Source organism: Streptomyces sp. NPDC037271 (assembly GCF_055603605.1).
In genome coordinates, this window is the sequence record NZ_JBVJVN010000017.1 from 1 (window position 1) to 57,671 (window position 57,671).

Consider the following 57,671-nt stretch of genomic DNA (forward strand, 5'->3'; position numbering starts at 1 on the left):
AAGCACACCAAGAGGTTCAGGTCCGGGACGGGCTGCCCAGCGGCGACCGGGACATGGTCCAGAACCGTTGGTACACCGATGTGCACCCGGCTGCCTACGCCCATGAGCTCGTCCACGGATTCGGTGTCCGTGACGACGATGCCCCGCCGCAGGCCCTGCTCACGCCTGGCGGGCGTAACACGCAGGTGCTTTCTGCGGGTGAGTCGAGCTTGATGGGGAAGTTCGAGAATCCTCAATCGCACATCGTCATCACCTCCGACCATCTCCAGCAGATCGCAGACGTACTGACCCCGTACCTTCCTATTGGTGCCCGCGCCCTTCAGGACCGGGTCGCTGCTGATGGGGCTGCCGGGGGTGAGGCAGACGCGGGCGTGGAGCGGCCGACCACCCGACCTGCTACGGAGTCGGCTGCCCTTTATGGCGGTGTTTCCCCTGGTGAGGTGCAGGAGACGTCAGGCAGCGGAGACGCGGCGATGGATGAGGCGCCTGCGGTGGACTACCGCATGGTGCACGAACTGGATCGCGACTATGTGGTGGAAAGTGATGAGGGGGAGAAGCTGTGGCGGTTCTCGAACCACCCGCCGGAAGAGATCTTCCGTGAGGGTTTCCGTGCCGATAACCCCAGCAATGTGGTGGATTTGACGCGATGGGTTTCCAATAATCCTGACGCGCAATTCCTTTCGACCACCCGGGACTACGAACTCTGGTACGGCGTAAGGCGCTACCGCTACGGGATCGACTCGTCCCTCAACGGAGACCCCCGAGGTATCGACGTCCAGGCCACCCTCGGCTCAAGTGGTGGACACATCCTCGAGGCTGAGCAGGAGGTTGTTTTCACGGGATCGATCGATGCGCGGGCCATTGTGACTGTCTACGACGGGGACCTGGATCGTACCGGTAGGTGGAATCCGGACACTGATGAGGTTGAGTGGCGGGACAGTGTCCACGACGGCCCGCCAGAGAGTCTGACGGAGTTTGTCCAGGCCCTGGGGGATGAGGGCCGTTCCGAGACGGGCCGCGTTTGGCGGTCCCTGGTTTCTCTGTGGGAGTTGGTTCGGTCGGCGCCAGGGGCGTTGCTTTCCTGGTATAGGCAGGCTTGGGGGTCTCTTGTGGATTCCTTGCGCCGTGGCTGGGTGTGGTTCACGCGGGCCCGTGTGTCGGGAGCCGACGTCCTGCCGTCAAGCCGGGTGGGCACTTCGACCCAGTTTGCGGTTGGTGACGGCTCGGGCGATGCAGTTGCCGCCGACATGGTGCAGCAGGCCGAGAGCAATGAGCAGACCGTGTCAGAGGCTGTCGATGCCGCACGCCGGCGGAGCCCCGGGGTGTTGTCCCTGGAGAGAGATGGCCAGGTTCTTTCTGGCGGTGTTTCCCCTGATGTGACGCAGGAGACGCCAGTCAGCGGAGACACGGCGGTGGATGATGCGCCTGCGGTGGACTACCGCATGGTGCACGAACTGCATCAGGAGCATTTGCTACTGGGGCTGAGACCGGCTGAAGGTGAGCAGGATGAAGACGCAGGTGAATTGTCTCCTGGCCACGTCGAATCTGAGGACGCCTACCTGACGCTGCTGGGTGCGTCGACCGTGTCCCAGTCTGCCGACCCCGCGCCTGTCGTGGACCATGCGATTGCGAACATGCCCAATCAGGAACATGGGGCCGGTCCGGCGGACGCCTCACTACAGCGGGATCTGGAGTGGGCCACGCCTGAAGGGCAGCTGACTGCCGGTGCATCCAGTCAACTTGCCCGGGAGCGGGCGGCGTTCGAGCAGAAGCTCGGAGTGCACTACCAAGCCGACCCGGTGGCTCTCGAGGCCGCACGTTCGGCCGTGACGAGACTGCGTGAAGTGCTGCAGGCGGCATACCAAGGTCACGGCGCGGAGGTCGTCGACGCCTCGTTCTTCACCGGCGATCCGACCAGTGCAGGACAGATTGGCCCCGCGCCGGGTTCCTCCAGCACCGCATGGCTCGACTCGCTGCTCGTCACCGGATCCCTGCGCGAAGTCATGACGGCATTCCTGAACGCCACTGGGTACAAGGCGCTCTACGAACGTGACGCCAATGTTCCATCTCTGAACAGTGTGCTTAAGTCTGTCCTGGCCGAACCCGGCCGCCGTGAGGGCGTCCAGGCGTCCGCCGAGGGTCTGGAAAGTGCTCGGGCATTGGGCCTCGACTGCTCGGCGCTGAAGATCTACGCGGGGTTCGTACACGGTCGTGACCGCGCGATTCTCGAGGAAAGGGTCGCCGCGGACCCAGCGACCCGTGACAAGGCGTACCTGTTCCGCCAGGATGATCCCTTCGCTTTGGGCAGCCTCGCTGCTCACACTACGAGAGGAAGGGCCAAGGACCCTCTGGAGATTGTCCACAGTCAGAACTCGCGTATCGCACGGTCGCCCGACCTGCGCGCTCTTGGCTCCCGGAAGAAGACGCCGCGGGACTACACGTACCTCGGTGTGCCGTTGAGTGACCGCGAACGAACCTTTCTGTGGCTCCACGAGCAGCGGCGGCCCTGGGACAGTTACGACATCGAGGATATACCGCTTGACACCTTGGCCTTTGATGCAGAAACCGGGGATCCCGTGCTCAACGAGATCCTGGCGCGGCCGGATGTCGTCTCGGTACATGTGAAGCGCCCGCCACTGCCCGAGGCAGTGGCGGGCGGGCCAGGACCTGAGATTCTTTCAAATGTTCGCCCCCCGGTCGATGAGGTCTGGGCGCTGGTCCGAGGCTCACGGACAGAGCTGAACATGCGGGCCGGAGATCTGAAGTTGGACGGTGAACAGGGGCCGGAATTCGCCCTGGGCTGGGTTGAAGGGACCGCGTACTTCGACCTGGACGAGCGGTCTCCCTGGTATCAACAGTGGCATGTCGACAAGGGCATGCCACTGATCGCCGGTGTCTCCGGAACGACTCTGCGTATGCTCAGGGCCTTTCAATGGCTAAACGTTCAGCACACCACCATGGCCGACTTCCGGAAGGCGCTGATGGGATGGATGCTCCCCGGCCAGGATCACTCGTTGTTCGAGGTGATGCGTGCCTCGCACCTGGCCGACGCCACCACACCGGCCGAGGAAGAGGCTTTGCGCGGGGAGGTCACCGACCTCTACTCGATCCCCGGGCTCGTCCCCGCCCAACTGACGGCGCCAGGTGGCCGGCCTGCAACCGTTGCTGCTGATCCGGCCCTCTCGGTGAGCTCCCCCTCGAACGCCGTAGCCGCAGCCGCAGATCCTCAGGCCCCTGGGGAGGCCAACGGGGACGTCGAGAAGTCGGCGTGGGTTGACTTTGTGCCGACCGGTGCGGGCGGGTTCGAGGCTTCGTCTGATCCGAAGGAGCTCCAACAGATCGCAGATGTTCTGACCCCCCACCGTCACGCCAGCGTCAGCACCCCTCAGGTGCAGGTTACTGCCGACGGCAGCGACAGGGACGAGATGGCATCGCCCGATGCGATGCCCGCGGTGTACTCGGGTGAGCCGTCGTCAAACGGGCCGATTGCATCGGGCGAGTTCGAGCCGCGTGGGTCAGAGGCTGCGGCCACGCCACAGCCTGCTCCGGCTGAAAGCTCGGACGGGCCCATGCTCGTCCGGCCGGAGTTCGACGACGTCGATGTGATTGTCCGCGGTGAGGTGGGGGCGGGCCCGGAGGAAGGGGTGGCCTGGGCGGGTGCCCCAGTTGATTTCAGGCGCTTCGAGGCGCGACGGTACAGGCACTCTCGGACGGGAGAGTTCATCAGCCGTGCGGTGGTGCGCATCTTCCTCGATGTAGTCGCGGATCCAGTACGCGGCACGCCTGCTCCGGAGGAGGTGCGCGAGTTGGCGGAGGTTGCTCAGCAGGGTGTTGACAGGGTGTACAACCAGGGTTCTCGTCTTCCTAACGGGGACCGGCTCTGGGTCGACCTGGAGTATGTGACCGATCGCGCAGCAGCCCACCATGTCGTCAAGGTCCACACCGAGTTCGAACGGGAAAACTCCGCCAACTGGTCGCTCGGCCTCCGCGATGAGCCCGATGTGCTGGCCCATGAGGTGGGGCATTTGTTGGGCGTAGAGGACGAGTACCGCGATGGCCTCAACTTCGCCTGGCGTCCGGTCTATCTGGACGGGGGCGTGATGGACGGCCCTTCCCCCGTGGACAAGGGAGGGCACCCGATCGTGGACATGGATCACCCCCGCAAGGGCGCCGGCCCGGGTCGACTGTGGCTCTCGCCGCGTTATCTGCGCCAGTGGGGATCGGCGATCGAGGCCGCTTACCGCCGTGCCGCAGGCCCTGACTCGGACGACGCCGCCGCGCGCCACCGTTTTCGGGTCGAGGGCGAGGTGGTCTTTGCCACTGATGACACGTATGAGCCCCGTGAGGATGGGTTGCCGACGCGTGCGCATTTCACTGCGGAGACCCGGCGGGCAGTGGTGTATGGGGAGTCTGGCACGGGGGCTGGTGGCTATCTGGCGCCCAGTGGGATGTCGGTTCGTCCTCGGCCGGTCATGCTGCAGGAGGAGCCCAACCGCAACGGGACGTACCGGGCGGAGTATGCGACGGGCGGTGGGTTGAACTCGCGGCTGGTGGGTGCTGATTGGTGGCGCCCGGTCCCGGACGATCGGTTCAGCTGGAAACGGGGTCGGTTCACGGTTGGTGGGGTGAACCGGCGGCTGGAGCCCGGTGATTGGTGGCTTCCGGGCGTGGGTGACCTGGACGGCGGGTCGCGGGGGGAGATGAAGTTCACGGCCGACGTGCTGGCCCCGCGATCGGCGACGGACAATTGGTGGAGCCTGGTCCCGGATGAGCAGCACAGCTGGACCGAGGTGGACGGCCAGGACGAGCGGGAGGCCGCCCTCGGGACCGAGAAGCGGGGGCAGATGATGTTCCCCGCCTACTGGACCGAGGACGATGTGGTCTACGCCGGTGAGCAGGCGTACTTGGATGCCCTGTACCACGGCAATGTTTTTCCCCTGGAGGGATGGCCGCCCGGCGCCTACATCTATGTGGGGGAGTACGCCGGGGTGCGGATCGCAGGGAAGGTGCTCTACGGCTACTTCACCGGATTCCGGCCCGCTGACGATCAGCCCGATCAGGAGCCGCCTGCCTACGCACCGCGCCCGGCCCCCCCCAAGCTCACCGGCCGCGCGGGCTTCGGCCAGCGGGTCGAGGACGTGACCAGGTACGGCGACCGCCGCACCCGGACCGGCGCCTACCACGCGCCGAAGAAGGACCAGAGGCTGTTCCACGGCATGTGGATCGAGGCCGGCACGAAGAGGCACGACAACGGCACGTACCAGGCAGCGGTCTGGTTCCTCGACCCGGCGTTGAACTACTCGCATAAAAGGAGAGGGGTCACGTGGTTCCGAGAAAAGACCGAAGAGTATAGCGCCTGGGTGTTCCAGGTGGGGAAGGAGTTCGGGCCCGAGCCTAGGAAATGGCACCACTACGACTCGCGGATCATCGACCGGAATCGCTGGCGTCAGCACCGGGACGGGGACGAGCACATTATGTTCCCCGATGAGTGGTCAGCAGAGAAGCTGCTGACCGCGGTGGCGCAGGCATACAAGGGGCGTAAGTCCAAGCTGCTGGACGACGGCACCGAGTACTGGGTGGGTGAAGCTGAGTGGGTCCGAATGGAAGGGCTGGCTCGGGACGGCCGGCATCTCGCGTACCGGCCCACGCAGGTCCAGCTTCACCTTTGGTGGCCCGAGGAGGCGCCGATCGGCGAGACGGACAAGGTGCCGGGGTCGGTATCCCATGGTGGGAAGATCGTCACATTCGATGTCCAGCAAGTGCTGTTCGCCAACGGGCAGCGGGGCATTGACCTCACGGCCCAGATCTATCTGGACCCCACGTCCGGTACTGATGACGCCCTGCTGAACGACGTTTGGGAAAAGGTGGAGGGGGCTTCCCGCGCCTACGATAACGTCGCACGAGCGGACGGGGCACCGCTGGTCCGCGTTTCGTTGAAGCGCGTCGGGAATGCGGAAGGCGCGCACCACACGGTCACGGTTGACCGGGCGAGTATCCAAGGGATCCGGGCCAGCCTGCCGTCGCACCTGGGCGTGCGGCCGGACGCCAAGGATCTCAAGGAATTCGCCGAGAAGCTGGGCGGTGAGCCGGCGGCCACCGACTGGCGGCCGCCAGTCGGCACCGATCCGTCGGAAGGACAGGCGGCTATCGACCACGCCCTCGAACTGGCGGATCCGTTCCGGCGATCTACCACGCTGCGCGAACCCGACCCGACGGATCCCGGTGACTGGGCGACGGATCCCGGCGAAAGGGCGACGGATCCCGGTGACTGGGCGACGGACCGGTCCGGGCGGGGGGCTGGTTGGGTGGTTCTGAGGGTCATACTGGAGCAGCTCAGGTCGGGGGGCGCGGCGTTGTGGGCGTGGGTGCGGAACTCCTACGTCGGGCAAATATTGGCGTCCTTTGTGGACATGCTGCGCAGACAATTTCGTGGCTCCCGGCCGACTGCGTCGGGCGCTTCGGCCATCGATGCTGCCGTCGCGGAGGACATGGTGCAGGCGGCCGAGGAGCAGACCGCGCAGCAAGACATCAGCGCCGCACGGCGTGCGCTCCCCGGAACAGCCGATTTCCGGCCGGGCGAAAGCGCTGCAGGAGTGGCGGAGTCCAGCCCCCGCGCGCGGGGTGCGGCGGTGCCGGAGCTGTCGACCGGTTCGCGTGGCGAGATGCCGGCCGCGGCCGTGGCGGCGGCGGACGCGCAACAGGTGTTGGCAGGCGACCCTGGGGTTGCCCGATTGCAGCCTGCTGGGGAACCCGAGGCGGATCCCGATCCGAAGCCCTCAGAGCAGCTCGAGAGCGCGGCTGAGCCGGGCGACGACTCGCCGAGCGCCCCGGATACCGGTCAGCAGAAGATCGTCTTCGCCCGGATCGAGACGGCACTCGAGGTGCACCGGCCGCCGCGCATCGATCACTCGATGCCGTCGCCGTCCCTTGAGGACGGACCGGTGCGCTTCGACGATGACAGTCGGCTGCCGGAGTACCTGACCGGGGACGGCGCGGACGACACCAAGGGTCGAAGTTACGGCCACAGCCAGGTCACGTTGCGCGGCGCCGACTTGGCCTTGCAGGAGATCAGCGAGATCGTCTCGACCCACCTCGGCGGCGAAGCGTCGACCGTGCCCGGTCTGAGCGAGGTGCTGGCAGATCTGAGCCAGGCGATGCACACCGCTCCGCAGAGGTTCCACGGTGACGGGTACCAGTCCTCCGCCTTCGGGAACTCCCCGGTACGGGTGCTGCGGGTGGTCACCCGGCCGTACGGCAATTGGGAACGGTTCACCGATCTCCACGGAGAGCCGGTGAAGTTGGAGGTCGCTCAGCGCAGCCAGGTCACCGCAGGCGCCGTGCAGTCCGTGGGGGCGGGCCGGCGGGCGGCGCGAGGTGTCTCCGTCCTGCCCGGCTCGGGTGCGGCTGCTTTCGCACGTCTCGGCGTGACAGCCGGCTCCACCCGCACGGCCGAGTACGGCATGCAGGACGAGACGGTCAGCCAGGTGGAGACACGGACGGCGGAGGCGTCGCACCTGCATCTGGATGACGTGGCGTACGAAGTCTCCCTCAGCGGCGCGCCCGAGACCGTGAGCTCCGGTGGGCGGCCCGCCGGTTCCTCCACCACAGGTGAGACGTTCACCTTCGCGGTGCGCAACGGGCTGGCGGTGCGGCTGACGGACAGCGAGACCCTGGTCGCCGATCCGGGCCGTGTGCCGGAGCGCATGGAGCTGGACGCGCGGTCCGACTACCGGTTGGTGCACACCGAGGGTTACGGACCGGTCCGGGGGTTGGCGGAGCAGCTCGTCGACGGATTCGGAGTCGTTCCCGGCAGCGCGGCGTACGATTACATCACCGGGCTCTTCACTTCGGAGAACTTCCACCGCGCAGCGGACCGTCTGGCCAAGGGCAATGTCCCCTCGGACCCGCTGTTCGCCGAGGACGGATCGCCGCTGGGGGCGTTCGTCGTGGAGAGGGTCGTCCCCGGAGAGGCTGAACTGCTCACCGAGAGCAGAGCCGCCGAGATGCGCCACACCATCCAGCAGACAGCCACGAACGAACGGACGCTTTCAACGACGTCCAGCCGAGGAATCAATCTCACGCTCGGTCCTTCCTTCGACCTCGGCCCCCTGGGCAGCCTGATGGCCGGCCCCTCTGTCGGCTACGACCGCAGCAGTACGCACAGCAGTACATTCGGCGGTTCGGGAGGGCGAAAGATCGTCGGTCGGGCCAAGAACGTGCCGACCGTCCTCTACAAGGTCCAGAAGACCGTGCATGTGCGCAGGACCGGTGGTGAGGTCATCACGTTCGACACCTGGAGCCTGGACCGGATGACGCACACCGAGGCGCGGCGTCTCGCGGGCTGGGACGACGGCACGACTCTCCGCAAGAGGGAACCCGGCAACGAGCCGTACGCCCCGGCCTGCTTGACCAAGGACCGCCCCGCTGTACTCGGTATGAGCAGGCCCGAGGCCTTCATCTACGACAGCGACCTCGTGAATGACGAGGACCAGCGGAAGGGTTGGCTGCAAGCCTTCACCGACAGGGTGATCGGGAGCGCTGCCAGGACGTACCCGGACCTGCTGGCACCGCTGGAGGACTTCGGTGATCCGAACCACTCACGCTGGCGCGACCGGGAGCACTACAACCTCGCGCTGCGGAACACACTCCGTGTGATGAACGCCCTGTCGCATCACCGCATGGCGGGCAGCCTCGAGGAGCTCATGACGGGGCTGGTGATCGAACTGGACGTCGTCCCCGGCATTGTCATGCGCCCTCGCCTTTCGATCAGGATCCGCGGTGTGCTGACCGGGCGCCGCTATGAGGGCACCCAGAACGACCTGATCCTGCGACACGGCGCGCCGGGTACCGAACGCCTCGACGGCTCGCAGAGCACGACGCACACCCGTGAGCTGGGAGCCGACGTGTCGCTCTGGGGTTTTGCGGACACCGTGAATGTCTCGGGTGGTTACACCCGGAGAGGGCAGAACGGCCGCGGGACCCAGTACGGAGCCACCGCGTCGCAGGAGCAGCTGGCCATCAGCTCCCTCCCCTCCCATCTGCACAGCTACCGGCTGGAACTGACCGCGGAGGTCGGCGGCTTCTGGCGCTACCGCAGCGGGCCGAGGGCGCTCACGCTCGGATGGCTCGGCCGACAGCATTACCTCCAGGACGAAGGGAGCACGGACCTCGTCGGCGGCAGCGCGGACGAGTTCGTGGGCCGGGTCGTGCTGGCCGTACCGGACGAGTACACGCCCGCCACCGATCCGGACGTGGCCGAGGGCGCCGTTGCTGTCGAGGCGGTGGAGCTGGACCCTGCGCACACGCGGGCCTTGGCGACCCGTAACGCCGCGGTGGTTTCCGAGGGGCATGGTCCTGACGTGTTCGGCGACCAGCCTCATCACACTCTCGGCGTCGGCGCGGACGAGCGGCTCATGGACGTCGCCGTGGATCTCATGCGAACGGTTTCCGGCGCATCCTGGCACTTCTCCCGTCCCGGCGCCCTCCCTCATGACGCCATCGTGCGATTCCTCCAGCCGCAGCTCCTGACAGGCGGCTTCGACCAGAGATCCGGGCCTGTCGGCTCGCGGATCTCCGTGATCGCCAAAGGCCATTGGCGAGACAGAGTGGGCGAATTGGTCCACCGTATGCGGATCCTCAACCTGCGCGTGGCATCCGGGCCGATCAAGTTGGAGACGGAGACGGGCGTCAGCAGTGATCTGCGCATGGCGGAGTCGGTGACCGCGGCCACGAGCAGTGGCTGGACCCTGTCCGGCGGCGGTACCACAGGCGGGACCGAACTCAGCACCATCGCCGGAGTGCAGTACCGCAGAGGCAGCTCTCGCACCGAGAGCACGAAGGTGACCCGTACCGTCACCTCGGACATCAACCGCGACGACAGTGGCTACAAGATCCTGCTGTCCGGGGACGTTCAGCACGACATCGTGGCATCCGTACGGCCGGAGGGGTTCCTCGGCCCGTACCGCAACAGGTTCAACGGAAAGCAGCTCACCTTCCCCTCGAGCTATCTGGGCCAGGTGTCGGAGAAGGCCGCGCATCAGCTGGGAATCCTGAAGGACGGATTGGGGGACGTCCCCCGCTACGTGTCCCACCAGTGGGCCCAGACCGAATGGTGGCACGACCACCCCTTCGGGTCGTATCCCGTCAACTCGTTGGACACCACCAAGGTACTGGCCGCCTTCGACGAGCAGTTGCAGCGCTGGAACGTGGACGAGGCGGACCGTGAGCGCGTGCACTCCCTTGTCACTCCGCGAGCGGTGCGGGCCCTTCGTGAGCAGATGACCTCCACCGGCGCGGCCGCGCGCACCCGGGTCGGCCGCTGGCGCACCCCGTTCATCCGCATCGGAAGCCGCGCCGGTTCTTTGCGGGTGGAACTCATCGCGGGGGAGTCGGAGTTCGTCGGCCTTGACCACGGCGTCGTCATGGAGGACACCCGGATCGCCACCGTGACCCGGACGGACGGAGGGTCCTCGGCCCGCTCTCGTGGTATCGGTCCGACCGCCATGCAGCAGGTGGCGACGGTGGCCCCGGGAGCCGAGCCGGGACTGGGCGGCCCCGAGTCCCTCCGACCGCAGTTCGGTGTGCAGACCACCAGTTCCGACCTGACCTCCCACGGCCGTTCCCGCGCACGCACGAAGCGGCACATCTTCTACGCGCGAGAGCCGCACGCCGACTACCGCACCCCCTACACGCTGCGGCTCACACTCGACCTCGGAACAGACCGGCCCACCCTCACCGAGGAAGGCCCGGTGGGCACACTGCGCGAGCAGGTGCCGCTGAGCTTGGGCGTTGCGCACACGGGCCAGGCGGATGATGCGCTGGGCCCGCCCTCGCTGGACGACCCCAGCGGTTCGGTCGTCCTGTGGCCGCAGGACAGCGCCGTCCTCCGACACATCGCCGCGTGGCGTTCCGCACGGCAGCCGCACGGCGCACAGGGGCCGATCCAGTTGCCGTCCAGCGGCTTCCACGTCCGCCGGATCGTCGGCCTCGAAACGCTGAGGGAAGCCGGCGTTCTAGCCATCGCCACGGCATACGGCTCCTCTGCCGCTCCCGCCGGCTCACCCCTCACACTGACCGGCAAGGACCTGGCCGACGCGTTGGAAGAGGCCCGCAGCACCGGGCTGACCCGCCCCGGAACCGGCTCTGCGCTGGCCCTGGACAACGCAACCGGCGACGCAGCACTGGCCGCTTTCTTCGAGGACAGCGCGACCGCTGCCGGTTACGAGGTCCCCGGACTGAACGAGGGCGGCAGCACCGGTGACTACCGGCTCTACTCCGGGCCGGACTTCACCCGGGCCACGCTGCTGGCGGTGATACCGGTCAGCACCATGGAGAGCGCCGAACGGCACAGCGCAGGCCGGGCCGGGGCCGAGGAGCACACGAGCGGCTTTGAGTACTCACTCGGCGGGCGGGCGGCTTTCGCCGCCAACGATGCGGGCTCTGTCGCCCCGTCCGCCTCCATGGCCGGCCCGAGCACCGCAGAGGCCGGTGGTCAGGTCATCTCCGGCCAGGAGAGCGCCCAGTTCAACACCAAGGTCGCCGGCCGCAGCTTCGTGTTCGCGATCCCGACCGACTGGCTCGGCGTGGCGGAGGTGACCCGCAGCAGCCCGTTCGGCCCCATCACGTCCCGTCCGCAGGCGGTTGAGACACAGGGCAGGATCATCGCCTTGGTCCACGAGGACGTGGCCCGCGAATTGGGCCTGATCAACGACGGGAACTTCCCGTCCCGGGTCGCGGACGCCTGGACCCAGGTCGTCGAGGCGGGCCAAGCCTGGACGGACGCGGACAGCGCCTACTGGGAGCAGCGTCGCGCCCTGGCCGATCTGCAGGGGGAGGAGCGAAAGCGCAAGCGGGCTTCCATGAAGGACCTGCCGCAACGGGCCAAGGCCCAGGCCACCATGAATCATCTGCTGCAGCAGGCCGATGCCGCGGCCAAGGAGTTCCACCGCGTGCGGGCGGCGGCCGACCGGCTCACACGGTGGCACCAGCTGCCGGCCGAAGCCCATCAGGTCGGTGAACCGGAGCTGCGCGCAGGCCTGACCGAACCGCCGCCCGTTGTTTTCCAGCCGGTTGCGGTGGCAGAGGCCGACAGCGCCGACGCCGAGCGCTACATCGTGCGGGAAAGTACACCCGACGGTCCTGGCCGGCTCATCTCGCCGGGAGGCGACCACTACACGGTTCACGACGTCCCCACCGACGGCGACGCCTTCTTCCACGCCCTCGCCGAAGCAGTGCACCACGCCGCCCCTGACCGGCTCACCGCCCGGGTGGACGTGGCCGACCGGCAGAAGATCATCGACGGTCTGCGGCGCCTGCTCGCCGACGAGCTGAGCAACCCCGGGGCCCGCGGTCTGCTGAAGTTCACGTCGCCCGACACCAAGGACACATTCAGCGATTCGGAACTGGCGGCCAGTGGGGTGGACTTCCGCGAGGGCAGCCCCGAGCGCCGCGAGTACGAGGACGCGGGCCATATACCGCTGCACGCGGAGCTGCCCGCCGAGCAGCGTCAACGTCTGGCCAGGACGCAGTTGCTGCGCAGAGGGGACACCGGGGACGACGCGGGATGGAACCATGGCGCCGCCGACCTGCAACCCTCGCTCGCCGCCCGTGTCTTCGGTGCTCGGATCACCGTGGTCCGTGCGGACGGAGCGTTCCAGGACTTTCGGCCCCTGGACACCGTCGGCGAGGGAACGGACGAAGAACTGGTGCACCGCGTCCCCGACGAAGAGCTTGTGCACATGGTGCTGCTGTCGAAGGACGGGCACTATCTGCCGGCTCTGCCGTCCGGCGACCCGCGGCGAGAGCCGCCGCTGCCCGCTCCGGCCGAGCGGGACACGAATGCCGCAGCCCTGCAAACTGGAACGCCCAGCGGCCCAGGGCTGCGTCCCGCGTACTCGACACCACCGTGGGAACGCGGAGCCGCCAGCACCTGGCGCGCTGTCGTCACCGACGGGAAGCCGGCCACACTCGTCGACCCGGACGGCACCGTTCACGAGCTCAAAGAACCACCCGGTGACGGCAACGGCTTCTGGTCCGGGATCGCCGACGCGCTGGAGCTGGCGGGTGCCACCGCGTCGGCCGCTGAGATTCGGCAGCAATCCATTCCCACGTCCCTCCGGTTGGACCGTGAGCGGCCGTTCACGGACGAGGAGCTTGTTCGCGCCGGGCTCTCCGAGAACGGCATCCTGACTGCGCGCCTGCGGCGAGCCGATCGCCGGCTTCCCGAGGATTTCGAACTGACGAGACGTCAGGAAGAAGCCCTCATCCGTCAGCAGGTGTTCACACCCCGCCGCTGGGACGACGCGACGGAGCGGAACGCAGCCGAGCTGGCAGCCGCCCGGGGCCTGACCCTGACCGTGGTCGCGGAGGACGGCACCTCGCGTACCCATGCCCCCGGCGACGGGACAAGCGGGCCGAGAGTGATCCTCTGGCGCAGGGGCAGGGATTACCTGCGGGCCGAGCGGCCGATGCCCGACCCGAAGCTCGTCGACCTGCTGAACGAGCCGGCCTTTGTGGAGACTCGTGTACGGCGTGAGCATCTGGAGGCGGTCGGGATGTCCTTCTCGCCGGAAGAGGCGACCATGTGGCTGCTCGCGCCGGAAATCATGTTGCAGGAGTTCCAGCTGAGCGTGGAGAACCGTGAGGCTCTGCTGCGCGCTCATCCGGACGATCTTTTCCCCGCGTCGGTGAGGGACGCCTACAAGAGGTTGGGGCCGGGCGGGAACGCGTGACGGGCGGAAGGGGGCGGCCGGGGTGTGAACGGAAGGAAGGCGCATCGTCCCGCCCTCGTGCCGCTCCCGAAGACTTGAGGGCGCCGGCGAGGTGTACCTGGCCGGGCTTCCCCCGGCCTCCCCTCCTGGCACGGTCCGCCGCGCCGGCGTGTTGAACGTCAGCCGGGCACCGGCAAAGACCGACGGGGTCTTCTCCCGAAGGGCCGGTGCCCCGCTGCCCCGCACGCCCGACTCGGACACCGGCCACCACGACGAGCCGGGTGACGGCTGCGACGCCGTGATCACACCAGCCACGGCGCGACCTTCGCACGGTCCTCGCAGGCGCCGGCACGTTGATCACTGGAGCGGAAACAAGGTCGGGGCATGCCCCGGATACGCCAAAAGCCCCGCCGTGGGCCGTTTCCCGGCGGGCCGACGGCGGCTGCTCAACTCTGGACGTCAGCTACATGGGGGTTGATGCGGTTCTCGTACGCGCGGCGGGCCCGGCGCTGTGCCGGGGCCCGCGGAACGTCCCGAGTGCCGCCTCTTCCGCGCAGGAGATCGGGTAGCGGCCCTTGCCCGGCAGTATGGGGTGCCCGCGCTGCCGCGCAGGCCGTTCATGCCGCCGACGCGGCGTACTGCAGGAAACGGCGAAGTCGACAGCGCCTTTGCAGCAGCGGAACGAGCACTACTGGGCGGAGGGCGCGGTGAGGCGATAACCGATCCCGTGTACGGTCTCGATCAGGGAAGCCGGGCGCAGCTTGGAACGCAGGTTGGACACGTGCACCTCAAGGGTGCGTCTGGTGCCCTGCCAATTCGACTGCCATACCTCGCTGATGATGTCGTCACGGTGGAAGACCACTCCGGGCTGCATCGCGAGCATCGCGAGCAGATCGAACTCCTTGCGCGTCAGAACGACCGGTTTACCGCCGACGGTGACCCCGCGGGCGGCCAGGTCGAGCGTGACCATGCCGAGCCGGATGCGCCTTTCGGTCCTCACCCCAGCCCTCTTCCCTCCGGTCGAGGCGGACGGCTCGTGGGACCTGCGGCGGCAGACGGCGTGGATGCGGGCCAACAGCTCAGCAATGTTGTACGGCTTGACCACGTAGTCGTCGGCGCCGAGGTGGAGGCCGCGGATGCGGAACCGTACGTCCGACCGCGCGGTCACCATGATCACGGGGATGTCGGTGTGGCGGCGGATCCGGCTGCACACCTCGAAGCCATCCTGGTCGGGCAGGCCGAGGTCGAGCAGGACCACGTCGTACCGCGGACCGTTGTCGGTGTGCAGCGTGTGGAGTGCCTCCTCGCCGCTGTCGGCCCGAGTGGTCTGCAGCCCATGCTTGGCAAGCACGGCCGTCAGTGCGGCGGCGACCGAGTGGTCGTCTTCCACAACCAGCACTCTCATCCGTTCCCCTCCCGCGGCGGGTGCTTCGCACTCCCGCAATGCGTGTTCCGCCCGTGAGATACAGGCTGGTCGTCGATGTGCGCGCCGCGGACTGGCCGCCCACGGCGTGGGTGTGTGGTCAGCCTGCACTGGGCAGCCGGGCCCGGTGGGTGGCGCCGCCGGAGCGGGAGCGGGTGCCGTGGGTGGTGGTCAGGGCGTCGATGACGTCCAGGCCGCGACCGTGCTCGTCGTCGGCGTGTGAGGCGGTCCAGGCGCCCTCGCCCGCGGCGGGGCCGCTGTCGGTGACGCCCGCCCACACTCTCTCCCCGGCCCGCTCGCGGTGCGGATGAAGCGCTATCGGCGGCAGTGCGCGCTCCACGGCGTTGGTGACCAGTTCGGAGACCACCAGCAGGGCTTCCTCGGCCGAATCCTAGGCCACGTCCCAGTCGTTGAGGACCGCGGCGGCGATTTCGCGGGAGGTGGCGACTGCCTGCGGGTAGTGCGGCAGTCGCCACGTGACGTCATCACCCGGGCTCCAGTACCCGCTCAGAGGGCGTTAAGTCCCGTTTCCGGTGATGTGGTGTCACCCGTTCGTGGGTGATCGGGCGGTCCTACGCTCTTACCCTGTCGTGTGCATGGTGGAGTCGCGGACATGGAACGAATGTCGTACGCAACCGACTTGACCGACGAGCAGTGGGCGCTGATCGAACCATTGGTCACCGCGTGGAAGCAGGCCAGGGTCGCGCGGTCGGCGACCGGGGAGCCGGGCTCCTGCGACCTGCGCGAGGTCGTGAACGCCCTGCTCTACCAGAACCGGACAGGCTGCCAGTGGCGGCTCCTCCCACACGACCTCCCGGCCTGGTCGGCGGTGTTTTACTACTTCACCCTGTGGCGCCAGGACGGCCTCGACCAGCGGATCCAGGAGATCCTGCGCTGCCGGGTGCGAGAGCGGTCCAGACGATTAGAGGACCCGTCCCTGGTGATCATCGACACCCAGTCGGTCCGTGTGGCGGCCGGGGTGCCGAAGGAGACGACGGGACTGGACGTGAACAAGAGGACGCCCGGCAGGAAGCGTGGGCTCGCCGTGGACGTCATGGGCCTGATCATCGGCGTGGTGGTCCTGGCGGCGAGCGCGCATGACAACGAGGCCGGCATCGCCCTGCTGGACCAGGCGTCTGAACGGTGCGGGATGCGCCTGGAGAAGGTCCTGGTCGACCAGGGTTTCAAGGACGCCGTGATCGTCCACGGAGCGGTGAAGGACATCACCGTCGAGGTGGTCCGGCGCAACCCCGACGACAAAGGCAAAGGCTTCGTCCCCCAACCGAAGCGGTGGGTGGTCGAGCAGGTCAACGGGACCCTCATGCTGCACCGGCGCCTCGCCCGCGACTACGACCACCGGCCCGACAACGCGGCCTCCCGCGTCTACTGGGCCTCCACCGCCGGCATGCTCCGCCGCCTGACCACCCCCACCGCCGCCTGGCGGGACGACGTGGAGCTGGCCGCGTGAACGTCAGCGAACTCCTGCGGCTGCTGCAGACCGAACACGACGAGACCACCGCACGAGCCGACAGCCTGCGCGAGCAGATCGAACGGCTCACCACCGCCCTGGCCGAGACCGAGGCCCGCCTGGCCGAGCTCGCCGCCACCCGAAAGGTCATCGACGGCCTCACTCCACCCGGCCACGAACTTGCCCCAGCGGAGAACGCCACCGTCTACCAGCGCATCGTGACTGCCTTCAACGAGCATCCCGCGAAGGTGTTCCGAGTTCATGACCTGCACGAACACCTCGGCCTACCCACCGACGAGCCTTCGGTCAACGTCACCCGCTCCCGCCTGGGACGACTCACTCGCCAAGGCTTCCTCACCCAGCCCGGACGCGGCCGCTACCAGAAACGGACTTAACGTCCTCTCAGACACCGCCCGCTCTTCCTCGACCGCTCGCTCCGCACGGGCCTTCACAGTGGCCTGGTGCCGGTAGTAGCCGGAGCGGGAGACTCCCAGCACCCGGCAGACCCGCTTGACGCCGAAATCGGCGCGGTTGTCGGAGATGAAGTCCCAGCGGCAGGGGCTCACTTCACCTCCCGGGCGAAATAGACGGCTGCCCGGCGCAGGATCTCGCGCTCCAGCTGCCACTCCTTCTCGGCCTTGAGCAGGCGGGCGTTCTCCGCACGCAACCGGGCCAGCTCCTCAGTCTCGCTCACGTCGGCGCCGCGGCACTCGGGCACTGCCCGGGACTCGTTCTCCTTGCGCACCCACGTCCGCAGCGACTCGGCGGTGATACCGAGATCCGCTGCCACCGCGGCGTAGGTGCGCTTGCCGCCCGCAGCCTGACAGAGCGCGACGGCGTCCTTCCTGAACTCCTCCGGATACGGAGACTTGCGTCCCACCTGGACATCCCTCCCTGGACCATCAAGATCCATTGTCAGGGTGTCCACTTCAAAGGATCAGCCTCAATTCCTCGGGCAAGACGGTCACCGCGGTTGCCCGGGAGCTCGGTATCAGCTCGGAGTCCCTGCGTGGCTGGTACCGCCGGGCGAAGGCGGACCGGGGCGAGGGTGGGTTCGGCGAGCTGACCAGCGCCGAGCGCAAGCGCCCGGTGTGAACTCCAGCCCGACCGGTCGCTTGCTACTCGAGCTTGTGCACGGTGGGCAGATCATCGGACTCTTCCCTGGCGTGCTTGCTCTACTGAGACGCCTGGGTGGTGTCCTTGGGGGCAGGCCGGATCGACCGGCACCGTACCGCAAGCCTCGTCAGTCGGGGAAGGAGAAGTAGAGCGCCTCGCTGTAGAAGGACGCGAAGTGCCTCTGCCAGTCACCTCGGACCGAGGCCAGCCAGGCGTCGTTCTGGCCGGCGAGCGCCGCCTCGGCCTTGGCGACGATGTCGGGGATGTCCTCGGACGCCAGATGCCGCACGCTCGTTGCCGGATCGTCGCCCGCCATCGAGACAATTTCCCCGGTCTCCAGGACGAAGTACTTCGCCCGCTGCTTCTCTAGGTGGGCCGTGGTCCTGGCCACGCATTCGGCGAACTCGGCGTCGCCCTCCAGGCCCTCGCCGACCGCACGTAGGAGACCGAGCAGCAGGGTCACTCCGGCGGCGTACTCCGCGGCGATGCCGATCGGAGGGTTCCAGATCATGGACGGGACGATCGTCGTCCCGCGGCCCGCCAGGAGCTTGTGCGCGAGCGGGATGTCCCAGTTGTGCTCGGATATGCACCGAATTCGCTGGGGGAGCTCCGTCTCGCTCGGCATCGAGTCTGCGGAGTAGAGGTAGGAACGGTTCGCCATGGCGGCGACGCTAACACCAGTGTCGGCGTACACATGAACGCGGCCCTGGCAAGATTGCGCGTCGGAGCAGGGCCATGAGGGCGACGCGGTGGCGGAGCAGCGGGACCCCCGCGCGACCGGCCGTGGTCCGCTTCTGGAGCTTCAGATCGGTGATGCGGCCTTCGTTGACGCCGGAGTTGAGCGGGGTGGTGATGCCCTGCACGACTGCGGGTTGGTCCTCGCGGATGGCTTTGGCCAGGCCGGCCAGGACCGGGAAGCGGGCGGTGGTGAGTTGTTCGGGCCAGTCCGGTAGCGGGGCGGCGTCGCGGGCCAACTTCGTTTCAAACTCGGGCAGATGTTCTGCGAGTGCTACCGAAGGTGAGTGGTTCTGCGGCCCGGACTCGCCGGGCAGGTCCGGCATGCGGCCGCCCCTCCCTCGACCACCGGTGCTTGCCCATGTCGCTAGAGCAGGGCGCCTCCGGAGACCTCGAGGCGCTGGGCGGTGACCCAGCGCAGGCTGTCGGAGGCGAGTGTGGCGATGGCGTCGCCGATTTCGGCGGGTTCGCCGACGCGGCCCAGAGCGGTCTGCGCCGCCAGCCCCGCTCGCATGTCGGTGTCGTCGCGCATGGCTCCGCCGTTGAAGTCGGTGGCGGTCGGCCCCGGGGCGATGGAGTTGACCCGGATACCGCGCGGACCCAGTTCCAGAGCGAGGGTGCGGCTGAGTGCCTCGATGGCGGCCTTGGACGCCGAGTAGACGGCGCTGGCAGGGCTGGTGTGGCGGGTCAGGGAGCTGGAGACATTGATGACGCCGGCGGGGTCGGCAAGCAGCGGCAGCAGAGCCTGGATGAGGAAGAACGTCCCGCGGGCGTTGGTATCCATCATCGCGTCGAAGTCCGCGACGCTTACCTGCTCCAGGGGGCTGAAGATCCCCACCCCGGCGTTGTTGACCAGGATGTCGAGCCGCGTAGCGTCCCAGAGCCGCAGATGTTCGCCGAGCTCCGCCGCAAAGGGGAGGAAAGAAGCGATGTCGCTGATGTCCAGGCGAAGCGCGAGAGCGGCGGACCCGGCCGCCCGCACCGCCTCAACCGTCTCCTGCGCCCCCGCCTCGTCGCCCCGGTATGTGACGATCACCCCAGCTCCACGCTGCGCCAGCGCCACCGCCGTACTGCGGCCCAGTCCCCGGTTGGCACCGGTCACCAGCGCGATCTTCTTGCTGTCCATGCAACTGCTCCTCGAGCGAAGAAAGGGAAAGAGACCGCCGGGCTCACTGCCGCGGCGCGGACGGCGAGTCGTCCGACTCGCCTCCTTCACCGTAGGGCCACCCCGGAGGCGAGTCAAGTGACTCGCCTCGCCGTGTGGGCATACTGTCCCCATGACAGAAGGACTCTCCGACCACCACCGACGGCTGGCCCAGCAGAAGCGGGAGGCGATCACCTCGTCCGCCACCGCACTGTTCCTGGAGCGCGGATACGGCGGGACGTCACTGGCCCGGATCGCCGAGGCAGCCGGGGTGTCGAAGTCGACGCTGTTCAAGCAGTTCCCGACCAAGGCGGCCCTCTTCGAGGCCATCGTTACCGAGTCCTGGCAGCAGGGGTCTGGCCAAGCGCCGGTCCGGCCCCCGGCAGGCGACCTGCGTGCGGGTCTGGGGGCCATCGGCCGCCAGTACGCCGAGCTGATGGGCCGGCCCGGCATGACGGCCCTGTTCAGGATCGTGATCGCCGAGCTGCCGCGCCTGCCCGAGCTGGGCAGGATGCAGTTTCAGCTGGGCAAGCTGCCCTACTTCGACTCCGTGCGGCTCTACCTTCAGGCCGAGCACGAGGCCGGCACCGCCCGCGTGCCCGATGCGGAGAGTGCCGCAAACCAGTTCCTCGGCATGATCGCCAACTTCGTCCTGTGGCCCCGAATGCTGCTCACCGACTGGGCCCCTGCCGCGCGGGAGACGGGATACGCCGTCGACGAGGCCGTGGAGACGATGCTCGCCCGGTACGGCACCGGCCGCCAGAAGCCGTAAACCCAAGCGCCCCCGTCCGTGGCCTCACACCACGTATCGAGGAGCACGTGTCGTACCAGGGGCCGTTCTTGCAGACACGGTCGCCTGAAGGCAGAGGCTCGCGCACGCTCTTGGGGCCTACGAAACACAGCCGGCCGCAGGTGCCAGTAGTGCGGATGCGGGGGTCCTGCGCGAGCGGCGTGGGCAGGCGGTCGGGAGAGGCGCCGTCGAGCGCGACCACGGCCTCCCACGGTACGGACTGCCGGGCGAGGCCGGCGTGCACGGCGGTCAGGTGGTCCAGCCGGTCTTTGCGCAGGCGGCTGGCGATGACGATGGTGGTCAAGGGCTTGATGCGTGAGGGCAGGAGAGGCTCCGGGACAGAGAGGGGGAACTTGTTCCGTGGCTGTCGTATTCCTGGCCAAGAAGGTCCGTCGACCCCTCGTACGTGACCCTGGGCCGTGCGACGATCCACCCTGAGTGCGCGGCCTCTGTTCTGAACGAACTCGCAGCTGACGACGCAGTGTTCACCGTGGACACGGGCATGTGCAACGTGTGGGCGGCGCGCTGTCCGACCCCCGACGGACGGCGCCGGGTGATCGGTTCGTTCCTGCACGGCACGATGGCCAACGCGCTGCCGCACGCCATCGGCGCGCAGTTCGCTTACAGCGGCCGCCAGGTGATCTCGATGTCGGGTGACGGTGGACTGGGCATGCTCATGGGTGAGCTGCTCACGGTGAAGCTGCACGATCTGCCGGTGAAGACGATCGTCTTCAACAACTCCTCCCTGGGCATGGTGAAGCTGGAGATGCTGGTCGAGGGGCTGCCCGAGCACGGGACCGACCACGAGCCGGTGGACTACGCGGCGATCGCCCGCAGCGCGGGCATCGAGGCGATCCGCATCGAGCGCCCCGGGGATGTCGTCGAAGGGCTCAAGCGGGCGCTCGCCCACGACGGACCGTTCCTGGTCGACCTGGTGACCGACGCCAACGCGCTGTCGATCCCGCCGCACATCTCGGCCGCCCAGGTCAAGGGAATCGCCTTCGCCGCTGGCCGGACCGTGCTCGACGGGGGCGTCGGCAAGATGCTCGACCTGGCCCGCGCCAACCTGCGAAACATTCCCCGCCCCTGAGACGGCCGCCGTCCTCACCGAGGTCGAGTCACCCAGCTCTCCGTGACCCACCGGGCTCCTCATGAACACCGCGGGTGGGGGACGCAGGCGGTCGTCGGCTCTCGAAACGAGATCGTCCATCTGGCGGGGCATCAAGTTCACGGCCCAACGCACGCACTCCACCGATCGCCCCTGCGTGGGGTCGTGAACGGGCGTAGCGGTACCAGGGGGCGGGCATAGCCGATTCGATAGCCGCCGCTTTCGACCTGGGGCCGACACGTTGTGCGCCCAGCCGCTCCACCGCAGCGATCTCGGGACCGTCAAGCAGTCGCCGGAGGAATCGACTTGAGCGGTGAGGCCGGTGGCCGCGTCGTCGATGCCGACGCCGAGGTAGCCGCGCTTGTCGGGCCAGGCCGATGGCTCGGCCCCGCGGAGGGTGCCTCGTGGACCACCTCGGTGTACAGCCGCGCCAATCGGAGGGCGGGTCGGCGGCAGATGTCATTCATTACTGACAGTGATCGTTCACGTTGGTCGTTGGCGCGGCCAGGTGCTCGTACGGGCAGGTTCCTCACAGTTCTGCACCCGACGTGATCTCCCGGTGCTGGTTCGGTGCTGGCTCCGAAGGGTCAGACTCGGCAAGGGCGCAGGTCGCAGCTCTGATCGGATGAGTTGTCGTACCACTCGATGGTGGTCCCGATGAGGCTGGCGGCGACGATGCGCTTGAGGTTGTTCGGGGCTGGTGGAGCGGTTGCGGGCGACGACATCGGCACCACTTCCTGGGGTGTGACGGGGACGTTTGCGTGTCGCCACACCGTAGGAATCCGCAGGTCAGGCGCACATGTGGCGGGGCAACATAGTTCGAGGGCCGGCTATGCGCGTGACCACCATGCCGGCTCATGCAAAGGCGTCTCAGGGGACCGGTGGTGGTCAAAAGGAGGGCCGTCCGGGACGCGTAGTTCAGCACGATTTGACGGTGCCGTGCTGACTCCCGTGCTGGTTTGGTGCTGACTAGAATCCCACGTCATCACCCGTTCTCACCTGTCCCGTGCTGACTTGGTGCTGACTACGCTCCGTTGAACTCGGGCATCTGGGATTGATCGACTCAGAGTCGTTGCATGGCAGGTGACCGGACTGAGAGACCGAGTCCGGCCTTGCCGCTCAGCCGCCGTCGGCACTGGCAAAGGCGCTGTGCTTGGGCGCGGTGCACGTTGGTCCCAGGAGGTACTTCGTCTGCTGGCGGTACATCATGAGCAGCATCGTGACCACAGAAAAGGGACTGCTGCAGGGTTGGGTGACAGCGGGGTTTATGCCGCCAGGGCTGCGGCTGGGGTCATGATGGTCCCGTACTCGACGGGGGCAATCGGGCCAGGCGTCTCTGACGTCAGCCTCGGTGGTAGGTGCGCTCGATCCTGCTCCCCGCCCGCTGTACCGGGACTCCGGCACAGCGGGCATCCGGTGTCCGTCTACTCCTGCTCGGCGGGGTCCAGGCCCAGCCTCTGATGGATCAGACGGGCGAAGTGGGTCAGGGTGCGGCCGGTGGCCAGGTCGGCCGGTGCCAGGCGGATGTCGAAGAGATCTCTTGCCTGGACCAGGAACTGCATGCCGAGCAGTGAGTCCAGTCCGAAGTCGGTGACACTGCGCGTGGGGTCCATGTCGTCCGGATCGGTCTGCAGGACACCCGCGAGAAGCTGGGCGAGCGTTTCGACGATCTTGCGCTGTGCCTCGTCCGCCGGAAGGCCGGCCAACGTCCGAAGCAGCTCCTTGCGGGCGTCCGGGGAGGGGACGGAGGACGACGGCGCCAAGCGGGCGAAACGGGGCGTGGCCAGGGCGGGCAGCAGGTGGCGTGCGGCCCCCCAGCGGTAGCGGCCCGCTCCGGCGACGTCGGCACCGGTGGCCAGGAGGCGCCCCGCGGTGGTCAGGGCCTCGGCCGGCGTGAGGAGTTCGAGGCCACGCTCGGCCATGGCGGCTTCCATACCGCTGCGGGCGACATAGCCGGTTTCACTGATCGGGCCCCAGGCCAGTGCCGTGCCCGGTTTGCCGGTGTTCCGCCGGGCCCGGGCGAGGGCCTCCAGATAGGCGTTGGCCGCTGCGTACGCCGCCTGGCCGGGGTTGCCGATGGCGGCGGAGACGGAGGAGTAGGCGAGGAACAGGTCCAGGTCGCGGTCGGCGGTAAGGCGGTCCAGCAGAGCCGCGCCCGCCGCCTTGGGCGCGAGTACGGCGGCGAACCGTTCGTCGGTGAGGTCGGACAGCACCGCGTCGTCCATGTGCATCGCCGCGTGCACGATGCCGCGCAGGCGGTGCCCGTCGGCGTCCACGGCGTCGAGGACCTGCCCCAGCGCGGCTTCGTCGGTGACGTCGGCGGCGTGGGCGGTGGCGCGCACCCCGCGGTCGGCGAGCTCCTGGAGGAGGGCCGGTGCTCCGGGGGCGTCGGGTCCGCGGCGGGAGAGGAGGGCCAGATGCCGGACTCCGTGGTCGGCCAGCCGACGTGCGGTGGCGGCGCCGAGGCCGCTCAGCCCTCCGGTGACCAGGTAGGTGCCGTCCCCGTCGAGCCGGACGGTGCCGGGTGCGGGTTCCACGGGGACGGGCTCGTCCAGCGGGTCGAAGGTGACGACGATCTTCCCGGTGTGCCGGGAGTGCTGCAGGAGGTGGAAGGCCGCGTCGGCCCGGGCGGCCGGATGGACGGTGTGGGGCAGGGGGCGGTAGGCGTGGGAGGCGACCAGTTCGCCGAAGTCCGCCAGGAGACGGGAGCGCAGCGCGGGGGATTCGACGACGGCGTCGAGGTTGAAGCCGATGAAGGTGAGACTGCGGTCGAAGGGGCGCAGCGTCATCGGGTTGTTGAGGAAGATGTCCCGCTTGCCGAGTTCGACGAAGCGGCCGTTGGGGCGGAGGAGGTCGAGACCCTGGGCGATGGCCTCGCCGCTGAGGGAGTTCACCACGACGTCCACTCCCCGGCCGCCGGTCAGTTCCCGTACCCGGGGGACGAAGTCCAGGCTGCGGGAGTCGAGCACGTGCTCGGCGCCGAGCGTGCGCAGCAGGTCCCGTTTGGTCTCCGTGCCGGCGGTGGCGATGACGCGGGCGCCCCGCCGGCGGGCGCACTGGAGGACGGCCAGGCCGACCGCTCCGGCTCCGCCGTGGACGAGTACGGTCTCCCCGGCGGAGAGCCGGGCCTGATGGACCAGGGTGTGGTGGACGGTCAGGAACGCGACGGGGAAGGTCGCGGCCTCCGTGAAGCCCATTCCGTCAGGGATGCGGACGACCGCGGCGGCCGGAGTCGTCGTGTGGGAGGCGAGGGCGGCGGGCATGAGGCCGAAGACCCGGTCGCCGGGCTTCAGGTCCTCCACCCCCGGCCCCACGGCGTGTACGACACCGGCTCCGTCGGTGCCCAGTCCGCGGCCGAGGGGGCTGTTCTCGACCGCTTCGGGCGGTAGCAGACCGTTGGCTCGCATGGGGTCGCGGTAGTTCAGGGCCACCGCCCGCAGCTCGACGGCCACTTCGCCGGGACCGGGTTCGGGAAGGTCCGTCTGCCGCCAGACCAGCCGCCGGTGCAGGCCCGGGTCACGGGCCTCCAGGATGAACGGCGTGCGGGCGGGTGCGGCCGGGGACTCGCCCGCCGGGTGCTGGACCTGCCGGGGCACGAACCGGCCCTGTGCGGTCAGGACGATCTCGTCCTCCTGGACGCTCCGGTCGTCACCGCCGGGAGCGAGGAACTCTCCGGCCAGGCGGCGGGCGTCGGTGTCCGCGTCACCGGTGCGGTGGCACGACAGACGCCTCACGGACAGGTCGGGACGCTCGTTGGCGAGGGTGCGGCAGGCCGCCCAGACGGCCGCGTCGACCGGGTGGGAGGGCAGCTCCGGGGCCGGGAAGAGACCGGTCGGACGCGTGACGAGCCACACCTGTGGACTCGTGCCGCCGCTGAGGCCGTCGCAGGCGGCGGCCAGGGCGCGCAGGAGGGCCGCACGGCGGGTGGTTCGCGTGACGGTCTCGTGCGGCCCCGGCCCGGGCTCGGCGAGCAGCAGGACGAGGCGCGGATCGGAGTCCGCGGGCAGGGCCCCGCTCCAGACGGCGGCCTCGTCGGAGGCGGCGATCACGGTGGCCTTCCCGAGCCGGGCGGCCAGTGCCCGTGCGGTCGCCGTCTCGGTGTCGTCCTCGACGGCGATCACCCAGGGGGTGGCGGAAGCCGCTAGGGGCGTTTCGTGGTCCGCGGCGTGGTCGTGGTCGGCCGCGGCGAGGAGGACGGAACGGTCCTCGGGACCGGTCTGCGCCACACCGGAGAAGCCGCACCGGCGCAGCAACGGTGCCCACCGGTCGCGGGGGAGGATGCGGCAGGTGGGGCGCAGGTCGTGGTCGCCGCGCTCCCAGAAGTCGTCCAGGGCGCCGGACCGCAGGGCCTGGAACCGTGAGCTGTGCGGTTCGACGGCCAGCAGGTGCCCTCCGGGGGCCAGTACGGCGTGCAGCCGGCGCAGTGTCACGGCCAGATCGGTGGTGGCGTGCAGCGCGTCGCCCGCGAGGACGAGGTCGAAACCGCCCCGGGGCATGCCCTGGTCCACCAGGTCGGTGTCCGGGTCCAGCGTGCGGTAGTCGACGAAGTCATGGGCGGCGAAACGGTGCTCGGCGCGGGTGAGCCCGCCGCCGGTGGGGGCGGTGCAGGTGTACCGGGTCCGGTCGGCCGGGAGTACGGGCAGTGCCGCGGCCGTCAGAGCGGTGGTGGTGGCCCCGATCTCCAGGACGCACAGCGGTCGGTCGGCGGGCCATCGGGCGACGATGTCGCAGAGCAGGGCCTGCGCGGCACGGTGCGCGAAGCGGTGGGCCGGTCCGGTCTCGCTGAGCTGCTCGTACGCGCTGTCCCCGGCGGGCAGGAGCTCGCGCGCGTCGGTCAGGCCCCGCAGCACGTCGGGCAGACGGCGCAGGTGGCGGTTGAGGAACAGTGTCTCGGCGCCGAAGGCGGGATGGTCTTCCACGAGGCCGCGCAGCAGTGCCTCGGACTCCGTCTCGACGCCGGTGAGCTGCCAGGACTCTTCGGCCGGCTGGACGAGGCCGTGGTCGGCCAGCAGGGGCATCATCAGCCGCGCCAGCCTCCGGTGCCGGGGCTGCAGCCCCCCGGCCACCAGTTCGGCCGTCGAGAAGGGGGCCGTGGGGTCGGCCAGGAGGCCTCGCAGCGCCTCGGCCCAGCAGTGGGCGCCGGCCCGTTCGGCGTCGGAGACGAACCGGTCGTGGCCGCTGTCGTCCAGCGCGGCGCGTGCGGCGGTGACGCGCGGCTCGGCCACGCGTGCCACCTCGGCGGGCGCGGGAAGCGGAGACGGCGCAGCGGGCGTGTCCGGGTGGGGCGCTGCCCGCAGCACGGTGCGCTGGACGGTCAGGGGGGTGTGCTCGGTCAGGTGTCCGCGGCGGGTGCGGCAGCCGTCGATCTCGGCGGTGACCGTGCCGTCCGCGTCGGCGTAGGTGATGTCCCAGCAGATCTCGTTGACGCTGCGGCCGCGCCGGCGCAGGTGCACGACACCGGTGGGCGAGGGGGTGCGCCACACGCGTACGGACCCGAACACGGTCGGCAGGAAGGCGGCGGATTCCGCCTCCGGTCCGGCGAGTGCCACGGTGGCCTGGAGCGGCGCGTCGAGCAGGACCGGGTGGGCGGTGTAGGCGTCGGCGGCGTGCGGCAACCGGTAGGAGACGAGTGCCTCTCCGTCGCCGGCGTCGACGCGGTCGATGAGCTGGAAGGCCGGCCCGCAGTTGAGGCCGATGTCGTGGCACGCCCGGTAGAAGTCCGGGCCGTCGATGCTCCGGTGGCAGCGGGCCCGGAGCGCGTCGACGTCGAGCGGGGGCGGTGCCGTGCCGAGCAGGGTGCGGACCTGGGCGCGTACGACGGGCCGGCACTCCCCGCCGTGTTCCTCGCGGACGCTGACGGTCAGGGAGCCGTCGTCCGGGGTGACCGCGGTCTGCAGGGCGACCGGAGTCGGATCCGGCCACGGCACGGCCAGCGGACGGCCGATCTCGAGATGCCGTACCTCGACCGGGCGGTCCAGCGCCCGCCGTCCGGCGCTCAACGCGATCTCCACGTAGGCGGCGGCCGGCATGAGTACGTCGTCGCCGATCCGGTGGTCGCCCAGCCAGGGCACCAGTTGCGGCTCGACGGAGCCGTGCCAGACGGGGTGCGGGGCGGGCATCCGTTCACCCACCAGGGGGTGGTCCAGCATGCCGCTGCCGGTCGCCCTGATGACCAGGTCCTGCGGGGCGCCGTGCCAGTACCGTTCGTGCTGCCACGCGTAGGCGGGCAGGTCGACCACACGGCCCGGGCGGTGGAAGTGCCGCCGCCAGTCGGTACCGGTGTCGGTGGCGAGCACGGCGGCGACGGCCGCCGCGGTCTCGCGTACGCCGTCCCCGTCACGGTGCAGGGTGGCCACGCAGGCGGCGCCGGTGCGGCGCAGGTAGGAGCGCAGCACCGGGTGCGGGCCGATCTCGACCAGGACGCCGGCGTGCTCGGCGGTGAGGTGGGCGGCGGCGTCGGCGAACCGGACGGGTTCGCGGACGTTGCGCCACCAGTACCCGGCGTCGAGCTCCGGCCCGTTCAGCGGGGTGCCGGTGACGGTGGAGACGAAAGGAATCCGGGCCGGGGCGGGGGCGAGCCCGTCCAGTGCGTCGAGCAGCGGCTCCCTGAGGGGGTCCATGGCACGGCTGTGGAAGGCGTAGTCCAGGTCGAGATCCCGGAAGAAGATGTCGCGGCTGTGCAGCTCGGCGCCCCAGGCGGCCAGTTCCTCGGCGTCACCGGCGACGGTCACGTCGCGCTCGCTGTTGATGCCCGCGATCTCCAGGGCGCCGCCGTAGCGCAGGAGTTCCTCCCGGGCCTGTTCCTCCGGCAGGCCCACGGCGGCCATGCGGCCCCGGCCCGCCGTGGCGCCCTGGGTACGGCTGCGTTCGGCGATCACCAGGGCCGCCTGGTCCAGGGTCAGGATGCCGGCGGCGCAGGCGGCGGCGACCTCTCCGACGCTGTGCCCGGCCACCGCCCGCGGACGCACGCCGTGCGAGGCCAGCAGTGCGGTCAGGCCCACCTGGACGGCGAACAGGGCCGGCTGGGCGATCTCCGTGCGCTGCCAGGTCGGGGCGGAGGGGCGCGCCAGTTCCTTCGCCACCGACCAGCCCAGGTGGGGTGTCAGGGCCGCGTCGGCCTCTTCGACGGCCGTTCGGAAGGCCGGTTCGCGCTCCAGCAGGTCGGCGGCCATGCCCGGCCACTGGGAGGCGTTGCCGGAGAACACGAACGCGGTGCCGTCCCGCTCGCTCGTGCGCACGAGCGCCCCGTGGGCGGGCTCGGCGGCGATCAGCCGGTCGAGCTGCCGGGCGGCGTCCTGCGGGTCGGTGGCCAGCACGGCGGCGCGGTGCGGGTGCGCGGTGCGCCGCACGGTGCTGGTGTGGGCGAGGTCGTAGAACTCCTCGGGCCCGGTGTCCCGCAGCCGCTCCGCCATGCGGGCGGCCATCTGGTTCAGTGCCTTGGGGGACCGGGCGGAGACGACCAGCGGCAGCGGGCGCCCGCTCGGCACGGGCCGCGGTCCGCTCTGCCGGGCGGCGGGCGGCAGGGTGACGATCGCGTGGGCGTTGGCTCCGCCGAAACCGAAGGAGGACACGCCCACGGCGGACCGCTCCCCCAGCGTCAGGGGGACGGGCACCACGGCGGGGGCCAGTCCGAGGCCGTCGAAGTCGATCGCGGGGTTGAGGGGGAGGGCGTGCAGGGACGCCGGCACCGTGCGATGACGCAGCACCAGGATCGCCTTGAGCAGCCCCGCCATCCCGGAGGCGGGCTCCAGATGACCGAGGTTCGTCTTCACCGAGCCGATCGGCAGCGGGCCGCCGCGGCGGCGACGCCCCAGGGCCCGGCCGATGGCCTCGGCCTCCGCCGGGTCCCCCACCTGGGTGCCGGTGCCGTGTGCCTCGGCGTACACCAGGTCGTCCGCGTCGATCCCGGCCTCCGCGTAGACCGCGTGCAGCAGCGCCTCCTGCGTCTCGGCGCTGGGCACGACCATGCCGGTGCTGCGGCCGTCGGTGTTGTTGCCGGTGGCGGCGAGCACGCAATGGATGCGGTCGTGGTCGGCCACCGCGTCACCGAGGCGTTTGAGGACGAGCACCGCGCCGCCCTCCGCGCGGACGAAGCCGTCGGCGTCGGCCGAGAACGCCGCACAGCGACCGCGCCGGGACAGCATGCCCGCGTACGAGAATCCGGCGAAGGGGTACGGGGTGGACAGCACGTTGACGGCACCGGCCAGGGCGACCCGGGAGGTGCCCTCGCGCAGGGTGCGGCAGGCCCGGTCCAGGGCGACCAGGGCGGAGGAGCAGGCCGTGTCCACGGCCATGCTCGGGCCGCGCAGGTCGAAGGCGTACGACAGCCGGTTCGCCGTGATGGACAGGGTGGCGCCGGGCATGGTGTGCGGACTCGTGTGGTCCTGCATCATCGACAGGGTCACCCCGTAGCCGGGATCGGAGACGCCCACGTACACGCAGGTGTCCGATCCGGCCAGTGACCCGGCGGGCAGGGCGGCGTCGTCCAGGGCCTCCGCGGCCATCTCCAGCAGCAGCCGCTGCTGCGGGTCGATGTGCCGGGCCTCCGCGGGTGCCATGCCGAAGTAGCCGGCGTCGAACGAGGCGACGTCCGTGAGGAATCCGCCGGCGGCGGTGTAACTGCGGCCGGGGCGTACGACTTCCGGGTCGACGATTCTCTCCCTGGGGAACCGGTCGGCGGGCATCTCGCCGACCATGTCCCGCCCGTCGCGCAGTACCGACCACAGTCCGTCCAGATCCGTGATCCCTCCGGGAAGCCGGCAACCGACCCCTACCACGGCCACGGCCCGCTCGAGCTGCTGCATACCAAGTCCCCGCCTTCTCACGCCGATTGCAGGCATTGGTAGCCGAGGAAGGAGCAGCGCGGCGCGAAAAGGCCGGTGCTTACCACTCGTTGTAGTGAATATTGACGTACAAAGAGCTTTTCAGTCCGGTGGCAAGGAGGGGGCGGCTACGGTGACGCGGTGCCCGAAGCCTTCCGTGCCCGTATAGCCGCCGTCTCCGTTCATCTGCCGTCCCGCTACCGGACCATGGACGAAATCCGCACGAAGATCACCGAGACCGGCGGGTACGCGCCACCGCCCGGTCTGCTGGAGGACCTCACCGGGGTCCGTGGAGTCCATGTGCACGAGGACGGCGAGAACGCCTCCGACCTCGCCGTGGCAGCCGCGCGCAAGGCGCTCGCCGAGGCGGAACTGGAGATCGGCGACGTCGATCTGCTGCTGTTCGCCGCGACCGCGCTGGACCTGATCGAACCCGCCACGTCCCACCTCGTGGCAGCCAAACTGGGCGCTTCCTGCCCGGTGTTCGACGTCAAGAACGCCTGCAACAGCGTCCTCAACGCCATGGAGGTGGCCACCTCGTTCATCGAGTCCGGCCGCTACCGCACGGTCCTCATCGCCTGCGGCGAACCCGCGACGCTGGCCACCCGCTGGCACGCCCCCGACCGCCAGGCCCTCCTGAGGGCCCTGCCCGGCTACACGGCGTCGGACGCCGGCGCGGCGATGCTGCTCACCGCCGGCCCCGCGGGCGAACACGACCCCGGCGTCCTGTCCCTGCGGTTCGTCAGCAACTCCGAGGCGTGGGAGGCCTGCACCGTGGCCGGCGGGGGAAGCATGCACCACCTGTCCGTGCACGACGACCACACCACACTGCGCCTGAACGGGGACCTGCGCCAGGGCGCACTCGACGCGCTTCCCCGGATCCTGGCCACCGCCGGGAAGGAACTCGAGGCGGTCTCCCGCAGTGCCTTCGTCGCCTTCCACCAGATCGCCATGCCGCAGTACCGGGAGATGCTCGAGCTGCTCTCCCTGCCCGAGGACCGGTGCATGCCCGCGGTGGCCGAACACGGGAACTGCGCGGCGGCCTCCCTCCCGCTGCAACTGGTCAAGGCACGGGAGGCCGACCGCATAGAGAGCGGGGACCTGGTGACGATGATCGGCCTGGCCAGTGGTTTCAGCTTCGGTCTGGCTCTCGTCCGATGGTGAGCGCACGAGCCGCCCGCCCCCCGGACCCGGCTTCGGAACCCGCCGCCCTGCAACGGCTGTTGCCGGGCTATCCCGCCACCCGTCACTGGCGGCGCGTACCGGCCACCGGACAGCACTATCTCGACCTCGGCTCAGGGCAACCGGTGCTCTTCCTGCACGGCAACCCGTCGTGGAGCTACGTCTGGCGCAAGCTGCTGCACCGGCTCTCCCCACACGCCCGCTGCCTGGCACCCGACCTGCCGGGTTTCGGGCTGTCCCGGCACCTGAGGCCCGCGGACGGGGTCCCCGACCCCTACGAGGCGCAGCTGGAGGGCCTGGACATCCTCCACCGCCACCTGGTGCGCGACGAGGGTCTGCCCGAGCGCGGCTGGACGCTCGTCCTGCACGACTGGGGAGGTCCCCTCGGCGCCGCCTGGGCCCTGCGGCACCCGGGTGCGGTGGCCCGGCTGGTCGTCTGCAACACCGTGGCGTTTCCCTTCCCGGAAGGCTTCCGGCTGCCGTTCTACCTGCGCTGGATCCGCGACCACCGGCCGGTCGCCGAACTCGTCCACCTCACCAACGCGTTCGCCCGTGTCGCCCTGCGCGCCGGGGTCCACCACCCACTGCCGCCGGCCGAGCGCGAGGCCTACCTCCGGCCGTACGCCCACCGCGCGGAACGCCGGGCGGTCACCGACGCCGTCCGGGCGATCCCCCGCGACCCCACGGACCCGGCATGGCGCCTGCTCGAACCTCCCGCCGCGGGGGCGGGCCTGTCGGAACTGCCCCTGCTCATCGGCTGGGGCATGCGCGACCCCGTCTTCACCCCGGTACTGCTGCAGGAGTGGGTCCGCCGCTTCCCCCATGCCGCCGTGCACCGCTTCCCCGAGGCCGGGCATTTCGTGATGGAGGACGCCGCCGCCGAACTGGGCGACCGCGTCCGTGACTTCCTCCAGGGGGCCGCATGACCATGTCCGTTCCCGGATTCGCCGCACACCTGGGTGACCGGCCCGACGCCACCGCTCTCGTCCGATGCCGCAAGGGCGCCTCCCGCACGACCAGCCGCGGCGACCTGGTGCGGGACTGTCTCGGCATCGCGGAGGCCCTGCGCGACGCCGGTGTGCGGCCCGGCCACAAAGCGGTCGTGATGACGCGTGACGCCTACGACCTGACCACCCTCTGCTACGCCCTCGGCGCCCTCGGCGCCGTCCCGGTCCTGATCGAGCCGCGCGCCGAGGTGGGCCGCTGCCTGCGGGACGTCGCCCCGGACGTCTTCATCGGCGAACCCCTGGCCCACCTCGGACGCCGCGCCCTGGGGTGGGGCCGGCCACACGTCCGGATCCCCCTGGTCACCGCCGTCGCGCCGCGCCCGCTGGGGCGGCGGCTGACCCTGCGGGAGCCGGCCCGCAGCAGCCCGTCGCTCCGGACGCGGGAGCGCGACGGCGACGAGCTGGCCATGATCGCGTTCACCTCCGGCTCCACCGGACGGCCCAAGGGCGCGGAGTACCACCACGCCACCCTGACCGGGCAACTCGACGCGCTGAAGGCCCTGCTGGACCCGCGGCCCGACGACGTACTCCTCGCCGGATTCCTGCCCATCGCACTGCTCGGCCCGCTCCTGGGGCCGGCCACTGTCGTCCCGGCCGTGAACCATCTCGCTCCGGCCCGCACCCCGCCGGGGGAACTCGTCGGACCGATCCTGAGACACCAGGTCACCACGATCCTGGCGTCTCCCGCCGTTCTCGCCCTGATCGCCGGCCACTGCGCCCGCCACCGCGTCACCCTGCCGACGGTCCGGCAGATCCTCTCCTTCGGCGCCCCGCTGCGCGTCCGTCTCGCCGACGCCCTGCGCGCCGTCGTCCCGGACGACGCCGAGATCCTCAGCGTCTACGGTGCCACGGAGTGCCTGCCCGTCTCCGCGATCGGCGACCACGACCTGCGGGCCGCCCGCAGCCGGCCACCGGCCGGGCACGCCGGAACCTGCCTGGGCCGGCCGTTGCCCGGCATCCGCGCCCGGATCCTGGACGCCGACGCCGGCGGGCTCGGCGAGATCGCCGTCACCGGCCCCACCGTCAGCCCCGCCTACCACGGGCGTCCCGACGCCGAGGACGCCGCGAAGAGCGTCACCGACCACGGCGTGCTGCACCGTACCGGAGACCTCGGCCGGCTCGACGACGAGGGACGGTTGTGGTTCCTCGGCCGGAAGGCCCACCTGGTCACCGGCACCGGTTTCACGCTGACCACCGAGGACCTCGAGGCCACGGCGGACACCGCACCCGGTATCCGGCGCACCGCGCTCGTCGGGGTCGGCACGGCCGTGTGCCAGCTGCCCGTCCTGTGCGTGGAACCCCTGCGGGCCACCCCCCGCGCCGCCGCCCTGGCGGCCGTACGCGCGGCCCTGAAGGACCATCCGGACGCGCACCGCGTCGGCGCCGTGCTGCTGCATCGCGGTTTCCCGACCGACCCCCGGCACAACTCCAAGATCGACCGTCTGCGACTGGCCGGCTGGGCCGCCGGGCGGCTGCGCGGGAGGCTCGGGTGAAGGTACTGGTCACCGGCGGAAGCGGCTTCCTCGGGCGGGAGATCTGCCGTCGGCTGAGCGCCCGCGGGGTCGTCGTCTCCTCTCTGGGCCGCCGCTCCAGCGACGCGCTGGAGCGGTTGGGCGTCCAGCAGCACCTGGGCGATCTCGCCGACGCCGACGCGGTCTCCCGCGCCGTCGCCGGGTGCGACGCCGTCGTCCACAACGCCGCGCTGGCCGGCGTCAGCGGCCCGCCGCGCCCCTACTGGTCCACCAACGTCGTCGGCACCCGCCACGTGATCGCGCAATGCCGCGCCCACGGCGTGCGCACGCTCCTCTACACCTCGACCGCCAGTGTCGCCTTCCGGCCCGGCGGCCTGGAAGGCGTCACCGAGGACCTTCCCCCCGCCCTCCGCCACCTGACCGCCTACCCCGCCACCAAGGCCCGCGCCGAGGCCCTGGTACTGGCCGCGCACGGCCCGGAGCTCGCCACCGTCTCCCTGCGCCCGCACATCATCTGGGGGCCGGGCGACCCCCATTTCGCCCCCGCCCTCGCACGCGCCGTACGGGCCGGCCGGCTGCTGATGCCCGGCGACGGCGGCAACCTCGTCGACACCACCCACATCAGTACCGCCGCCCACGCCCACCTGCTCGCCCTGGACCGCCTGCGGCAGACACCGGCGGTGGGCGGCCGCGCCTACTTCATCAGCCAGGGCGACCCGCGCCCCCTGAGGGAGATCACCGAGCACTTCCTGCGGGCCGCCGGCATCGACGCCCGCTGGTGCGCCGTACCGCCCCGGCTCGCCACCGCGGCGGCCGCCGCCAGCGACACCGTCCTGCGCGCGGTCCGCAGCCCCCGTACCCACGCCCTGAGCCGCTTCCTGGTCGCGGAACTGCTGCATCCGCACCACTTCGACCTCACCGCCGCACGCAGGGACCTGGGCTTCGAGCCGCCGATCGGATTCGAGGCCGGGGTCGCGGAGCTCACCCGGCTCACCCCGCCCGCACCGAAAGACCGCGAGGAGACGCCGTGACGGACACCTACGACGCCGTCCGCTCCATCCTGACCAGCGCCTTCCGTGTCCCGGAGGAGGAGGTCCAGCCGGGACTCACGCTGGAGCAACTGGACCTGGACTCGCTGGCCCTGACGGAACTGGTGCTCATCCTCCACGAGCAGTTCGGCGTGAAGATCGACAACGAGTACGCCTCCCCGGGCACGACCGTCGCCCAGGTCGCCGATCACCTCGACGCGCTGCGCACGGGGGCCACGGGTACGGTGACCTCCGAATGAACGAGCCCGTCGCCGTCACCGGCCTCGGTCTGGTCACTCCCGCGGGAGAAGGCACCGACGCCACCTGGGACGCGGTCTGCCGCGGCGCGGGCACCGCGACCCACGATCCGGCGCTGGCCGGCCTGCCCGTGGACTTCTCCTGCCGCGTTCCCCTGTCACCCGAGGACCTGGACCGTCGCGTCGGACGCACTGCCTGGCGCATGTCGCGGAACGCCTCACTGGCGGTGCTCGCCGCCCGCCAGGCGGTCCGCGACGCCGGCTTCGATCCCGGAACGTGGAACGGTGACCGGGTCGCCGTCGTCATCGGCTGCGGACTGGGCGCGGACGCGGTGCGCGAGGAACAGGCGGGGCGCCTGGCGGAACTGGGCGCCGACATGGTCTCCGCGCTCACCATCCCCCAGATCATCCCGAACATGGCGGCCGGAGAGGTCTCCATCGCCCTCGGAGCCCGCGGTCCCGGCCTCGCCCCGGCCACCGCCTGCGCCTCGGGCGCCACCGCCGTCGCCGTGGCCCGCGAGCTCCTCGCCACCGGCCAGTGCGACGTCGCGGTGGCCGGGGCCACCGAAGCCGCCGTCACTCCGCTGACGTCCGTCGGGTTCTGGCGCATGGGCGCCCTGTCCCGGCGCGCCGACGCCCCCGCCGGCGCGTCCCGGCCCTTCGCCGCAGACCGCGACGGTTTCGTCCTGGCGGAGGGCGCCGGCGTCCTCGTCCTGGAACGGACCGAGGACGCGACCGCCCGCGGCGCCCGCCCCCGTGCCCTGCTGGCGGGCTGCGGCAGTACCTCGGACGCCCACCACCCCACCGCGCCCGCACCGGACGCCCGGGGCGCGGAGGCGGCCCTGCGCACCGCCCTGGCGGACGGGGGTCTGGCTCCGCGGGATGTCGACCACGTCAACGCCCACGGCACCTCCACGCCGCTGGGCGACGCCGGCGAGGCAGCCCTGATCGCCCGGGTCCTGCCGCACCGTCCCAGTGTCACGGCGCCCAAGGGCGTACTCGGTCACGGCCTGGGGGCGGCGGGCGCCATCGAGGCGGCGCTGACGGTGCTCACCCTCCAGCACCGTACGGTGCCGCCGATCGCGAACCTGGGCGCCCCGGCGTCCGAGTTCGACATCGACTGCGTCACGGGGGAACCCCGACGTCAGGAGGTCCGTGCCGCCGTCAGCCACTCCTTCGGCTTCGGGGGGCACAACGTCGTCCTCGCCCTGACCAGCTGCTGAGTCTCGACACCTGCAACTCCACCCCGGCGGCCTGGCCGCACGTCCCTGTCCGCACTGCGGTCGGAGCCATGACCTCACCGCGAGCTGTCCGGCCGGCCGGAGCCGGCCCCTGCAAGCCCCGTGCAGAGAAGAACGTATGCGGCCAGAGCCGGGATCGGTATCTGCCCGCCCGTGCGGTCGATGTCGTCGATGAAGTATCCGGACAACCCTACCCAGGACAGCCCACCGGTGATCAGCAGCACTGTATTGCCGGCCTCCCTCATCACCCGCATACCGGCCCACAGCACAAGGGGCATCAGAGCCCAGGAGGCGGCCGTCGTGACCAGGAACTCGAACGCACCGGAAAACACCGTGTCGCCTGCGGCCGCGCTGTCGCGGGCCCCCGTATAGCCGGAGGACATGAGGGCGTGACAGGCCGCGGTGGCGCCGGTGACGGTCAGGGCCCCTTTGGCATGTCGTGCGTATCGCAGGGCGGGGATCCGAGCTCTTCCTCGGCTGTGGGCCCGGCGCGCAAGCGACTGATCTGTCGAATCTGGAGGCACCTCGTGAAGGTAGGCGGCACTCACAAGTCACGCATGAGTAGCCGTACTTACTCTTCCACCTGATCGGTGGTCGCTCTGGGCTCGGCGCCCTGCTCGTGATGGCTGGAGCGTGCTCCTGTCGTCAATTCAGTCGACGCGGGTCGGCGCCGACGGGTCCGACGTTCACCTCGCATATCAGCCTCGGCGAGGTCCCGCCCCTCATTCAGGACGCCGACCCGCGTGTCCTGTTCGCCGAGGACGACGGGACGGGACCGGCCGGGTGGCAGGCGTGGGCCGGGCCCGCGCCCGGTGCACCCTGTACCAGCAGGTCAAAGGATGTCGGTGATGAGCTGACACACCCAAGTCGCTACCGGACGAGGTGGCTCTCGATGTGGTCGATCACCGCTGACACGGCCTGCCGGTAGGCGGTGCTCGACCGGCGGACCTGGGACAGCAGCATGCCGCCCTGGATGGCGGCCAGCAGAGCGGTGGCGAGCGCGGCGGTGTCAGCGCGCTCGCTCAGCTCGCCGCGCGCCTGCATGCGTGCGAGTCCCGACCTGATGGGGCCTTCCCACCGGTCGAAGGCGGAGACGAGTCCGGCCCGTGCCGACTGGTCACTGTCGGCGAGTTCACTGGCGAGCGAGCCGATCTCGCAGCCGCCTTCGCATCCCCTGGCGTCCTGGCGGTTCCCTGCCCTGTCGCACCACTCGCGCAGGGCCTCGATGCTGTCCAGGCTGTCCAGCAGCGGACGCTGCCGGGCGAGCTGGGCGTCCGTCTGGTGGTCGATGACCGCCAGGACCAAGCCCTGCTTGTCGCCGAAGTAGTGGTAGATCTGTGACGCGCTGACCCCGGCGGCCGCCTGGATGTCAGGGATGCTCGTGCCCCTCACGCCGTGGTGGAACATCAGTTCCGCAGCGGTCTCGATGATGCGTTCGCGGGTCTTGCGGCCGCCCTTGGTGAGTCGCTGCTCCTTCGGCTCTCCGGCCTTCACTGGTGCGCTCATGTACCCACGCTACCCAAGTTGGAATTGACATTCCAATTTTGCGCCACCGATGATCCTGGAAAGGTCATTCCATACCGGGTGGCCGTCTCTTCAGACAGGTGAGCCCTATGTCCCTCGACCCGCAGATCCAGACCCTGCTCGAGCAAGTGGCCACAGAAGGCGGACCGGCGCCCGAGACTCTTACGGTGGCGGAGAACCGCGCGTTCGGACGCGCCCTCGGCGACCTGGCCGGCGCTCCCGTACCGGTCGCCGACGTCCGGGACACCACGGCCGTCACCGACGGCCGCGGCATACCCGTCCGTATCTACCGGCCCGTCGCCGAGCCGAACGCCGGGCCACTGCCCGTGACGCTCTTCTTCCACGGCGGCGGATGGGTCTTCGGAGACCTGGACACCCAGGACAACATCGCCCGCACCGTGGCCAACCGCTCCGGCACGATCGTGGTCTCCGTCGACTACCGGCTGGCACCCGAGCACCGCTTCCCGGCCGCGGTCGACGACGCCTACGCCGCGCTGACCTGGGTCGCGGACAACGCACCCGGCTTCGGAGGCGACGGAGAACGCATCGCCGTGTTCGGCGAGAGCGCAGGCGGCAACCTCGCCGCGGTTCTCGCACAGGAATCCCTGCGCCGCGGGGGACCCCGCATCACGCTCCAGGTGCTCGCCTACCCGGCGGTCGACCGGTTCGACGACAGCCCCTCGATGTACGAGAACCTGATGGGCCCGGTCCTCTCCCGTTCCTACCTCGAGTGGTTCTGGGGCGCCTACCTCAGCACCCCGGACCAGGGTGCCGACCCGCGGGTCTCGCCGGCGCGCTCCGACGAACTGGCCGGCCTTGCTCCCGCCGTCATCGCCACCGCCGAGAACGACCCCCTGCGCGACCAGGGCGACCGCTACGCCCGCAAGCTGGCCGACGCCGGCGTGCCGGTCCAGCACCTCCCGGTCGAGGGAGCCGTTCACGGCTTCCTCTCGTTCACCGGCTCGGTGCAACTCTCGCGGGACACACTGAACCGGCTCTCGGAGGCGGTGGCCACGGCCTTCGACTGACCCGGCCTGTGCGGCACCGCCAGTCACCAGACCCCTGCCGCAGGCAAGCAGGACAGCGACCACCACCGTGCTGACCCTCGCTGTGAAGCAGCCGGTCCAGGGCTGTTCGGCCCGGCCACTTCGTCTGCGGCAGCTCGTGGCCATCCCGACCTATGAGCCGTTCGGCAACCGGTCACGGTGACTGTTCACCGAACGGCAGGCCCCCACGCCCGGAGAGCCGAAACGGACCCTGACCAGCCAGAAGGGAGGTTCAGGAACAGGAACCAAGCCTGTTCTTCAACCTTTGGCGGAGCCTCAGTGGCACCGGTGGGTTCTCCGCGGTGACCTTGATCGAGACGCAGGGCCTCGCGTCGATGAGCGACGAGGCGCAGTTACGTCGGGTGGCGTTGGGGGACACGAGTCGGCAGTCGCCCGTGGTCATGCTCCATGGCGGTCCGAGGCTGCCGGATTACCTGGGCGATGTAACCCCCATGGCCGCGGACCTCGCGCCCGTGTACCGGTACGACCAGCGTGGCACCGGTGCGATCCCCGTGGAAACCGCAGGTCCTGGCCCCGAGCGAATGAGTTGTCCGGGACAACGGCATCGCGGAGAAGGACGTCACCGTCCCTGTCGGACCCCGCTGCCGCCTCGTCCAGTACACCCCGCGCGGTGGCGACATGCTCCACCAGGTCGCCGGGTACCTTTCGCCGGGGTCCTGGCCGACGGCGGCGGACGCGGTGTGGCAGGTTGATGCCGTCGGGCATGCCGTGATCCGGGAACTCAGGTCGTCGCGCACCCGCCGCCTGTCCGGTAGCTGACACTTCCGCTGCGGTGGGCCCTGGACGTGTTCCTAATGTTGTGATCGCAGAGGAACGGCCCGGCGGCCGCGACCCAGAGGAGAAACCTGATGCCCGCGCTCACCGACCGCGTGCGCGGACGGTCCATCGTCGCCCGGCTCACCGTCCGGGAGAAGGCGCTGGAGCGACGCATGCTGCGCAACCTCGGCCTGGTCGAGGACCGGCTGCTGGCCTGCGTGCGCGAGCCGTCCGTGCCGGTGCTCGCCGACGTGGCCGGCCACCTCGTCATCGCCGGCGGGAAACGCTTCCGTCCGCTGCTCACCCTGCTGGGCGCCGAGTTCGGGGACCTCGACCGCCCCGGCGTCATCGACGCCGCCGTCGTGTCCGAGCTGGTCCACACGGCTTCCCTGCACCACGACGACGTCATGGACGAGGCCCGTGTCCGGCACGGCGTCGCCAGCGTGAACGCCTGCTGGGGCAACACCGTCGCCGTCCGGTCCGGCAACTGGCTGCTCGCCAAGGCCGCCCAGCTCTCGGCCGGACTCACGCCCGAGGCGATACCCCTGCAGGCCGAGGCGTCCGAGCGCCTGGTACGGGGCCAGGTACTGGAGCTCACCGGACCCGCCCTGCCGGAGGACCGCCTGGCCCACTACTTCGCGGTGGTGTCCGACAAGTCGGCGTCCCTCATCTCCTTCGCCCTGCGTCTCGGCGCCGTCCAGGCCGGCGCCCCGCACAGCGTGGGCCAGGCACTCGAACGGTACGGGGAACACCTCGGCGTGGCCTTCCAGATATCCGACGACCTGCTCGACATCACCTCGTCCGTCGGCGAGTCGGGCAAGGAGCAGGGCAAGGACCTCGAAGTCGGCGTGGCCGGACTGCCGATGCTGCTGGCCCTCGAGGACGCACACCCCGGCGACGAGGAGCTGCGAGGGCTGCTCGGCAGGCCCGGGGGCGTACAGGGCGCGGACCGCGACCGGGCTCTCGCCCTCCTGCAGCGGTCCCCGGCCGTGGACCGGGCACGGGCGTTGATGACCGAACGGCTCACCGGAGCCCGCGAGTCGCTGGCCTCACTGCCGTCCGGAGCGCCGCGCCGCGCCCTCGGCGCACTGTGTGACTTCGTGGGGTCCCGGACCCACTGAAGACGCCGCCAGGGCCACACGCCACCGCCCGGCGGGGCCACACGCGGCCCACCTCAGCGGCGCGCCGCCTCGCGGGCGCTCTCGATCGCCTGCTCGAGTGAGCCCCGCGCGGCGGTCCGGAACGGGGAAAGCCAGGGCACGTGCCCGGCCTTGGTCATCTCGGCGCGCAGGAAGGCGAGATCGTCGGCGAGACCGAGCGCACGGAACACCGCTCGCAGATGGGGCTCCAGGAAGTCGTCGTGCGGCACGTCCTGCCCGTAGGCCGCGCCGTGTGCCGTGGCCACCACGACACGGGTGCCGGACAACGGTCCCCGGCCGGTCTTGGGGGAGACGAACAGCGGCGGGACGCCGATCCGGTCGAGCCAGGCCTTGAAAACGGAGGGGACCGACAGGTGGTACACCGGAAGACCGATCAACAGCACGTCGGCGATCAGGAGTTCGTCGATCAGCTTCCAGGTCGTGCTCCACGACCGGCGCTCGGGCCGCGTGCGTGCCGCCTGCCGCGCCTCCTCCAGTTCGACGATGCCCGCGGTCTCCAGCCGGGTGACGGTCTCGATGTGGGCGCCGTCGATGTGCGGGACGGGACACCGGGCCAGGTTCCGGTGGAGGAGTCGGCCCTCCGGATGCGCCACCCGCCATGCCGCGGCGAACTCCGCCGTGATCTGCGCGGAGACCGATTCGGGGCGCGCGCTGCAGTCGAGGTGAAGCAGAGTGGGCATGCGCGGACGATTCCTCCGTGCAGGAGCAGGTACAAGACAACACCATTCAAGCGATCGGAAGGGCCCGAGTCGCGCGGCACGACGTGGTGGTCGACGACGGCCGGCGTTAGCGGAACTGACGGGACACAAGGTGCTTGACGTTCGAAAGCTGGTGTTGCTGCGCGAGGTCCAGGCCCGAGGGTCGATCGCGGCGGCCGCGGAGGCCCTCAACTACACGCGGTCCGCGGTCTCGCAGCAGCTGTCGACACTGGAGGCGGAGACCGGCGCGGAGCTGCTGGACCGGGGGAGGGGCCGGGCCTGCCTGACTGCGGCGGGCCGGATGCTGGTGGACCACGCCGAGCGCATCCTCGTCGGGCTGGAAGCGGCGGAGTCCGAACTGGCGGCGTCGAGCGGCCGGGTGAGCGGCGAGCTGCGGGTCGGCGTCCCGTTCCACGAGGGACCCGCGATGCTGGTGCCCGCGCTGACCCGGGTGCGGCGGGCCCACCCTGATCTGCGGATCGTTCTGCGGGGGCTGCCCGTCGGCGGGACCCGGGAGGCCGTGCGGCTCGGCGAGATCGACCTCGCGCTCGCGGTGCGCTACGACCACGTGCCGGACCCGCCTGTCGCCGGGCTGCACGAGGAGCCGCTCGTCGGGGACCGGGTGCGGCTGGTCGTCGGCCCCGAGGGAACGGCACCGGGAACGCATCCAGGCCCCGGGGACCGCCACCCGCTGCCCCGCACGCTCGCCGGGTACGCCGGACAGCCCTGGGTACTGACCGCGGACTCCGGCCTCGGCGCCCTCGCGCTGCACGCCTGCGCCCAGGCCGGTTTCGCACCCGACGTCGTGGCCCGCACCAGCGACCCCCACGCCGTGCTCGGGCTCGTCTCGTTCGGCTGGGGTGTCTCGCTGATGCCGGACCTGGTGCCCGACCGGCCGGGGTGCCCGGTGCGCCGGGTCGCCCTCGACGGCCCGGAGCTGGTCCGCCACCTGTCCCTGGTGGTCCGCAGCGGCCACCTGGACCGGCCGGCCGTCCACGCGGTCATCACCGAGGTGCGCCACGCGGTGGACGAGTTGTCCGAGGACGCCGTGGTGTGGCGGCGGGCGGGGGAGCGCATGAGCTGAGGGGCCCGTCCGTGCGACGGGCCCCGGCCGGTGGCCGCGGGACGGTCCCCGGCCACCGAGCGGTCAGCTCTCGATGAGGCGGTGCAGCAGCACCGTGTCGAAGATGTCCTCCATGACGGCGACCTTGCCGTCGCGCAGTGTCCAGGAGTGCACGAACTTCATCCGCTCGGTGCGGCCGCGCACGGAGGTCACGTACCGCTCGCCGAAGACGGCGACGCGGTCTCCGGCCTCGACGAACTCTTGTGGCTCGAGCCGCATTCCGCCCAGCACACGGGGCACGCGGGCGAGGAACTCCCGTACGCCGTCGTGCCCGTACTTGGTGCCGCCCAGCTCGTAGTCGGCCATGCCGTCCGGGTGGACCCAGCGCACGTCGGGGGCGAGAGTGCCGAGCAGGCCCTGGACGTCACGGGAGTGGAAGGCCCGGTAGGCGGCCCGGATCAGGCTGATGTTGGGTGAGGGGGGCGCAGTGGTGGGGTCCGGCGCGAAGCCGGCGGGCATGGGGTTCGACATGGACGCGATGCTCCTCAGACGTGGGCCGGCTGACGGACGTGCTCGGGGAAGTGGGCCTCGAGGGTGCGGCGGACGCCGTCCCGCCAGGAGACGGTGCAGGGGCCGGTCAGGGACCGGCGCAGGGTCGGGTCGAACCGGTACGTCTCCCGGGTGACCGGGCTCGGCACCAGCTTCGCGGGCACGCCGGTCAGCTCCGCCATGTAGCGGACGCAGTCCGTCATGCCGACGGCCTCGTCCCCGCCCCAGTTGACCAGCGTGGCCGGGACGGCGGCCGCTCGCCACAGCTGCGGCACCTGGGCGACGAGGTCGTCCGTGTGCAACGGGGAGCACCAGTTCTGCCCCTCGAGCGGCACCGGGATCTCCTCGCCGGCGAGCATGCGCCGGAAGTACAGCATCGGCACACCGCCGTAACCCCCTGGCCCGTAGGCGATGTTGAGGCGGGCGATGGTCGTGGGCAGGCCGAGCACCCGGGTGAAGGCGCGCACCGCCCCCTCGGTGGCGAGCTTGCCCACCGGGTAGGCCGGCAGCCAGTCGGCGACCGCGTCGACCCGGTCGCTCTCGGTGTAGGCGTGATCGAGGGTCCGACGGGCGTACAGGGCGCCCGTCGAGACATACAGAAACGATTCGGCCGTTCGGCAGTGCGTCATCAGCCGGCCGGTCGCCACCGCGTTGGTCTCCGCGGCGGCGTTGCAGTCGCCGTCGTCGCCGCGCAGCACGGCGGAGTGGATGACGTGGGTGAAGTCCTGGGGTACGCGCTCCAGGGACCCGCCCGAGGGATCCGTCATGTCCCAGAACCGGGTGACGATCGACCGCTCGTTCAGTTCCTGCCGGACGTCCGGTGCGCCGAACCGGCCGAGACACCAGACCTCGTTGTGCTCGGCGAGTGCCTCGGCGACCGGCCGGGCCACCTGGCCGGTGCCGCCGGTGACCAGGATCTTCTTGCCCTTCAGCATTTCTGTCTCCTCCATCTGTGTGTGTGCGGGGTTCCGGGCGGGCGTGTTCAGCGGGTGCCGTCCGGCCGCGGGCGTGCGGCGTCGGCGTCGGCGAGGGCGCGGTCCAGCTCCCGGCGCAGGGCCGTGTGGAACGACGCCACGTGGCGCGGGCCCATCAGCGTGTAGTGCTCACCGGGCACCTCGATGTAGCGGTTGGGGCCGGTCGTGTACTCGTCCCAGCGGCGCAACTCGTTGTCGAGCCAGTCCTGCTTGGTGCCGCGCAGGGGAGTGGCGTAGAAGACGCTCATCGACGGCACACCGCCGCTCGGGCGGTAGTCGCGGCCCAGATCGGTCAGGGCGTTGGCGAGTTCCGCCCAGGTGCCGAACTTCTCGGCGTCGAGGTCGAGCTCGGTCATCCGGTCGGGCGGGAAGAGGCCGACGAGGCGGTCGATCTGCTCCTCGACCGGCAGCCCGCGCAGCACGCCGGGCAGCCGGCGGGACTGCTCGCCGTCGATCAGGGCGAGGAAGAACGCCAGATTGACGGCCGTCTCGGCGAAGTCCAGTTCCTCCATGCGGTACTTGATGTGCGGCGGCAGGTTGAAGCTGCCGACGAAGTCGACCCGTTCCCCCTGGTCGCGCAGTACCTTCGCGATCTCGAAGGCGACGGCGCCGCCGAAGGAGTAGCCGGCCACGGCGTAGGGGCCGTGCGGCTGGCGGGCGCGGATGGCCGCCACGTAGCTGTCCACCATCTGGTCGAAGGTGGCGAAGGGCTTCTCGCCCTCGTTGAACCCGCGGGCGCGCAGCGCGTAGAAGGGACGGTCACCCGTGAAGTACTGGGCGAGGTTCACGAAGACGAGGACTTCGCCGACTCCCGGGTGGACGCAGAACAGCGGGGTCTTGGTGCCGCTCGTCTGCATCGGTACCACCGGATCGTAGGAGGGCGCCGGGCCCGGGGCCGTGGTGGCCAGGTGCCGGGCGAGGCCGCGCACCGTGGGAGCCCGCAGCACGGTGATGACCTCCAGCCCGACGGCGCCGAGCCGCTGGGCGACCCTGCTGCGCAGCCGGAGGATGTCGAGCGAAGTGCCGCCCAGGTCGAAGAAGTTGGCGTCGGCGCCGATCGTGGCGGGGTCGGCGCCGAGGATGTCGGCGTAGATGTCGGCGAGGGCGCGCTCGGTGCCGTCGGCGGGCGGGGTGTAGCCGCCCAGCATGCGCAGCGTGAGGTCGGCCACGGCCTGCCGTACGTCGTCGTACGCGCCGGACTCCAGGCGGCGCCGCATCAGGGCGCGCCGGGTCTTGCCGAGACTGGTCTTGCAGAACGACTCGCGCGGCAGCGGAAGGACGAGAGCGGGACGGAAGCCCCAGTGCAACACCACGGTGTTGCGGATGGCCACGAGTGCCTTGTACAGCGTGCCCTCGTCGACGGCTCCGTCCGTCTCCCCGTCGGCGGCCCGCGGGCAGAACGCGACCACGACCCGCTCGGTGTCGTCACCGGGCGCGCGCGTGGGGAAGACCGCGACATAGGAGGCGGTCACGCCCGGCAGTTGCTCGAGGGTGGTCTCCAGCTCGTGACTGAAGTAGTTGACGCCGTTGACGATGATGCTGTCCTTGCTGCGGCCGATGAGGGTCAGCCGGCCGTCGTCGATCCACCCCAGATCGCCGCTGCGGAACCAGCCGTCGGCGGTGAACGCCTCGGCGGTGGCCCGCGGGTTGTTGTGGTACCCCGGCGTGATCATGGGTCCGGTCAGCTGGAGTTCGCCGATCTCGCCGTCGGGCAGCGCACGGTCCTCGCCGTCGGCGACGCGTATGCGCAGCCCCTCGACGGGGGTGCCGAGGCCGGCGAACTCCTGACCTCGGTCGGCGTCGGGGAAGGCCCCTCGGGAGTAGATGCTGCCGGCACAGGTCTCGGTCATCCCGAAAGCGGGCCAGAGTACGTCGCGGGCCAGGCCGTGGGACGCGAACCGGTCGAGGAACGCCTCGCCGGTGGCGCACACCACCGCCTCGCCGCCGCTGACGATGTGCCGCAGCCGGGACAGGTCGAGCCGCTCCTCCGTGTCGTCCAGGCGGTCCGCCGCGGACAGCAGCGCGCCCAGCAGGAAGTTGGGGGTGAACGTCATCGTCACGCCGTGCCGGGAGATCAGCCGCAGGAACTCCAGGGGATCGCCGAGGACGACACGGGGCTCCACGTGCAGCTGACGGCTGCCGGTGGACAACGGGAACAGGTGGCCCTCCAGGAGAGCCGCGACATGGTCGAAGGAGACCCAGTTGAGACTCGTGTCGCCGGCGGTCAGCCGCTGGTGGCCGTTCTTCGCCGCCATGGACGCCAGCAGATTGGCGTGCGTGAGGATGACGGCCTTGGAGTTCCCGGTGGATCCGGAGGTGAGCACCAGCACCGCGGTGTCGCCGGGCAGTGCGCCGTCGTGGGGCTCGGCGATCCGGTCCGTGCGCAGCTCGTCGAGCGCGGCGACCGTGAGGCCCTCCACCCGCGGCAGGCCGTGTCCGCGGCCGGCGGTGACGACGAGGGGGTCGTCGAGCAGGGTGTGCACGTGGCGGAGCTGGGCGGCACCGCGTTCCGGGTCCGCGCCGAGCGGGGCCAGGGGGCAGGGGACGAGACCGCCGAGGACGGCGGCCCAGAAGGCGGTGAGGAAATCCCTGGGGCGCTCCAGCAGCAGGACGACCTTGTCTCCCGGGCGCAGTCCGCGCTCGCGCAGTCCGGTGAGCAGCCGCAGTGCGTCGTCGCGGAGTTCTGCATAGCTCTGGTCCAGGAAACCGGCCGACGCTCCGCCGAGACAGTGGCGGACGCCCGAGCCGGGGTTGTGCCGGGCGGCGTGCAGCAGGAGGTCGGCGATGGTCTTCTGACGCGTGGTGTGCACGGTGGTCTCCCTTGCCTGGTGGGCACGCGGGGCGGGTGCTGACGGGGCGTGCGGTGATCGTCGGGAAGATCCGGAGCCGATGCGGCTCCAGAGTTCATACGCTGTTCGACTCGATATCGCGGCCGTTCACGCAACTCCGAAACGAGCCGGACGTTGGGTCGTGTTTACCGCTCCGGGCCAGGTGATTCGGTTTATCGGGGATTCGTTGAACATCAAGGAAATAGCGAGCTTTTCCGTTCCGCTGGAATCCCATTTCTGGGTGCCGGTGACGCCGGGCGGAGCGGGTGACGCGAATCGCATGTATGGTCCACTTTTTTCCCGGCCGGGCCTCGGGGCGGTCCGGTGTCCGTGCAGGGGCTGCGCACGCACACCGCATGGTTCGTGTGCTGCGTGTGTTCACGATGTGACCGTAGGCGAGAACCTGCTCGCTCTGTGGGACGGTTGGCCGCTAGCGGACATGGATACTGCGATGGGTGAGCGCCTCACTGCACTGTGTGACGGTAACGGAAATTGGAAGCTCCGTTTCCGCGTTTGGATGCACTTTGCTGACATCGGCGCCGGTCCCGGGGCCCGATTCTTGCGAGATGTCTGCCTTGGGATTGACCAGTCATTCGCATTCCGCCGACGGTGCGGATCGGTTGACTCCGCCTTATGCAGTCAACTACTGTCGGGCTGCTTGTGATCTTCTTCTTTGTGACGGGAGAAATTGCAAAGCAGCTCCGCCTGCCGGAATCGGCGGGAGAGGCCGCGACGACCGGCATGACGCCGGGGTTCGTCGGGGGCGGTCGGACTTCAAAGACGTGGGGGATGTCATGTCGGAGCCGGTGATCGAACAAGGGTTCGCAGCAGGTGCGGTACGGCCGGAACCGGCCGATCACGCCGCCCATGTGGAACGGGTGCTGCTGGAGGCCAGCGCCCTGATCGAGAACACGGTCTCGCTGCACCGGCAGCGCGCGGAGTTGCCCACTCCGGTGGCGCGCACGGGCGGGGTACAGATCACGGAAGTCCTCGAGTCGCTCATCGGCCCCGCCCGCCACACCGTGTGCGCGATGCTGGACGACGTCGGCGAGTTCACCGACACGACCGTGCGCTTACTCACGAAGGTCCCCGAGGAGGTGACCGTGCGGGTGCTGTGCTCCGCCGAGGTCGCCGACTCCTCCCTGGCGCCACTGACCGGACTGACCGACAAGCGCGTCGCGGTCCGCGTGTCCCGCAGCGAACTGCGCGCCATCCTCGTCGTCGACGGCTCCGCCTCACTCGTGCAGTCCGCCGAGAGCAGCCCCGCCCCGGCCGCCGTCGTCTACGACGCCGCCACCGTCCGGGCCCTCGAACTCTTCTTCGCCAGCGCATGGTCGCGCGGCCGGTCGCTGGCCGGCCACCTGCAGCTCAGCCCCCGGGTGCGCACCGAACTGGCCCGCTACATCCTGGAACGGCTGCGCGCGGGCCACACCGACGAGACGGCCGCCCGTGAACTGAACGTGTCGCTGCGCACCTACCGTCGCTACGTCGCGGAGATCATGCGCGCGCTGGACGCCAACTCGCGTTTCCAGGCAGGCGTCAGGGCCGTCGAGTTCGGACTGCTCTCGGAGTAGCCTCGCCGCTGCGTGACACAACCGGCACGGGCCGGGCAGGCCCGTGCCGGCCGTTCCCACACACCATGTGAAGAGGGTGGAAGACGACGTGCCCAACAGGGGAGACGACGAGCTGGAGCGTTCCCTGCTCGAAGTCCAGGCACTGATCGAGACGACGGTGGCGCTGCACCGCTCCCGTAGCCGTGAGGAGGAGCTGATCACCGTCCTGCCCCAGGACTACGACACCGTGCTCGACGAGGCACAGGGCCTCATCGCCGGGGCCAGACGCACGATCGACATCGTGCACGCCCGCCGGCGGGGCTCCGACGAACAGGCAGGCCGTACCGAGCGCGAACTGGTCTACGCCGCCCAGGAGGACGTCGCGGTCCGGCTGCTGGCCAGCCCCGAGCTGATCGACGAGGAGTTCGTGCGCGAGCAGCTGGGCCGCGAACACCCGGCGGGCATCCGGATCACCGGCATCCCGCCACTGCAGGCGATCATCGCCGACGGCGCCGCCGCCGTCGTCGTCGCCCACTCGGCGGTCGGCCGGCGCGCCTCGGTGATCCGCGTGCCCGAGGTGCTGCACACCCTGACCACCCTCTTCGACAACGTGTGGGCGCACGCCGTGCCCGCCGGCGAGCGCATCGTCTTCGGAGACCGCGACCGGGCCGCGCTCGGCCGGCGGATCCTCGGCGCCCTGCAGGCCAGCGTGACCGACGAGGTCGCCGCCCGCGAGCTGAACATCTCGGTGCGTACCTACCGGCGCCACGTCGCCGACATCATGGGACTGCTGGGGGCGAGCTCCCGCTTCCAGGCGGGAGTCCGCGCCGCGGAACTGGGTTTGCTGCCACCCGCGACCCGGTCCGGTCCGCCGCACAAGGGCACCCTGGCATCTTCCTGAAAGGTCCGTTGCCGCACGATCCGTCCGGCCGGTTCCATGGGCACCAGGAACGGGGCTCCGCGGCGGGCACGTCCCCGTCCCCGACGGCCGGTACCCCTCCGGCGGGCCGTCGGTGCACGGGGCCGGGCCCGGCTGCGGCCAGGCAGGCCGCCCGGCCGCAGCCGGACCCGGCCCCGTCGCTACCACGGATGGCTGTCGTGCGGAAGGCGAGTCCATGAATCGAGTACCGGTCGGCCTGGTGTTCCCCGGACAGGGGACGCAGAAAGAGGGGATGGGCGTGCCCTGGCGGCACACTCCGTCCTGGGAGCTCACCGCCGAGATCTCCGCCGTGACGGGGGAGGACGTCGAGGAACTGCTACTGCGCACCCCGCGAGAGCAACTGAGGCGTACCGATCTGGCCCAGCTCGCCGTCTTCGCCGTCGCGTCGATCGCGCACGCGGAGGCCGTACGGTCCGGGATGCTCGGTCCGGACGTCGTCGCGTGCGCCGGTCACAGCCTCGGCGAGTACGCGGCCCTGGCCGCGTCCGGTGCCCTCACCGTTTCCGCGGCCGCCGCTCTCGTGGCGGCGCGCGGCCGGGCCATGCGGGAGGCGGCTCTGGCCCGCGAGGGCACCATGGGCGTCATGGTGGCCGCCCCCCTCGACCAGGTCGAGGGACTGGTCGGCGAGGTCCGCGCCGAGGGCGCCGACGTCTGGGTCGCCAACGTCAACGCGCCCGGCCAGATCGTCGTCTCGGGCTCGCCCCAAGGAGTCGGGGAGGCCGGCTCCCGGGCCGGCTCGATCGGCGGCCGGATGCTGCGTCTGGACGTCGGCGGCGCGTTCCACAGCCCGTACATGGCGCCCGCCGCCGAAACCCTCGGCCAGGCCCTGCGGCAGGCGCCGTTCGCGCCCGGCCATCTCCCGGTCGTGGCCAACGCCGACGCCGAGCCGTACGCCGAGGGCCGGCACTGGCCGGGTCTCGGCGTACGGCAGCTCACCTCCCCGGTGCTGTGGGAGCGCAGCGTGGGCACCCTCACCGAGCGGCTGGGCTGCCGCCGGCTGGTCGAACTGGGCCCCGGCCGCACCCTGGCCGGGCTGATCCGCCGGACCGCCCCGGACGTCGAGATCGTCTCCGTGGACGGCCCCGCCGCCCTGCCCGTGCCGCCGGCGGTGGAACGATGAGCGTCGCGATCAGGCCGCCGGCCGGGCGCAGCGGCATCGGCGTGCTGGACAAGGTGTCCACGCTGCTCGCCGTGGTCGAACAGGGGCCGGCGTCGCTGGCCGAACTGGTCGAGATCAGCGGCTTCGCCCGCCCCACGGTGCACCGCATCGCACAGGGCATGGAGCGGCTGGGACTGCTGGCCCGGGACTTCCGGGGACGGTTCGTGGTCGGCCCGCGGCTCGGGAACATCGCCGTCGAAGTCCGTCGCGACCAGTTGGTCCAGGCGGCCGCGCCCGTCCTGGAGGATCTGCACGCGCTGACCGGACTGCATGCCCGGCTCTTCCGCCGGCACGGCGCCGCGCAGATCTGCATCGGTACCTCCAGTGAGCCCACAGGCGCCGAGGAGGTACCGGTCGGCACGGCGCTGGCCTCCGCCGGCCCCGTCGCCCAGGTGCTGCTCGCCTGGGAGGAGCCCGAAACCCTGTACGACGGGCTGCGCGACGCCCGTTTCAGTGCCGCTCAGCTCACCCAGGTCCGGCGGCGCGGCTGGGCGCACGGTCCGGATCCCATGGTTCCGGGTGCCCTGTCCACGGCGGTGCCGGTGTGGGCGCTCGGTGACCACGTGATCGCGGCGCTCACCCTCACCGGGCGCGGCCCCCGGATGCCCGCCACGCCGAGCCGGCTCCTGCTCGGTGCCGCCGTCGACGCGGCCGGGGAACTCAGCAACGGGGTGCGCCTGTCCAGGGCGGCGGGCCGTCCGGCCGAGGGCCGGGTCGTGTCGACCGGTCCCGTGTGATCGCGAAGGCGCCGCCGGGCGCCGCCGGCCGGGGCCGCTACCGCGGGAGCGAGCCCCCTGTCGTGGAGCCGGCCCTCGACCGGGCGCCTCTCGAAGGGATTCAGGCGCGCACGGTCGCCGTGCCGGTGAGCCGGTGAGCCGGTGAGCTGGTGAGCCGTCCGGTCGTCGGGACGGGGCCGGGGCGGGAATCGACACACTCCTCACACTCCTCGCGAGCCGGTGCGCGGGACCCGGTGTGCGGGACCGGTGGCCGGTTCGGGCCGCGCGGCCCGGGCGGCGACGTCCTGCCCCGCCCGGCTGCGGGTGGCCACCCGCCGGTCCCGCCGGGTGGCCGGGAGCGGCACGCGGCTGGTGCTCGACGCGGTCGGCCGGGCCGCCGCGGTCGCCGCTTGTGGCAAGGACCCGGGGGCGCGGGGCCGCTGAGTCCGGCCGTCGGCCTGCGGGCCCTGAACGAGGGACGAACGCCGCCGGCCGGGAGGCCCCTCCGCGCCGGCCGGCCGCGCCGCGCGCGTGACGCGGCGGGCGGGCCCGCGGGGGCCCGCCCGCCCCTTCCGTCACTCGCAGCCGTGCTGCCAGTTCCAGCCGATGAACGTGTGCTTCAGCTCGACGTCGAAGGTGCAGGCGGCGGTGCCGTCCGCGTTGAGCCGCACCGAGGTGCGGTGCGTGTTGGCGTACCAGTCGCCGGTGGCGTCGAAGATGCCCCGGTACGTGAAGGAGGCGTCGGCCTCCGCCGTGACGGAGCCGCAGTCGGCCGCACAGTCCTGGGTGTTCGAGGCCGACGCGAGCGACCAGCCGGCGTCCCAGGGCTCTCGGTTCCAGCCCTGGGTCGCCCCGCTGGACGCCGTGGTGATCCGTCCGCCGGCCGTGTCCCAGTCGGCCGTGGTGTACAGGCCGGTCATCCGGATGTTGCAGCAGTCGTACATCTCGTTCCAGCCGCGCACATGACGGCCGGCGGAATCCGCGGCCGCGACACCGGCCTCCCGCGCGGCGCCGGGGGCGGAACCCGCCGGGACATACTGCACCTTGCCCGGAACCGGGGTGCAGTCCTCGCCGATCGTGACGGTCTGCCGAGCGGAGAGGCCGGCCGGGGGCACCGGCAGGGAACCGGTCAGCCGTACCCCTTCACAGCTGCGCGGGGTGTCCGTTCCGTCGGCGGGCGCGGCGGTCGCCGTTCCGCCGAAAAGAAGGACGAGTCCGGCTGCCGCCAATGCGGTGCGGGCGAATCGTCTGCTCAATTTCCGTTCCTTTCCTCGAGTTTTCAATACGGGAGTGTAAAGCCGCTACGGCCGTGTTCAGGGGGTGCGGTGGAAAGGTTGGCAGGAAGGTGCGCCGGGGGCCGGTGAGTTGGTTGTCGCCGCGCAATGGCACTTTCCTGACAGCGTTGTTGGCCAGGTTCCGTCGTGGTGTCAGAGTCGGGGCCAGGTGCCGCCATTCGGTGGTGAATTGTGCTTCTCGGTACGGTGAGAGGGGTCTGCGGTCATGAACCTCGTTCAGGCGCGTGCTGACTTCGTGTATGATGAAACCGGTCTCCTGGGGCAACTGGATTTGCGGGCTCCCGAGTTCGAGTCGAGAATGCGCGAGGCGATGGGCGCCGCCGAGAAGTGTCTGCGCGACTGCCTGGCCGGCATGCCCGACGGGGACGCCGTCGAACGGGCCGACCGGCTCGCGAGGCGGGACGGCGGACGCCTCCCTTTGATGCTCACGCTCCTCGGGGCCGAGTTCGGAGAGCCGTGGAGGGAGGGCGTGACCCGGGCCGCGGTCGTCACGGAGCTGGTCCACCTGTCCCTGCTGCTGTCCGCCACGCCCGTCCGGGATGCCGGGCGGGGAGCGGCCGCCGACTGGCTGCCGGCCCGCTCCGCACAGCTCGCCGCCGGCCTCGGCCCCGACGCACTGCGGCTCAACGCCCGTACGGCCGGCCGGCTCGCGGCGGCGCAGTTGCGCACCCTGACCGGGCCCGCACCCGGAGAGGACGCCCTCACCCACTACGTCGAGGCGACGGCGGCAGACACCGCGGCACTGCTCGGCATGGCCCTCGGCCTCGGCGCCCTGCAGGCCGCCGCCCCGGAACCGTACGTCCGGTGCTTGATCCGGTGCGGGGAGCACCTCGGGGTGGCCCTGCGCATCGCCGACGACCTGTGCGCGGCGGGTGGGCGGCGCACCGGTACCCGGATGCGCCGTGCGGTGCGCGGCCGGGCCCCGGGGACCCGCGGGTCCGTGGGGCCGGCGCGGCGGCCCGCTCTCCCGGCCCGGACCGGTGGTACCGCCGCGCGGCGGGCCGAGCAGTCCCTGCACCGATGGCTCGACGAGGCCCGGGCGGCGGTCGGGTCGCTCCCGTCGCTGCCGGCCCGCCGAGCGGTCTACGCGCTGTGCGACACCGTCGCCGCCCGGGCGAACTGAAGGAAGACCGAAGGAAGAGGGAGCCGGCCATGTCGATGCACGACCGGGTCGCCGAGCTGACCCTGATCCGCCGGAAGGCCGAGGCGGGGGATGCCAGGGCGACGCAGGCGCAGCACGCCAGGGGCAAGCTGACGGCGCGGGAGCGGATCGATCTGCTGCTGGACGCGGGATCGTTCCGGGAGGTCGAGCAGTTGCGGCGGCACCGGGCCACGGGGTTCGGGCTGGAGGCGAAGAAGCCGTACACGGACGGTGTGATCACCGGATGGGGGACGGTGGAGGGGCGGACGGTCTTCGTCTACGCGCACGACTTCCGGATCTTCGGCGGTGCGCTGGGCGAGGCGCACGCGGCGAAGATTCACAAGATCATGGACATGGCCGTCGCGGCGGGCGCTCCGCTCGTGTCGCTGAACGACGGTGCCGGTGCGCGCATCCAGGAGGGTGTCTCGGCGCTGGCGGGGTACGGGGGGATCTTCCAGCGCAACACCAAGGCCTCCGGGGTGATCCCGCAGATCTCGGTGATGCTGGGGCCTTGTGCGGGCGGCGCGGCGTACAGTCCGGCGCTGACGGACTTCGTGTTCATGGTGCGTGGGACGTCGCAGATGTTCATCACGGGCCCCGACGTGGTCATGGCGGTCACCGGCGAGGAGATCACCCACAACGGCCTGGGCGGCGCGGACGTGCACGCCGAGACCTCCGGTGTGTGCCACTTCGCCCACGACGACGAGGAGACCTGCCTCTCCGAGGTCCGCTACCTGCTGTCGATGCTGCCGCAGAACAACCGTGGGACGCCGCCCCGTGTCCCCTCGGCCGACCCGGTCGACCGCCGCTGCGAGCGGCTGCTGGACCTGGTGCCGCCGGAGGGCAACCGGCCCTACGACATGGCCGGGGTCGTCGAGGAGATCGCCGACGACGGCGAGTACCTCGAGGTGCACGAGCACTGGGCCCGCAACGTCATCTGCGCGCTGGCCCGGTTGGACGGCGAGGTCGTCGGTATCGTCGCCAACCAGCCGCAGGTGCTCGCCGGTGTGCTGGACATCGAGGCCAGCGAGAAGGCCGCCCGCTTCGTGCAGATGTGCGACGCGTTCAACATCCCCCTGGTCACCCTCGTCGACGTGCCGGGCTTCCTGCCCGGCGTCGGTCAGGAGCACGACGGCATCATCCGCCACGGCGCGAAACTCCTGTACGCCTACTGCAACGCCACCGTCCCCCGGATACAGGTGATCCTGCGCAAGGCCTACGGCGGTGCCTACATCGTCATGGACTCCCGCTCCATCGGCGCCGACGTCTCCCTGGCCTGGCCGGCCAACGAGATCGCGGTGATGGGGGCCGAGGGCGCGGCGAACGTGGTCTTCCGCCGGCGGATCGCCGACGCGGAGGATCCCGAGTCCGTGCGCGCCCAGCTGGTGAAGGAGTACAAGGCCGAGCTGATGCACCCCTACTACGCCGCCGAACGCGGCCTCGTCGACGACGTCATCGACCCCGCCGACACCCGCCGCGCGGTCATCGACGCGCTGGCCGTGCTGCGCGCCAAGCACGCCACGATGCCCGCCCGCAAGCACGGCAACCCCCCGGCGTGAAGGAGCCGTCACATGTCCACGCAGCTCTTCGACGGGCCCCTCGGCCCCACCCTGTACAAAGTCGTCCGGGGCACCCCCTCCGCGGAAGAGCTCGCGGTCGTCGCAGCCCTGCTCAGCGCCCTGGCAGCCGGCGCCGAGGAGGCCTCGGCCGACCGGGGCCCCGCGACCCGCAGGGCCCGCTGGATTCGGCCGGAGCCGGTTCCCCCGACGTCCTGGATGACGGACGGTGGCCGGCGCGGCAGCTAGCCGCCGACGGCGTCGCGGGCAGCCCGACGTCCCATCAACCAGCGCGAGAGCGGCACGAACGGGCCACACCCGGCCGGCCGCGGTATTGGGAGGCAGGTCGTGCTTCAGGTCGTGTTCCGGATCCTGGGGCCGCTGGAGATCAGTGCCGGTGGGCAGCCGGTCGTGCTCACCGGGGCGCGCCGCCGCACCATCATGTCCATGCTGCTGCTGGCGCCGGACCGGGTCGTGTCGGTCGAGGCCCTCGCCGACGCCGTCTGGCACGGCACCCCGCCCTCGACCGCCCGCAACCAGGTCGCCATCTGCGTCTCCTCCCTGCGCAAGGCCTTCAAGGAGGCCGCCGGGGTCGAGGACGTGGTCGTCACCAGCCACCCCGGCTACATGCTCTTCACCGGCGAACACCGCATCGACGCCGTCGAGTTCGAGGAACGCGTCGCGGTGGGCCGGGCCGCCGCCCGCAGCGGTCGGGCCGAGGAGGCGTGCGGCCACTTCGAACAAGCCCTCGCCATGTGGCGCGGCCCGGCGCTGGAGGGCATCTCGGCCGGCCGGGTGGAGGCCGAGGCCGCGCGGCTGACCGGCATGCGGCTCGACGTGTACGAGGAGTACACGGGGCTGCGCCTCGAACTCGGCCGGCACCGTGAGGTGATGGGCGAGCTGGCCGCCTTCGTCCGGGAACACCCGCTGCGCGAGCAGGCCAAGGCACACCTCATGCTCGCCCAGTACCGCTCCGGGCGGCGCGCCGAGGCCCTGGAGACCTATCGTGACGGATGGCGGATCCTCGCCGACGAACTGGGCATCGAACCCGGTCCCGCTCTCCAGGAGATGCACGAGGAGATCCTCGCCGACTCCCCGCGCCTCGGCCCGCCCACCGAACCGGCGGCTCCCGCCCTGACCGCGGCCGTGCCCGCCCACCTGCCCTCCGGTGTCGCCTCGTTCACCGGACGCCACCCCGAACTGGCCGCCCTCGACCGGCTGCTGGACCACCTGGAGGGACCGGCGCTGCCCGTCGGCTCGATCTCCGGCATCGGCGGCGTGGGCAAGACCGCGCTCGCCGTGCACTGGGCCCATCAGGTCGCGGGCCGCTTTCCGGACGGCCAGCTCTTCGCGGACCTGCGCGGCTACGACGAGGAGGCGCCGCACCGACCCGGCGCCGTCCTCGACCGCTTCTTGCGCGCTCTCGGCGTGCCCGGCTCGGAGATCCCGCCCGACCTGGGCGAGCGCAGCGCGCTGTTCCGGACCGTGCTCGACGGCAGACGCGTGCTGATCGTGCTGGACAACGCCCGTTCGTTCCAGCAGATCCGCCCCCTGCTGCCCGGCACGGGCCGCTGCTGTGTCCTGGTCACCGGCCGCGACCCGATGGGCGGCGCGCTGGCCGGCGACTACGCCTGCGTCACGCTGCACCTCGGCGCCCTGGGTCAGGACGAGGCGATCGCGCTGCTGACCCGCGTCGACGGCGACGGCCGACTGAGCGCCGACCCGGTCGCCACCGCCAGGCTGAGCACGTTGTGCGACCGGCTGCCGCTGGCGCTGCGGATCGCCGCCGCCCGGCTGACCGCCAAACCCCATTGGTCGGTGCGGACCCTGGTGGCCCGGCTGGAGGACGAGCGCCGCAGGCTCGACGAACTCAGCCCGGACGAGCGCGGGGTGCGGGCGGGCCTGCGGCTGAGCTACCGCGACCTGCCGAACGCCACGGCCCGGATGTTCCGGCTGCTCGGTTCCGTCAACGTGCCCGACTTCGCCGCCTGGGTCGGCGCCGCGCTGCTCGGCATCGACCCGTTCGACGCCGAGGACCTCATCGAGGAACTCGTCGACGCGCAGTTGCTGATCCCGTCCTCCTCGGCCACCGGGCACGTCCGGTACCGCTTCCAGGGCCTGCCCCGGCTGTTCGCGCGGGAGCTGTCCCTGGCGGAGGACCCGGAGGAGGAGCGGCGCGGCGCGCTGCGC

At 70.8% G+C, this 57,671-nt stretch carries 36 protein-coding genes and 4 pseudogenes (1 of these 40 running past the window's edge); 25 read left to right on the top strand and 15 right to left on the bottom strand.

All coding sequences use genetic code 11. The features are described 5' to 3' along the window. Positions 1 to 53 precede the first annotated feature (53 nt). The gene (locus ACZ7G3_RS25315; protein WP_470928352.1) at positions 54 to 13,730 is read left to right on the top strand and encodes a scabin-related ADP-ribosyltransferase; all 13,677 of its coding nucleotides are present in this window, start codon (positions 54 to 56) and stop codon (positions 13,728 to 13,730) included. Positions 13,731 to 14,397: 667 nt separating this feature from the next. Here ACZ7G3_RS25315 and ACZ7G3_RS25320 read toward each other — a convergent pair. Beyond that, positions 14,398 to 15,114 carry a response regulator transcription factor gene (locus ACZ7G3_RS25320; RefSeq protein WP_398019513.1) on the bottom strand — a complete coding sequence of 239 codons (717 nt, stop codon included), beginning with the start codon at positions 15,112 to 15,114 and terminating at the stop codon, positions 14,398 to 14,400. Positions 15,115 to 15,232: 118 nt separating this feature from the next. After that, the gene (locus ACZ7G3_RS25325) at positions 15,233 to 15,505 is read right to left on the bottom strand and encodes an ATP-binding protein (RefSeq protein WP_470928409.1); all 273 of its coding nucleotides are present in this window, start codon (positions 15,503 to 15,505) and stop codon (positions 15,233 to 15,235) included. A gap of 240 nt (positions 15,506 to 15,745) precedes the next feature. On the opposite strand from ACZ7G3_RS25325, the gene ACZ7G3_RS25330 reads away from it, so the two are divergent. Then, the gene (locus tag ACZ7G3_RS25330; protein WP_397615165.1) at positions 15,746 to 16,600 is read left to right on the top strand and encodes an IS5 family transposase; all 855 of its coding nucleotides are present in this window, start codon (positions 15,746 to 15,748) and stop codon (positions 16,598 to 16,600) included. Further along, on the top strand, positions 16,597 to 16,995 hold the full coding sequence (locus ACZ7G3_RS25335; protein WP_397615166.1) for a hypothetical protein: 399 nt from the start codon (positions 16,597 to 16,599) through the stop codon (positions 16,993 to 16,995). The genes ACZ7G3_RS25330 and ACZ7G3_RS25335 overlap by 4 nt, the downstream gene beginning before the upstream one ends. A gap of 6 nt (positions 16,996 to 17,001) precedes the next feature. On the opposite strand, the pseudogene ACZ7G3_RS25340 reads toward ACZ7G3_RS25335, so the two are convergent. Next, positions 17,002 to 17,480: pseudogene (locus ACZ7G3_RS25340) on the bottom strand (transposase); the annotation flags it as partial. A 32-nt stretch (positions 17,481 to 17,512) separates the two neighbouring features. On the opposite strand from ACZ7G3_RS25340, the gene ACZ7G3_RS25345 reads away from it, so the two are divergent. Next, positions 17,513 to 17,695: a transposase gene (locus ACZ7G3_RS25345; RefSeq protein WP_398126746.1), complete on the top strand. Its 183-nt coding sequence runs from the start codon at positions 17,513 to 17,515 to the stop codon at positions 17,693 to 17,695. A gap of 148 nt (positions 17,696 to 17,843) precedes the next feature. On the opposite strand, the gene ACZ7G3_RS25350 is transcribed toward ACZ7G3_RS25345, so the two are convergent. The 3 genes from ACZ7G3_RS25350 to ACZ7G3_RS25360 are packed head-to-tail and all read right to left on the bottom strand — an operon-like array spanning position 17,844 to position 19,577. After that, positions 17,844 to 18,377 (bottom strand): DUF7822 domain-containing protein, encoded by a 534-nt coding sequence (locus ACZ7G3_RS25350; protein ID WP_467642123.1) that lies wholly within the window; start codon positions 18,375 to 18,377, stop codon positions 17,844 to 17,846. Between the two features lie 10 nt (positions 18,378 to 18,387). Then, entirely contained in the window at positions 18,388 to 18,777 is a 390-nt protein-coding gene (locus ACZ7G3_RS25355) for a hypothetical protein (protein WP_398126748.1), read from the bottom strand. 41 nt (positions 18,778 to 18,818) lie between these two features. Further along, entirely contained in the window at positions 18,819 to 19,577 is a 759-nt protein-coding gene (locus tag ACZ7G3_RS25360; RefSeq protein WP_398126749.1) for an SDR family NAD(P)-dependent oxidoreductase, read from the bottom strand. A gap of 151 nt (positions 19,578 to 19,728) precedes the next feature. Here ACZ7G3_RS25360 and ACZ7G3_RS25365 point away from each other — a divergent pair, with 151 nt between their 5' ends. Then, positions 19,729 to 20,367: a TetR/AcrR family transcriptional regulator gene (locus tag ACZ7G3_RS25365; protein WP_470928353.1), complete on the top strand. Its 639-nt coding sequence runs from the start codon at positions 19,729 to 19,731 to the stop codon at positions 20,365 to 20,367. A gap of 148 nt (positions 20,368 to 20,515) precedes the next feature. Here the strand turns inward: ACZ7G3_RS25365 and ACZ7G3_RS25370 are convergent. Further along, positions 20,516 to 20,689: pseudogene (locus ACZ7G3_RS25370) on the bottom strand (glycosyltransferase); the annotation flags it as partial. Positions 20,690 to 20,812: 123 nt separating this feature from the next. On the opposite strand from ACZ7G3_RS25370, the pseudogene ACZ7G3_RS25375 reads away from it, so the two are divergent. Further along, a pseudogene (locus ACZ7G3_RS25375) lies at positions 20,813 to 21,475 on the top strand (thiamine pyrophosphate-dependent enzyme); the annotation flags it as partial. 1,442 nt (positions 21,476 to 22,917) lie between these two features. On the opposite strand, the gene ACZ7G3_RS25380 reads toward ACZ7G3_RS25375, so the two are convergent. Then, positions 22,918 to 30,297 (bottom strand): SDR family NAD(P)-dependent oxidoreductase, encoded by a 7,380-nt coding sequence (locus ACZ7G3_RS25380; RefSeq protein ID WP_470928354.1) that lies wholly within the window; start codon positions 30,295 to 30,297, stop codon positions 22,918 to 22,920. Between the two features lie 159 nt (positions 30,298 to 30,456). On the opposite strand from ACZ7G3_RS25380, the gene ACZ7G3_RS25385 reads away from it, so the two are divergent. Genes ACZ7G3_RS25385 through ACZ7G3_RS25410 form a run of 6 tightly spaced genes read left to right on the top strand, consistent with a single transcriptional unit; the run spans position 30,457 to position 36,484 of the window. Next, the gene (locus ACZ7G3_RS25385; protein ID WP_470928355.1) at positions 30,457 to 31,479 is read left to right on the top strand and encodes a 3-oxoacyl-ACP synthase III family protein; all 1,023 of its coding nucleotides are present in this window, start codon (positions 30,457 to 30,459) and stop codon (positions 31,477 to 31,479) included. Beyond that, complete coding sequence (locus ACZ7G3_RS25390; RefSeq protein ID WP_470928356.1) at positions 31,473 to 32,423, top strand: alpha/beta fold hydrolase; 951 nt, start codon at positions 31,473 to 31,475, stop codon at positions 32,421 to 32,423. Before ACZ7G3_RS25385 ends, ACZ7G3_RS25390 begins: the two co-directional genes overlap by 7 nt. Continuing rightward, complete coding sequence (locus ACZ7G3_RS25395; protein WP_470928357.1) at positions 32,420 to 33,997, top strand: AMP-binding protein; 1,578 nt, start codon at positions 32,420 to 32,422, stop codon at positions 33,995 to 33,997. The genes ACZ7G3_RS25390 and ACZ7G3_RS25395 overlap by 4 nt, the downstream gene beginning before the upstream one ends. Next, positions 33,994 to 35,007, top strand: coding sequence for an NAD-dependent epimerase/dehydratase family protein (locus tag ACZ7G3_RS25400; RefSeq protein WP_470928358.1), 1,014 nt, complete (start codon positions 33,994 to 33,996; stop codon positions 35,005 to 35,007). The genes ACZ7G3_RS25395 and ACZ7G3_RS25400 overlap by 4 nt, the downstream gene beginning before the upstream one ends. Beyond that, a complete protein-coding gene (locus tag ACZ7G3_RS25405) occupies positions 35,004 to 35,264 on the top strand; it encodes an acyl carrier protein (protein WP_470928359.1) in 261 nt (86 codons plus the stop codon). Before ACZ7G3_RS25400 ends, ACZ7G3_RS25405 begins: the two co-directional genes overlap by 4 nt. Next, positions 35,261 to 36,484 (top strand): beta-ketoacyl-[acyl-carrier-protein] synthase family protein, encoded by a 1,224-nt coding sequence (locus ACZ7G3_RS25410; RefSeq protein WP_470928360.1) that lies wholly within the window; start codon positions 35,261 to 35,263, stop codon positions 36,482 to 36,484. The genes ACZ7G3_RS25405 and ACZ7G3_RS25410 overlap by 4 nt, the downstream gene beginning before the upstream one ends. 74 nt (positions 36,485 to 36,558) lie before the next feature. Here the strand turns inward: ACZ7G3_RS25410 and ACZ7G3_RS25415 are convergent, their stop codons facing one another. Continuing rightward, the gene (locus ACZ7G3_RS25415; protein WP_470928361.1) at positions 36,559 to 36,885 is read right to left on the bottom strand and encodes a hypothetical protein; all 327 of its coding nucleotides are present in this window, start codon (positions 36,883 to 36,885) and stop codon (positions 36,559 to 36,561) included. Positions 36,886 to 37,169: 284 nt separating this feature from the next. Here ACZ7G3_RS25415 and ACZ7G3_RS25420 point away from each other — a divergent pair. After that, positions 37,170 to 37,325 (top strand): annotated as a pseudogene (locus ACZ7G3_RS25420) (DUF317 domain-containing protein); the annotation flags it as partial. A 47-nt stretch (positions 37,326 to 37,372) separates the two neighbouring features. Here ACZ7G3_RS25420 and ACZ7G3_RS25425 read toward each other — a convergent pair. Next, the gene (locus tag ACZ7G3_RS25425; protein WP_470928362.1) at positions 37,373 to 38,008 is read right to left on the bottom strand and encodes a TetR/AcrR family transcriptional regulator; all 636 of its coding nucleotides are present in this window, start codon (positions 38,006 to 38,008) and stop codon (positions 37,373 to 37,375) included. 107 nt (positions 38,009 to 38,115) lie between these two features. Between ACZ7G3_RS25425 and ACZ7G3_RS25430 the strand changes: the two genes are divergently transcribed. Beyond that, positions 38,116 to 39,054 carry an alpha/beta hydrolase gene (locus ACZ7G3_RS25430; protein ID WP_470928363.1) on the top strand — a complete coding sequence of 313 codons (939 nt, stop codon included), beginning with the start codon at positions 38,116 to 38,118 and terminating at the stop codon, positions 39,052 to 39,054. An 887-nt stretch (positions 39,055 to 39,941) separates the two neighbouring features. Then, positions 39,942 to 40,970, top strand: a complete 1,029-nt coding sequence (locus ACZ7G3_RS25435; protein ID WP_426600360.1) for a polyprenyl synthetase family protein — start codon at positions 39,942 to 39,944, stop codon at positions 40,968 to 40,970. A gap of 53 nt (positions 40,971 to 41,023) precedes the next feature. Here ACZ7G3_RS25435 and ACZ7G3_RS25440 read toward each other — a convergent pair whose 3' ends face one another. Next, complete coding sequence (locus ACZ7G3_RS25440) at positions 41,024 to 41,689, bottom strand: FMN-dependent NADH-azoreductase (protein ID WP_470928364.1); 666 nt, start codon at positions 41,687 to 41,689, stop codon at positions 41,024 to 41,026. 130 nt (positions 41,690 to 41,819) lie between these two features. Between ACZ7G3_RS25440 and ACZ7G3_RS25445 the strand changes: the two genes are divergently transcribed. After that, on the top strand, positions 41,820 to 42,791 hold the full coding sequence (locus ACZ7G3_RS25445; RefSeq protein ID WP_470928365.1) for a LysR family transcriptional regulator: 972 nt from the start codon (positions 41,820 to 41,822) through the stop codon (positions 42,789 to 42,791). 63 nt (positions 42,792 to 42,854) lie between these two features. On the opposite strand, the gene ACZ7G3_RS25450 is transcribed toward ACZ7G3_RS25445, so the two are convergent. The 3 genes from ACZ7G3_RS25450 to ACZ7G3_RS25460 are packed head-to-tail and all read right to left on the bottom strand — an operon-like array spanning position 42,855 to position 47,103. After that, on the bottom strand, positions 42,855 to 43,301 hold the full coding sequence (locus tag ACZ7G3_RS25450; protein ID WP_470928366.1) for a nuclear transport factor 2 family protein: 447 nt from the start codon (positions 43,299 to 43,301) through the stop codon (positions 42,855 to 42,857). Positions 43,302 to 43,315: 14 nt separating this feature from the next. Then, entirely contained in the window at positions 43,316 to 44,254 is a 939-nt protein-coding gene (locus ACZ7G3_RS25455) for an NAD-dependent epimerase/dehydratase family protein (protein WP_470928367.1), read from the bottom strand. A 47-nt stretch (positions 44,255 to 44,301) separates the two neighbouring features. Beyond that, entirely contained in the window at positions 44,302 to 47,103 is a 2,802-nt protein-coding gene (locus ACZ7G3_RS25460; RefSeq protein ID WP_470928368.1) for an AMP-binding protein, read from the bottom strand. Between the two features lie 812 nt (positions 47,104 to 47,915). Between ACZ7G3_RS25460 and ACZ7G3_RS25465 the strand changes: the two genes are divergently transcribed. The 5 genes from ACZ7G3_RS25465 to ACZ7G3_RS25485 all read left to right on the top strand — a co-directional run bounded on the left by ACZ7G3_RS25465 (position 47,916) and on the right by ACZ7G3_RS25485 (position 51,933). Beyond that, complete coding sequence (locus tag ACZ7G3_RS25465; protein ID WP_426600366.1) at positions 47,916 to 48,695, top strand: DNA-binding response regulator; 780 nt, start codon at positions 47,916 to 47,918, stop codon at positions 48,693 to 48,695. Positions 48,696 to 48,783: 88 nt separating this feature from the next. Then, positions 48,784 to 49,575: a LuxR family transcriptional regulator gene (locus ACZ7G3_RS25470; protein WP_470928369.1), complete on the top strand. Its 792-nt coding sequence runs from the start codon at positions 48,784 to 48,786 to the stop codon at positions 49,573 to 49,575. 214 nt (positions 49,576 to 49,789) lie between these two features. Continuing rightward, on the top strand, positions 49,790 to 50,734 hold the full coding sequence (locus tag ACZ7G3_RS25475) for an ACP S-malonyltransferase (protein WP_470928370.1): 945 nt from the start codon (positions 49,790 to 49,792) through the stop codon (positions 50,732 to 50,734). Further along, positions 50,731 to 51,510: an IclR family transcriptional regulator gene (locus ACZ7G3_RS25480; RefSeq protein ID WP_426600369.1), complete on the top strand. Its 780-nt coding sequence runs from the start codon at positions 50,731 to 50,733 to the stop codon at positions 51,508 to 51,510. The genes ACZ7G3_RS25475 and ACZ7G3_RS25480 overlap by 4 nt, the downstream gene beginning before the upstream one ends. A gap of 246 nt (positions 51,511 to 51,756) precedes the next feature. After that, entirely contained in the window at positions 51,757 to 51,933 is a 177-nt protein-coding gene (locus ACZ7G3_RS25485) for a hypothetical protein (RefSeq protein ID WP_470928371.1), read from the top strand. A 131-nt stretch (positions 51,934 to 52,064) separates the two neighbouring features. On the opposite strand, the gene ACZ7G3_RS25490 is transcribed toward ACZ7G3_RS25485, so the two are convergent. Next, entirely contained in the window at positions 52,065 to 52,745 is a 681-nt protein-coding gene (locus ACZ7G3_RS25490) for a hypothetical protein (RefSeq protein WP_470928372.1), read from the bottom strand. Between the two features lie 244 nt (positions 52,746 to 52,989). On the opposite strand from ACZ7G3_RS25490, the gene ACZ7G3_RS25495 reads away from it, so the two are divergent. The 4 genes from ACZ7G3_RS25495 to ACZ7G3_RS25510 form a co-directional block, all read left to right on the top strand. After that, positions 52,990 to 53,907, top strand: coding sequence for a polyprenyl synthetase family protein (locus ACZ7G3_RS25495; RefSeq protein ID WP_470928373.1), 918 nt, complete (start codon positions 52,990 to 52,992; stop codon positions 53,905 to 53,907). 35 nt (positions 53,908 to 53,942) lie between these two features. Then, positions 53,943 to 55,484, top strand: coding sequence for an acyl-CoA carboxylase subunit beta (locus ACZ7G3_RS25500; RefSeq protein ID WP_426600392.1), 1,542 nt, complete (start codon positions 53,943 to 53,945; stop codon positions 55,482 to 55,484). A gap of 12 nt (positions 55,485 to 55,496) precedes the next feature. Continuing rightward, the gene (locus ACZ7G3_RS25505) at positions 55,497 to 55,730 is read left to right on the top strand and encodes an acyl-CoA carboxylase epsilon subunit (protein WP_426600373.1); all 234 of its coding nucleotides are present in this window, start codon (positions 55,497 to 55,499) and stop codon (positions 55,728 to 55,730) included. 99 nt (positions 55,731 to 55,829) lie between these two features. Beyond that, a protein-coding gene (locus tag ACZ7G3_RS25510; protein ID WP_470928374.1) for an AfsR/SARP family transcriptional regulator crosses the window boundary here: on the top strand, positions 55,830 to 57,671 show its 5' portion. The gene runs 1,143 nt beyond the window's last position; only the first 1,842 of its 2,985 coding nucleotides appear in the window; it begins with the start codon at positions 55,830 to 55,832; its stop codon lies off the right edge, out of view.

Bases quoted from the DNA above. Each gene is read 5' to 3' on its own strand.
- ACZ7G3_RS25390 (WP_470928356.1), top strand. From the start codon at position 31,473: ATGGTGAGCGCACGAGCCGCCCGCCCCCCGGACCCGGCTTCGGAACCC.
- ACZ7G3_RS25365 (WP_470928353.1), top strand. From the start codon at position 19,729: ATGACAGAAGGACTCTCCGACCACCACCGACGGCTGGCCCAGCAGAAG.
- ACZ7G3_RS25505 (WP_426600373.1), top strand. From the start codon at position 55,497: ATGTCCACGCAGCTCTTCGACGGGCCCCTCGGCCCCACCCTGTACAAA.
- ACZ7G3_RS25355 (WP_398126748.1), bottom strand. From the start codon at position 18,777: ATGCCGGACCTGCCCGGCGAGTCCGGGCCGCAGAACCACTCACCTTCG.
- ACZ7G3_RS25430 (WP_470928363.1), top strand. From the start codon at position 38,116: ATGTCCCTCGACCCGCAGATCCAGACCCTGCTCGAGCAAGTGGCCACA.
- ACZ7G3_RS25315 (WP_470928352.1), top strand. From the start codon at position 54: ATGGTCCAGAACCGTTGGTACACCGATGTGCACCCGGCTGCCTACGCC.
- ACZ7G3_RS25440 (WP_470928364.1), bottom strand. From the start codon at position 41,689: ATGCCCACTCTGCTTCACCTCGACTGCAGCGCGCGCCCCGAATCGGTC.
- ACZ7G3_RS25455 (WP_470928367.1), bottom strand. From the start codon at position 44,254: ATGCTGAAGGGCAAGAAGATCCTGGTCACCGGCGGCACCGGCCAGGTG.
- ACZ7G3_RS25465 (WP_426600366.1), top strand. From the start codon at position 47,916: ATGTCGGAGCCGGTGATCGAACAAGGGTTCGCAGCAGGTGCGGTACGG.
- ACZ7G3_RS25495 (WP_470928373.1), top strand. From the start codon at position 52,990: ATGAACCTCGTTCAGGCGCGTGCTGACTTCGTGTATGATGAAACCGGT.
- ACZ7G3_RS25500 (WP_426600392.1), top strand. From the start codon at position 53,943: ATGCACGACCGGGTCGCCGAGCTGACCCTGATCCGCCGGAAGGCCGAG.
- ACZ7G3_RS25380 (WP_470928354.1), bottom strand. From the start codon at position 30,297: ATGCAGCAGCTCGAGCGGGCCGTGGCCGTGGTAGGGGTCGGTTGCCGG.
- ACZ7G3_RS25480 (WP_426600369.1), top strand. From the start codon at position 50,731: ATGAGCGTCGCGATCAGGCCGCCGGCCGGGCGCAGCGGCATCGGCGTG.
- ACZ7G3_RS25475 (WP_470928370.1), top strand. From the start codon at position 49,790: ATGAATCGAGTACCGGTCGGCCTGGTGTTCCCCGGACAGGGGACGCAG.
- ACZ7G3_RS25395 (WP_470928357.1), top strand. From the start codon at position 32,420: ATGACCATGTCCGTTCCCGGATTCGCCGCACACCTGGGTGACCGGCCC.
- ACZ7G3_RS25415 (WP_470928361.1), bottom strand. From the start codon at position 36,885: ATGTCCTCCGGCTATACGGGGGCCCGCGACAGCGCGGCCGCAGGCGAC.
- ACZ7G3_RS25410 (WP_470928360.1), top strand. From the start codon at position 35,261: ATGAACGAGCCCGTCGCCGTCACCGGCCTCGGTCTGGTCACTCCCGCG.
- ACZ7G3_RS25350 (WP_467642123.1), bottom strand. From the start codon at position 18,377: ATGGCGAACCGTTCCTACCTCTACTCCGCAGACTCGATGCCGAGCGAG.
- ACZ7G3_RS25330 (WP_397615165.1), top strand. From the start codon at position 15,746: ATGGAACGAATGTCGTACGCAACCGACTTGACCGACGAGCAGTGGGCG.
- ACZ7G3_RS25435 (WP_426600360.1), top strand. From the start codon at position 39,942: ATGCCCGCGCTCACCGACCGCGTGCGCGGACGGTCCATCGTCGCCCGG.
- ACZ7G3_RS25425 (WP_470928362.1), bottom strand. From the start codon at position 38,008: ATGAGCGCACCAGTGAAGGCCGGAGAGCCGAAGGAGCAGCGACTCACC.
- ACZ7G3_RS25360 (WP_398126749.1), bottom strand. From the start codon at position 19,577: ATGGACAGCAAGAAGATCGCGCTGGTGACCGGTGCCAACCGGGGACTG.
- ACZ7G3_RS25320 (WP_398019513.1), bottom strand. From the start codon at position 15,114: ATGAGAGTGCTGGTTGTGGAAGACGACCACTCGGTCGCCGCCGCACTG.
- ACZ7G3_RS25450 (WP_470928366.1), bottom strand. From the start codon at position 43,301: ATGTCGAACCCCATGCCCGCCGGCTTCGCGCCGGACCCCACCACTGCG.